This is a genomic window from Saccharopolyspora sp. NPDC049426 (assembly GCF_040676935.1).
Classification (GTDB): Bacteria; Actinomycetota; Actinomycetes; order Mycobacteriales; family Pseudonocardiaceae; genus Saccharopolyspora.
Map to the genome: position 1 here is coordinate 1 of NZ_JBFAPZ010000016.1, position 57024 is coordinate 57024.

Annotated in this window: 49 protein-coding genes and 1 pseudogene (1 of these 50 only partly in view); 28 read left to right on the forward strand and 22 right to left on the reverse strand. The window is 70.8% G+C overall.

The features are described 5' to 3' along the window. Window positions 1-578 precede the first annotated feature (578 nt). The 3 genes from AB0J78_RS28225 (at window position 579) to AB0J78_RS28235 (ending at window position 6213) form a co-directional block, all read left to right on the forward strand. Window positions 579-2495 carry a glycosyltransferase gene (locus AB0J78_RS28225; protein WP_363794180.1) on the forward strand — a complete coding sequence of 639 codons (1917 nt, stop codon included), beginning with the start codon at window positions 579-581 and terminating at the stop codon, window positions 2493-2495. A gap of 9 nt (window positions 2496-2504) precedes the next feature. After that, window positions 2505-3341 carry a class I SAM-dependent methyltransferase gene (locus AB0J78_RS28230; RefSeq protein WP_363794436.1) on the forward strand — a complete coding sequence of 279 codons (837 nt, stop codon included), beginning with the start codon at window positions 2505-2507 and terminating at the stop codon, window positions 3339-3341. Between the two features lie 103 nt (window positions 3342-3444). Further along, window positions 3445-6213: an EAL domain-containing protein gene (locus AB0J78_RS28235; RefSeq protein WP_363794182.1), complete on the forward strand. Its 2769-nt coding sequence runs from the start codon at window positions 3445-3447 to the stop codon at window positions 6211-6213. Window positions 6214-6286: 73 nt separating this feature from the next. Here the strand turns inward: AB0J78_RS28235 and AB0J78_RS28240 are convergent, their stop codons facing one another. Together AB0J78_RS28240 and AB0J78_RS28245 are read right to left on the reverse strand one after the other, a co-directional pair. Beyond that, window positions 6287-6796, reverse strand: a complete 510-nt coding sequence (locus AB0J78_RS28240) for an SRPBCC family protein (protein WP_363794184.1) — start codon at window positions 6794-6796, stop codon at window positions 6287-6289. Window positions 6797-6883: 87 nt separating this feature from the next. Continuing rightward, entirely contained in the window at window positions 6884-7366 is a 483-nt protein-coding gene (locus tag AB0J78_RS28245) for a hypothetical protein (protein WP_363794186.1), read from the reverse strand. Between the two features lie 578 nt (window positions 7367-7944). On the opposite strand from AB0J78_RS28245, the gene rpiA reads away from it, so the two are divergent. Then, window positions 7945-8697, forward strand: a complete 753-nt coding sequence (rpiA, locus tag AB0J78_RS28250) for a ribose-5-phosphate isomerase RpiA (protein ID WP_363794188.1) — start codon at window positions 7945-7947, stop codon at window positions 8695-8697. Window positions 8698-8752: 55 nt separating this feature from the next. Here rpiA and AB0J78_RS28255 read toward each other — a convergent pair whose 3' ends face one another. Together AB0J78_RS28255 and AB0J78_RS28260 are read right to left on the reverse strand one after the other, a co-directional pair. Next, window positions 8753-10168: a selenium-binding protein SBP56-related protein gene (locus AB0J78_RS28255; RefSeq protein ID WP_363794190.1), complete on the reverse strand. Its 1416-nt coding sequence runs from the start codon at window positions 10166-10168 to the stop codon at window positions 8753-8755. Between the two features lie 103 nt (window positions 10169-10271). Beyond that, on the reverse strand, window positions 10272-11114 hold the full coding sequence (locus AB0J78_RS28260; protein ID WP_363794192.1) for a nucleotide sugar dehydrogenase: 843 nt from the start codon (window positions 11112-11114) through the stop codon (window positions 10272-10274). On the opposite strand from AB0J78_RS28260, the gene AB0J78_RS28265 reads away from it, so the two are divergent. From AB0J78_RS28265 to AB0J78_RS28290, 6 genes are all read left to right on the forward strand, one after another. Then, entirely contained in the window at window positions 11103-12014 is a 912-nt protein-coding gene (locus AB0J78_RS28265; protein ID WP_363794194.1) for a glycosyl hydrolase family 18 protein, read from the forward strand. The two genes, AB0J78_RS28260 and AB0J78_RS28265, sit on opposite strands and share 12 nt — an antisense overlap. Window positions 12015-12049: 35 nt before the next feature. Further along, the gene (locus tag AB0J78_RS28270) at window positions 12050-12790 is read left to right on the forward strand and encodes a PIG-L deacetylase family protein (protein WP_363794196.1); all 741 of its coding nucleotides are present in this window, start codon (window positions 12050-12052) and stop codon (window positions 12788-12790) included. Further along, window positions 12790-13551, forward strand: a complete 762-nt coding sequence (locus AB0J78_RS28275; protein ID WP_363794198.1) for a WbqC family protein — start codon at window positions 12790-12792, stop codon at window positions 13549-13551. Before AB0J78_RS28270 ends, AB0J78_RS28275 begins: the two co-directional genes overlap by 1 nt. Before the next feature lie 326 nt (window positions 13552-13877). Continuing rightward, a complete protein-coding gene (locus AB0J78_RS28280) occupies window positions 13878-14279 on the forward strand; it encodes a hypothetical protein (RefSeq protein WP_363794200.1) in 402 nt (133 codons plus the stop codon). Window positions 14280-14351: 72 nt separating this feature from the next. After that, a complete protein-coding gene (locus tag AB0J78_RS28285) occupies window positions 14352-14723 on the forward strand; it encodes a peptidase inhibitor family I36 protein (RefSeq protein ID WP_363794202.1) in 372 nt (123 codons plus the stop codon). Between the two features lie 81 nt (window positions 14724-14804). Next, window positions 14805-15695 (forward strand): oxidoreductase, encoded by an 891-nt coding sequence (locus tag AB0J78_RS28290; protein ID WP_363794204.1) that lies wholly within the window; start codon window positions 14805-14807, stop codon window positions 15693-15695. Between the two features lie 133 nt (window positions 15696-15828). On the opposite strand, the gene AB0J78_RS28295 is transcribed toward AB0J78_RS28290, so the two are convergent. Then, window positions 15829-16683, reverse strand: coding sequence for a VOC family protein (locus AB0J78_RS28295; RefSeq protein ID WP_363794206.1), 855 nt, complete (start codon window positions 16681-16683; stop codon window positions 15829-15831). A 415-nt stretch (window positions 16684-17098) separates the two neighbouring features. On the opposite strand from AB0J78_RS28295, the gene AB0J78_RS28300 reads away from it, so the two are divergent. The 3 genes from AB0J78_RS28300 to xylB all read left to right on the forward strand — a co-directional run bounded on the left by AB0J78_RS28300 (window position 17099) and on the right by xylB (window position 21183). Next, entirely contained in the window at window positions 17099-18358 is a 1260-nt protein-coding gene (locus tag AB0J78_RS28300; protein ID WP_363794208.1) for an ROK family transcriptional regulator, read from the forward strand. A 68-nt stretch (window positions 18359-18426) separates the two neighbouring features. Next, on the forward strand, window positions 18427-19584 hold the full coding sequence (gene xylA / locus AB0J78_RS28305) for a xylose isomerase (RefSeq protein ID WP_363794210.1): 1158 nt from the start codon (window positions 18427-18429) through the stop codon (window positions 19582-19584). Between the two features lie 189 nt (window positions 19585-19773). Next, a complete protein-coding gene (xylB, locus tag AB0J78_RS28310) occupies window positions 19774-21183 on the forward strand; it encodes a xylulokinase (RefSeq protein ID WP_363794212.1) in 1410 nt (469 codons plus the stop codon). Between the two features lie 8 nt (window positions 21184-21191). Here xylB and AB0J78_RS28315 read toward each other — a convergent pair whose 3' ends face one another. Both AB0J78_RS28315 and AB0J78_RS28320 read right to left on the reverse strand, forming a co-directional pair. Then, a complete protein-coding gene (locus AB0J78_RS28315; RefSeq protein ID WP_363794214.1) occupies window positions 21192-21710 on the reverse strand; it encodes an NAD(P)H-dependent oxidoreductase in 519 nt (172 codons plus the stop codon). 337 nt (window positions 21711-22047) lie between these two features. Then, window positions 22048-23256 carry an aromatic acid/H+ symport family MFS transporter gene (locus tag AB0J78_RS28320; protein ID WP_363794216.1) on the reverse strand — a complete coding sequence of 403 codons (1209 nt, stop codon included), beginning with the start codon at window positions 23254-23256 and terminating at the stop codon, window positions 22048-22050. Window positions 23257-23658: 402 nt separating this feature from the next. Here AB0J78_RS28320 and AB0J78_RS28325 point away from each other — a divergent pair, with 402 nt between their 5' ends. The 3 genes from AB0J78_RS28325 (at window position 23659) to AB0J78_RS28335 (ending at window position 27381) form a co-directional block, all read left to right on the forward strand. Continuing rightward, window positions 23659-24765, forward strand: coding sequence for an endo-1,4-beta-xylanase (locus AB0J78_RS28325; protein WP_363794218.1), 1107 nt, complete (start codon window positions 23659-23661; stop codon window positions 24763-24765). A 181-nt stretch (window positions 24766-24946) separates the two neighbouring features. Beyond that, on the forward strand, window positions 24947-25615 hold the full coding sequence (locus AB0J78_RS28330; protein WP_363794220.1) for a hypothetical protein: 669 nt from the start codon (window positions 24947-24949) through the stop codon (window positions 25613-25615). 404 nt (window positions 25616-26019) lie between these two features. Next, entirely contained in the window at window positions 26020-27381 is a 1362-nt protein-coding gene (locus AB0J78_RS28335; protein WP_363794222.1) for a sigma-70 family RNA polymerase sigma factor, read from the forward strand. Between the two features lie 379 nt (window positions 27382-27760). Here AB0J78_RS28335 and AB0J78_RS28340 read toward each other — a convergent pair whose 3' ends face one another. Next, window positions 27761-27889: a hypothetical protein gene (locus AB0J78_RS28340; protein WP_363794224.1), complete on the reverse strand. Its 129-nt coding sequence runs from the start codon at window positions 27887-27889 to the stop codon at window positions 27761-27763. Window positions 27890-27939: 50 nt separating this feature from the next. Between AB0J78_RS28340 and AB0J78_RS28345 the strand changes: the two genes are divergently transcribed. Together AB0J78_RS28345 and AB0J78_RS28350 are read left to right on the forward strand one after the other, a co-directional pair. Further along, window positions 27940-29106, forward strand: a complete 1167-nt coding sequence (locus AB0J78_RS28345; protein WP_363794226.1) for an acyl-CoA dehydrogenase — start codon at window positions 27940-27942, stop codon at window positions 29104-29106. Between the two features lie 278 nt (window positions 29107-29384). Beyond that, complete coding sequence (locus AB0J78_RS28350; protein ID WP_363794228.1) at window positions 29385-29672, forward strand: hypothetical protein; 288 nt, start codon at window positions 29385-29387, stop codon at window positions 29670-29672. Here the strand turns inward: AB0J78_RS28350 and AB0J78_RS28355 are convergent. The 4 genes from AB0J78_RS28355 to AB0J78_RS28370 form a co-directional block, all read right to left on the reverse strand. Beyond that, the gene (locus tag AB0J78_RS28355) at window positions 29669-30664 is read right to left on the reverse strand and encodes a LacI family DNA-binding transcriptional regulator (protein ID WP_363794230.1); all 996 of its coding nucleotides are present in this window, start codon (window positions 30662-30664) and stop codon (window positions 29669-29671) included. The two genes, AB0J78_RS28350 and AB0J78_RS28355, sit on opposite strands and share 4 nt — an antisense overlap. A gap of 78 nt (window positions 30665-30742) precedes the next feature. After that, the gene (locus tag AB0J78_RS28360) at window positions 30743-32236 is read right to left on the reverse strand and encodes a long-chain fatty acid--CoA ligase (RefSeq protein ID WP_363794232.1); all 1494 of its coding nucleotides are present in this window, start codon (window positions 32234-32236) and stop codon (window positions 30743-30745) included. A 173-nt stretch (window positions 32237-32409) separates the two neighbouring features. Further along, window positions 32410-33102, reverse strand: coding sequence for a haloacid dehalogenase type II (locus tag AB0J78_RS28365; protein ID WP_363794234.1), 693 nt, complete (start codon window positions 33100-33102; stop codon window positions 32410-32412). A gap of 123 nt (window positions 33103-33225) precedes the next feature. After that, on the reverse strand, window positions 33226-33708 hold the full coding sequence (locus AB0J78_RS28370) for an Lrp/AsnC family transcriptional regulator (RefSeq protein WP_363794236.1): 483 nt from the start codon (window positions 33706-33708) through the stop codon (window positions 33226-33228). 207 nt (window positions 33709-33915) lie between these two features. Here AB0J78_RS28370 and AB0J78_RS28375 point away from each other — a divergent pair, with 207 nt between their 5' ends. The 3 genes from AB0J78_RS28375 to AB0J78_RS28385 all read left to right on the forward strand — a co-directional run bounded on the left by AB0J78_RS28375 (window position 33916) and on the right by AB0J78_RS28385 (window position 36638). Further along, complete coding sequence (locus AB0J78_RS28375; protein ID WP_363794238.1) at window positions 33916-34581, forward strand: YitT family protein; 666 nt, start codon at window positions 33916-33918, stop codon at window positions 34579-34581. 136 nt (window positions 34582-34717) lie between these two features. Continuing rightward, complete coding sequence (locus tag AB0J78_RS28380; protein WP_363794240.1) at window positions 34718-35371, forward strand: class I SAM-dependent methyltransferase; 654 nt, start codon at window positions 34718-34720, stop codon at window positions 35369-35371. Between the two features lie 13 nt (window positions 35372-35384). Then, window positions 35385-36638: an APC family permease gene (locus AB0J78_RS28385; RefSeq protein WP_363794242.1), complete on the forward strand. Its 1254-nt coding sequence runs from the start codon at window positions 35385-35387 to the stop codon at window positions 36636-36638. Here the strand turns inward: AB0J78_RS28385 and AB0J78_RS28390 are convergent. Then, window positions 36616-39585 carry a BTAD domain-containing putative transcriptional regulator gene (locus AB0J78_RS28390; protein ID WP_363794244.1) on the reverse strand — a complete coding sequence of 990 codons (2970 nt, stop codon included), beginning with the start codon at window positions 39583-39585 and terminating at the stop codon, window positions 36616-36618. The two genes, AB0J78_RS28385 and AB0J78_RS28390, sit on opposite strands and share 23 nt — an antisense overlap. Window positions 39586-40387: 802 nt before the next feature. Here AB0J78_RS28390 and AB0J78_RS28395 point away from each other — a divergent pair. The 4 genes from AB0J78_RS28395 to AB0J78_RS28410 all read left to right on the forward strand — a co-directional run bounded on the left by AB0J78_RS28395 (window position 40388) and on the right by AB0J78_RS28410 (window position 45090). Next, complete coding sequence (locus tag AB0J78_RS28395; protein WP_363794246.1) at window positions 40388-41020, forward strand: carbonic anhydrase; 633 nt, start codon at window positions 40388-40390, stop codon at window positions 41018-41020. 109 nt (window positions 41021-41129) lie between these two features. After that, window positions 41130-43502, forward strand: a complete 2373-nt coding sequence (locus tag AB0J78_RS28400; protein WP_363794248.1) for a wax ester/triacylglycerol synthase domain-containing protein — start codon at window positions 41130-41132, stop codon at window positions 43500-43502. Beyond that, complete coding sequence (locus AB0J78_RS28405) at window positions 43499-44407, forward strand: DMT family transporter (RefSeq protein ID WP_363794250.1); 909 nt, start codon at window positions 43499-43501, stop codon at window positions 44405-44407. Before AB0J78_RS28400 ends, AB0J78_RS28405 begins: the two co-directional genes overlap by 4 nt. Then, on the forward strand, window positions 44404-45090 hold the full coding sequence (locus AB0J78_RS28410; RefSeq protein WP_363794252.1) for an SDR family NAD(P)-dependent oxidoreductase: 687 nt from the start codon (window positions 44404-44406) through the stop codon (window positions 45088-45090). Before AB0J78_RS28405 ends, AB0J78_RS28410 begins: the two co-directional genes overlap by 4 nt. 91 nt (window positions 45091-45181) lie before the next feature. Here AB0J78_RS28410 and hpnH read toward each other — a convergent pair whose 3' ends face one another. From hpnH to AB0J78_RS28450, 8 genes are all read right to left on the reverse strand, one after another. After that, complete coding sequence (hpnH, locus tag AB0J78_RS28415) at window positions 45182-46183, reverse strand: adenosyl-hopene transferase HpnH (protein ID WP_363794254.1); 1002 nt, start codon at window positions 46181-46183, stop codon at window positions 45182-45184. 2 nt (window positions 46184-46185) lie between these two features. Continuing rightward, a complete protein-coding gene (locus AB0J78_RS28420; RefSeq protein WP_363794256.1) occupies window positions 46186-46845 on the reverse strand; it encodes a hypothetical protein in 660 nt (219 codons plus the stop codon). A 1-nt stretch (window position 46846) separates the two neighbouring features. After that, complete coding sequence (gene shc / locus AB0J78_RS28425) at window positions 46847-48736, reverse strand: squalene--hopene cyclase (protein ID WP_363794438.1); 1890 nt, start codon at window positions 48734-48736, stop codon at window positions 46847-46849. Window positions 48737-48783: 47 nt separating this feature from the next. Beyond that, the gene (locus AB0J78_RS28430; protein ID WP_363794258.1) at window positions 48784-49791 is read right to left on the reverse strand and encodes a polyprenyl synthetase family protein; all 1008 of its coding nucleotides are present in this window, start codon (window positions 49789-49791) and stop codon (window positions 48784-48786) included. Next, window positions 49788-51149 carry a hydroxysqualene dehydroxylase HpnE gene (gene hpnE / locus AB0J78_RS28435; RefSeq protein WP_363794260.1) on the reverse strand — a complete coding sequence of 454 codons (1362 nt, stop codon included), beginning with the start codon at window positions 51147-51149 and terminating at the stop codon, window positions 49788-49790. Before hpnE ends, AB0J78_RS28430 begins: the two co-directional genes overlap by 4 nt. Beyond that, window positions 51146-52009, reverse strand: coding sequence for a presqualene diphosphate synthase HpnD (gene hpnD, locus AB0J78_RS28440; RefSeq protein ID WP_363794262.1), 864 nt, complete (start codon window positions 52007-52009; stop codon window positions 51146-51148). The genes hpnE and hpnD overlap by 4 nt, the downstream gene beginning before the upstream one ends. Then, window positions 52006-52914 carry a squalene synthase HpnC gene (hpnC, locus tag AB0J78_RS28445; RefSeq protein WP_363794264.1) on the reverse strand — a complete coding sequence of 303 codons (909 nt, stop codon included), beginning with the start codon at window positions 52912-52914 and terminating at the stop codon, window positions 52006-52008. The genes hpnD and hpnC overlap by 4 nt, the downstream gene beginning before the upstream one ends. Before the next feature lie 372 nt (window positions 52915-53286). Beyond that, entirely contained in the window at window positions 53287-54480 is a 1194-nt protein-coding gene (locus tag AB0J78_RS28450; RefSeq protein WP_363794266.1) for a dipeptidase, read from the reverse strand. A gap of 128 nt (window positions 54481-54608) precedes the next feature. Here AB0J78_RS28450 and AB0J78_RS28455 point away from each other — a divergent pair, with 128 nt between their 5' ends. Further along, window positions 54609-54806, forward strand: a complete 198-nt coding sequence (locus AB0J78_RS28455; protein ID WP_132673685.1) for a hypothetical protein — start codon at window positions 54609-54611, stop codon at window positions 54804-54806. On the opposite strand, the pseudogene AB0J78_RS28460 reads toward AB0J78_RS28455, so the two are convergent. Beyond that, window positions 54761-55180, reverse strand: a pseudogene (locus tag AB0J78_RS28460) (hypothetical protein); the annotation flags it as partial. The gene AB0J78_RS28455 and the pseudogene AB0J78_RS28460 sit on opposite strands and share 46 nt — an antisense overlap. Window positions 55181-55342: 162 nt before the next feature. Here AB0J78_RS28460 and AB0J78_RS28465 point away from each other — a divergent pair. Beyond that, on the forward strand, window positions 55343-56437 hold the full coding sequence (locus tag AB0J78_RS28465; RefSeq protein WP_363794268.1) for a histidine kinase: 1095 nt from the start codon (window positions 55343-55345) through the stop codon (window positions 56435-56437). Then, window positions 56434-57024, forward strand: partial view of a response regulator transcription factor gene (locus AB0J78_RS28470; RefSeq protein ID WP_363794270.1) — the 5' portion only. It continues 63 nt past the right edge of the window; only the first 591 of its 654 coding nucleotides appear in the window; its start codon is at window positions 56434-56436; its stop codon lies off the right edge, out of view. Before AB0J78_RS28465 ends, AB0J78_RS28470 begins: the two co-directional genes overlap by 4 nt.

Sequence of the window (57024 nt, forward strand, 5' to 3'; positions counted from 1 at the left end):
AACGGATCTGATGCCGACCGGCCTCGGCCAGACCCAGGTCCCGCACGGCGAACTCCAGGCCGTTGACCTTCTGCAACTTGACGCTCATGACTTCCTCTCGGGTGCGAAGATTCATCGACGATCGAGTCCGAATTGGACTGCTTCGGCGGAGGTGCCGGACGGCGATCGCACGGGGTCGGCGAAGATTCGGCTCAACACGGCCCGGCGTCGTCGGCCGGTAGCCGTGATCCCTCTCGCGACATCAAAAAAGGCACCTCCGTCAGGAGGCGCCCTTACCGTGCTGTCCCTTTACCCCACCGGCCGAGCGTGGCGGACGTGAAGTCCGTTGCAGCGCCTCTCAGCTAGCGGTCGCGCTCCTGATCGGAGAGCATCGAGTCGGTCGAACCCGGCGTGCTCAAAATTCTGGTGACGCCCGGGGACTTTGTCAAGCTGGCAGGTCGGAGCACCCGTCTCGCCGAACATCACCTGTTCTGGTGATGTTCGGCTGGTGGGCCGTCGCGCCTTCAAGGTCCGCGCGCGCGAGCGCGATAAACATGAAAGTCACACCGTTGAGTTCAAAGCTAAAGAATGCGGCGCTCATGACACTTGTTGGCGGCATCCGGGGAGTGGACGAGAACGAGACGCTCCAGGCCGAACGGCAGGACGAACCCCGCCGGGGAAATCCCGGCCCGGCCATGGCCATGCGGACGTTCTTCACGCCTCCGTTCGCCAGCCTGCCCGTTGATCTCTACGCCAAGATCGAGGACGGCGCGGCCACCCGGCACCGCAACGCGGTGACGGTCCACCCGCACAGCAGGGTGTCCACCTCCACCTACTTCGGGCGCTTCCCCGCCAGCTACTGGCAGCGCTGGACGGCCGCCGCCGAGGTGACCGTTCGCGCGAACGTCAGCGGCGCCGGGATCGTGCGCGTGATGGCGTCCGACTCGCGAGGAGGAGCCCGCACGCTGCACACCGAGCGGGTCGCGGGAAGGACCACCGAGTCCCAGGTGTGCTGGACCGTGGACATCGGCAAGTTCGTCGACGGCGGTGCGATCTGGCTCGAACTGATCACCGAGGCCGACTCGCTGCAGGTCGCCGACGTCGCGTGGTTCGTGCCCGCCCCGCCGCGCAGCCGCCCCACCTCCGCGGTGCTGTGCACCCACAACCGGCCCGACGACTGCCTGAACACGCTGCGCGCGCTGGCGGCCGACCCCGTGGCGATGAGCGCGCTGTCGGCGGTCTACGTGGTCGACCAGGGTGACGACACCGTCGAATCCCGCGAGTCCTTCGAGTCGGTCCGGCGGATGTTCGGCGGGCTGCTGCACTACCGGCGCCAGCGGAACCTCGGTGGCGCAGGCGGTTTCACCCGCGGACTGCACGAGACGCTCGCCGACGACGAGATCGCGGCCAACGCGCTGTTCATGGACGACGACATCCTGCTGGAACCGGACACGGTCGTGCGGATGACGACGTTCGCGAACTCCGCCGTCGAGCCGATCGTGGTCGGCTCGCAGATGCTGCAGCTGCTGCACCCGTACCGGATCCACGTCTCCGCCGAGCACGCCCGGTTCACCACGATCGAACCCGGTCTGGCCGTCGACGGCGGCCTCGACCGCGCGGACCTCACCGAGGAGCTGCAGGAGCGGCGGGTCGACGCGGACTACAACGCCTGGTGGTGCTGCCTTCTGCCGTCGGAGATCGTGCGCGACGCCGGCTACCCCATCCCCATGTTCTTCCAGTGGGACGACGTGGAGTTCGGCTACCGCATCCGGGGCCGTGGCCACGCGACGGTCACGCTGCCCGGGGCGGCGGTGTGGCACGCCGACTTCGACTGGAAGGACGAGGACAGCTGGGTCCGCTACTTCACCTTGCGGAACGCGCTGATCATCGATGCTCTGCACGGTGACTTCGACGGGACCGCCAGCGCGAGGGTCTTCCTCCGCTGGGCCGCCGAATGCCTGGTGTCGATGCGCTACGCCCAAGCCGAGGTGCTCATCGCGGCGGTGGAGGACTTCCTCGCTGGTCCGGACGTGCTGCGCGACGGCGATGCCTCGACGCTCGCGCGGATCGCCAGGATCCGCGCCCCGCACGCCGAGACCGCGCGGCACAAGCCCTCGCAGGTCCCGGGGCTGACCGGTGCGTCCCGGCCGATCGCCAAGGCCGGTCCGCACCCGGCCCGGCGCAGGCTCGTGCTGGCCAAGCGGCTGGTCTGGCACCTGCTGGGCAGGGTCGGCGGCTCGGCGTCCATCTCGTCCGGCGACGCCCACTGGTGGCACGTCGGGCTCTTCGAGACCGCGGTGGTCACCGACGCCTCGCAGGAGTCGGTGTCGGTCCGCAGGGTCGATCGCGACGAGCTGCGCCGGATCGGCGCGAAGGTGCTGCGCACGGCGTTGCGGCTGCACCGCGAGGGGGATGGGGCGCGCGGTGCGTGGCATGCAGGCCATCGCTCGCTCACCAGCAGGGAGAACTGGACACGCCTGTTCCAGCTCGACGAAACCAACACTTCCAAGGAGTAGATCGTGAACATGCTGTCCCGCGTCCTCTCCCCCGTGCGGGCCGCCGCACGGGAGAAGTTGCAGCGAGCGGTCTCCGAGGCCGTCGCGGGCGTGATCCGCCCGGAGATCGACCGCGCCGTGAACGCCACCCGCGACTTCGAGATGCGGTCCCGCCGCGACCTGTTCGCCGCCGGCGAGCGCGACGCCGCGGTCTCCACCGCACGGCTGGTGCACCAGGAGATGGCCTCGGCGCGGATGCTGCCCAACCCCATCGCCACCCTCAACCACGCGCTGTCGCTGGCCCCGGCCGAGGGCATGGCGCTGGAGTTCGGCGTGTACTCCGGCAAGACCCTCACCGAGATCGCCCGCTCCCGCGGGGGCGTCGACGTCTACGGCTTCGACTCGTTCGAGGGCCTGCCGGAGCACTGGCGGGCCGGGTTCCCCGAGGGCACCTTCGGCGGCGAGATGCTCCCCGACGGTCCGCCCGTGGTCGAGGGCGCCGAGCTGGTGGTCGGCTGGTTCGACGACACGCTGCCGAAGTTCCTGGAGACCCACCCGGGCCCGGTGGCGTTCCTGCACGTCGACTGCGACATCTACTCCTCCACCAAGACCGTGCTGGAGCTCGTCGGTCCGCGCCTGCGGCCGGGAAGCATCGTGGTGTTCGACGAGTTCTTCAACTACCCGGGCTGGCAGTTCGGCGAGTACCGCGCCTGGGGAGAGCACGTCGACGCGACCGGTTGGAAGTTCTCCTACGAAGCCTTCACCATCGACAATGAACAGGTGGCCGTCCGGCTGACCGACATCGGTTCCCACGTGGACATCGAGAGGTTCGCGCCGGCTCCCCGCGCCGCGGTTCAGCACCGCTGAACGCGTCGTCCCGCTCGCCCGGCACCGGGCGGGCGTCCCGGGGTCCGCCGGGAGGGAGCCGGCGAGGTGTGGTCGTCGGCGTCCGCCTCGAGAGCGGAGGGCCATGACTGAGAGCGACCGGCTGGACGGGGCGTACGGGCTGGACGTGGAGCTCCGCAACCTGGCCTGCGAGGTCAACCGGGCCGCCGCCTGGAGCTACCGGTTCTCCGACGGCGACCTGCGCTGGTCGGCGGGGATGGCGAACCTGCTGCAGGTCGACGAGAGCGATCCGCATGAGCTCCCGCGCAGGCTGCGGGAGCTCATCGCACCCCTGGTGCACTCCGCCGAGACCCGAGAGGAGGACGGCTCGCAGTCCGTCGAGGAGCCGTTCCAGATGCCGTCCGGGGAGCGGCGTGCGATCTTCCTGCGCTGCCGCCCCACGCAGCACGGACCCGATCGTCGCCTGGTCGGGATCGCGGTGGACGTGGCGTACCCGCTGAGCGACGAGAGCCACGACACCGACATCGCCGACCGCTACCGGCGGCTGATCGAGCTGAACCCGGACGCGGTGTGCGTGCACCAGGACGGCGTCACCGTCTACCTCAACCCCGCAGGGGTGCAGATGATGCACGCCGCGTCCCCCGAGGACATCGTCGGGCACCCGATCACCGAGTTCGTCGCCGAGCACGCGCAGGCGGAGTTGTTCTCGCGGCTGTCGGTGGCCCACGATCCGGGGACGACCACGGAGCCCGCCGAGGCGGAGATGATCCGGGTGGACGGGTCGCGGATGCTGGTCGAGTCGATCGCGGTGCGCACCAGCTGGCACGGTCGCCCGGCGTTCCAGGTCATCCTGCGCGACGTCACCGCGCAGCGGAAGGCCGAGGCCGCTCTGCGCTACCAGGCGGCGCTGGTCGAGAACGTCAGCAACGCCATCGTCGCCACCACCTGGCACGGCGTGGTGACCAGCTGGAACCCGGCCGCCGAGACGATCTACGGCTGGTCCTCGGCGCAGGCGCGAGGGCGGCACGTCTCCGAGGTCGTGGGCGCCGAGATCGACCCGGCCGCGTTGCTGACCGTGGGCGGGACCGTGGAGGCCAAGCACCGGCACGCCGACGGATCGCCGGTGCAGGTGCGGATCTCGGCGGCGGAGATGAGCGACGGCTACGTGCTGGTGTGCACCGACGAGACGGCCCGGCGCCGGGCCGAGAAGCGCTACGCGACGGTGGTCAGCCTGCTCGACGAGGGCGTGCTGGTCATCGACGAGGGCGGCAAGGTCGTCATGGCCAACCCGGCGGCCACGTCCATCCTCGGGGCCCAGGAGGAGGACCTCGTGGGAACCCGGCCCGAGTCGTGGATGACGTTCGACGAGGACGGCAACCAGCTCCCGCAGGCGCCCTCCCTGCGCACTCGGCTCACCGGTGAGCCGGAGAACCGACGCGTGGCGCGCTTCGAGCGCTCCGACGGCAGCAGCGTGTGGCTGGCGATCTCGGCGCGCTCGCTGACCGCGGACGATTCGCCGCCGCACCGGACGCTGGTGTCGTTCACCGACATCACCGAGCCGCGCGCGTTCCGCAAGCGGCTGGAGCGGGAGGCCACCCACGACCCGCTGACCGGGCTGGCGAACCGGACGATGGTGCTGCGCAGGTTGCAGGCCGCGATGGGCGAGCCCGACCGCACGGTCACGACCGGCGTGATGTTCATCGACCTGGACAAGTTCAAGATCATCAACGATTCGCTGGGCCACGTCATCGGCGACGAGGTCCTGCGCGTGACCGGTGAACGCCTCCGCGCCGTGATGCACTCGGCCGAGCAGGTCGGCAGGCACGGCGGCGACGAGTTCGTGGTGCTGGTGAACGACGAGGAAGGTGGCTCGTCCCTGGGCGACCTGGCTGCCGCGATCCGGCGGCGGCTCACCGAGCCGATCACGGTCGAGGGCAGGCAGCTGCACGTCGACGCCAGCATCGGCATCGTGCTCGTCCCGCCCGGCGATCCGCGCACCGCCGAGGACGTGCTGCGCGATGCCGACGTGGCCATGTACGAGGCGAAGACGCGGGGCCGCGGGCGGGCGGCGTTCTTCGACGTGCAGCTGCGCGAACGCCTGCAGCGCTACCTGGAGCTCGAGCAGGACCTGCGCTCGGCGGTCGACCGCGGCGAGCTCTGGCTGGCCTACCAGCCGATCGTGAACCTGCACGCCAACCGCGTCAGCGCGGTCGAATCGCTGTTGCGCTGGACCCACCCGGTGCACGGGCGGATCTCCCCGGAGGAGTTCATCTCGATGGCGGAGGAGAGCGACCTGATTCACCACATCGGGTCGTGGGCGCTGTCCACCGCGATCGAGCAGATGGCCGAGTTCCGCACGCGGCACGGCCTCGACCTGCGGGTGAAGGCCAACCTGTCGGCGCGCCAGCTGGAGGACCCGGGCCTTCCGGAGGCGGTGGACGAGGTGCTGCGCAAGTCGGGGTTGTCCGCGAAGTCGTTGTCGCTGGAGCTCACCGAGAGCGCGCTCATGCACGACCCGGCGACCGCCACCCGGATGCTGCAGGAGCTGCGCCGGTACGGGATCCGGCTGGCCATCGACGACTTCGGCACCGGGTACTCCTCGCTGGCGCAGCTGCTGCGGCTGCCGCTGGACTCGCTGAAGATCGACCGGTCGTTCATCGACGGCATCGCCCACTCCCACGACGCGGAGGCGCTGGTCAACAGCATCTCGGCGATGGCCCACGCGGTCGATCTCGCGGTGATCGCCGAGGGCGTGGAGACCGCCGAGCAGCTGGAGGTGCTGCGGCGGCTGGGCTGCGACCAGGCGCAGGGCTACTACCTGGGACGGCCGGTGCCGATCGAGGACCTGGCGGCGACCATCGAGCTCGCCGACCGGCGCATGAAGGGCGACTGAGGCGGGTCGCGCGATGCGGCCCGCATGTGCTCGAACGCCGTCTCGTCGACGAAGCCTTGTTCGACGAGCGTGCCTACCGGGCTTCGGCGAGTTCCTTGATCCCGGCGAGGTTGGCGGCCATGCCGCGCTCGAACTCCCGCAGCCGGACGAAGACGATCTTCTGCTCCTTCTCCGGCATGCGTTCGATGGCCAGGCTCAGCCCGGAGGGCGCCGGACCCATCCGAGCCCACTGGCTCAACCGCGTGCCGCCATCGGCAGGACGCAGGGCGAACCGCCAGGACGCCATCGGGTTCTCCGGATCCCGCACCGCCCAGCCGAAGACCCGCTGGGGCTCGAACTCGACGACGTGCGAGGTGGTGGTCCACTCCCCCAGCGCGTCGTGGCGGTTGCGCCCGGTGAACCGGGCGCCGAGCGACGGCCCGCGGGCGCCATCGAGCCACTGCACTTCCTGCAGCTCATCGCTGATCCGCGCGATCAGCTCCATGTCGGTGACCAGTTCCCACACGTGTTCGGGTGGGGAGTCGATCCAGGTCTCGACCTCGACCGTCGGCCCGTCGGCGTAGCGCGCACCCGTCCACTCCATGCTCGGCGACCCCTCGTCGTATGGTGTTGACCAGTAGGGTTTCTTGACGAAACTCGGGTCGTCAACTACCGCACGACAAGGAGGCCATCAGCCGAGCTGCGAGATCGAGACGGGCACCGGTACCTGCGGAGCGGCCCGGCGAGAGGTCTCCAGCACGCGCTTGATGACGGTCACCACCTCCCGTCCGGGCTTCGAGCAGGTGAACGCGGCGCGAGCGTGCTCGCTGATCGCCGCGCGCACGGAGACCTCGATCTCCATGTGCCGGAAGAGGTGAGTCGTGCCCTCGACCTCGGAGAAGCTGTAGGTGATGGTCACCGAGGACGTGTCATCGACGCCCCGGGACCGGACGATCCAGCGGCGGCCCGGTTCGGCTTCCAGTATCGCCCAGTCCTCGCCTTGCGGCTCCCGCCACGTCGTGCCTGCGGGCTGTCTGCCCCGGGGCACGAGTGTCCAACCTGGATCGGTCACCGGCCGGCCGTCCTCCCAGTTCGCCGGATCGGTGATGTAGCTGTAGACGTCCATGGCCGGGCACGCGATGTCGGTCTCGGCCATCGTCGAATAGAAGGGCATGGCTCACGCGTCCTTCCACTCAATTGTTCCCCCTGGGGCGCCCCGCTACCGGATTACCCCCACCGGACCATTGTTGGGCCCGAAAGGGAATCAGCAACTCGATCGGAACCTGGTGATCGCGCAACAGGCACGACTTCAGGCGACAGCGGTGGCGCAGAACACATTCGCGGCTGCCTCCGAAAGCCCGTGCGACGTAGTCGCTTTCACAACCGCTCTCTCCGAATCGGACCTCGGCGGCGCACAGCGCCGCCGAGGTCGGCGGAGCCTACCGAACGCGGCGATCCCGGCAAGATCGCGAGCATGCTTCAAGTTGCCCTCGAAGCGGCCCTGACCCGCAGGTTCATCGCACCGGCAACATCATGACCGAACGATGCCGCCGTCACCCGATGGGTGGGGGTTTCCAGATCGATTCCGAAGTCTGCGACGGGGTCCGTCGCGGCCCCGCCGACGCGCCGGACGTGCCGTCAGGTGCGACCCCGCGACCGCCCGCGACCAGCGCATGTACCGTGACTGGCGAACCCACCGGCCGGCCCGCCGGGCGGTGATCCGCTGGAGCGTCCACAGGAGACTTACGACCGATGCAACCGAGTAACGAGCAGGACCGCGCGAAGTGGGCCGCGGGTACGGCCGTCATCGACGCCTACATCCGCGACGGCATGAAGCTCGGCCTGGGCTCGGGCACGACCTCGCACTGGTTCGTCCGCGCGCTGGGCGAGGCCGTGTCGAACGGCCTCAACGTGGTGGGCGTGCCCACCTCGACCGGCACTCGTGACCTGGCGCTCGAGGTCGGCGTGCCGCTGACCACGCTCGCCGAGGTCGGCCGGCTGGACCTCACGGTCGACGGCGCCGACGAGATCGACCCCGCGGGCCACATGATCAAGGGCGGCGGCGCCTGCCTGCTGTGGGAGCGCATCATCGCCGACACCTCGGACAAGATGGTGTGCGTGGTCGACGAGGGCAAGGTCGTCGACCAGCTCGGCAAGTTCCCGCTGCCCATCGAGGTCGTGCAGTACGAGTGGCAGGCCACCGAGCGCGCCATCAGCTCGCTGCTGGACGACCTGGGCCAGCCCGGCGTGAAGCTGACCCGCCGCGAGAAGGACGGCGGCCCGCTGGTCACCGACAGCGGCAACTTCATCGTCGATGCCCACCTCGAGGCGATCAAGGACCCGATCGCGCTGGACTCGCAGCTGAACTGGATCCCCGGCGTGGTGGAGAACGGCCTGTTCACCGGGATCGCCGCGGAGGTCGTGATCGGCCGTGCGGACGGCAGCCACGAGATCCGCGACGTTTCGGCGACCCCGTCGGCCCGCCCGTCGACCCGCGGTCGCTGAAAGTCATCACCCGATCGAGGGGTCGTGAGCGCTGCTCACGACCCCTCGTCGCGTTTCAGAACCCCGCGTAGCAGTAGGAATCCGAGGAGGCGTCCCCTCCTTGGAGCCGGACCTGGTGCGCCCGACGGCCCCGGAAGTCCTCACCGTGCGGGAAGAAGCCCTCGTCGACGGTGAGGCCGCCGCGGTGCGGGTCGGTGGAGAGCTTGGCCATCCACGCGCCGACGCCGTCGGGGTAGAACTGGTCGTCCCACGACCCGTAGAGCGAGTTGGTCAGGTAGATCCGCGTTCCGTCCCGGCTGACCTCGACCATCTGCGGCCCGCCCGCCAGCGGCCGGTCCGGTGCCGACGGGTGCGCGACCCGGCCCACGATGCCACCGAGCCGGACCGATCCGGCTTCGCGAGGCGCGGCGGGGTCCCTGACGTCGTACTGCTTGAGCTCGCCGGTCCCCCAGCACGAGACGTAGAGGAAGCGGTCGTCGACGGACAGGTTGATGTCGGTGACCAGTGGCGGGACAGCGCCGAAGGGCTTGAGCGCGGGTGGGAGCAGTTCGGCGTCGGCGGGTTCGGCGGGGATGGTGATGACCTTGTCGGCCGTCCACCGATCGCCGTCGCGCCGCCAGCGCCACACCGATGCCGACAGGTCTTCGGTGCTGATCACCACGCCGGCGAATCCCCAGGTGGCGTTGGGGTCGTGCGAGGGCCGCAGCTCCAGCACCATCTGGTGCTCGGAACCGAGGTCCACCCGCTGCACGTGCTCGCCCTCGGCGAGGTCCCAGAAGTGCAGGGCGTGGCCGTACTCGTTGGCCAGCAGCAGTTCGGGCACCACGCCGTCCTCGATCATTGCGGGCGTGCCCCACTCGCTCGTGATGAGGGTGTTCTGGTTGAGGTGCCACCAGGCGTCGTAGGCGAGATGCTGCGGGCCCCGGTCGGTCTCCCACGCCCGCACGACCTCGAAGCTGTCGTGGTCGAGCACCGCGATCCCGCCCGGTCCTCCGTCGCCCTCGGCGGCGCCCAGGCACGACAGGTAGATGCCGTCGGGGCCGCAGTGCAACGTGTGCGGACGGGAGTACCCGGCTCGGGCGGCGAGCTCCTCGGCGGCGATGGTGCGCACCAGGTGGGGCTGCTTCGGGTCCGGGTGGGTGTCGTAGACGTGCAGGTTCGAGGAGCGCAGGCCGGGCAGCAGCAGGTACCGGCGTTGCAGGCCGTCGGTGTGGTGACCGGCGTGGGCGAAGGCGCTGCTGCACGCGTTCCAGCCGAAGTGGTGCAGCTCGTCGCCCTTGGTCGGCAGCTCCGCCCATCCCACGATCTGCCCGAGCTGGGCGGATTCCGGGTCGGTGTCGATGACGGCGAGGGCGTCGGGTTGTTCGGCCGCGCGGTCGAAGGTGACCACGTAGGCCAGCTTCTCCGGTGGCGCGGCGATCGCCTCGGCGGGACTGCGGTAGAAGGTCGGATCGACCGCGGCATGGCTCATCTCGTCCTCCTCGGGAGATGGCGTTCGGTCGTTCCAGCATGGTCCCGCACTCCCGCCTCAGCGACCGTGTCCGCGTCCCAGGACGCCGCTGATCCGGGTGGTTTTACAGGTGCGCGCAGCGCAGCTCCGGGCTGAGCCGGTAGGTGGTGTCCAGAACCGCGTTCTGGCCGCCCAACCAGCCCGGATCGCACCCGGGGTGCATCGTGTGCACGATGACGAGGTCCCACTCCTGCGACTCCACCTGGTCGCTCGACAGCACCGTGGTTTCACCCAGCAGGAGAGTGGGGACGTGGGGATCGGCGTAGGAGACGTCGACTCCGAGGCCCGCCAGTTCGGCCATGATCTCCAGGGCCGGGGACTCGCGGATGTCGGCGACGCCCGGCTTGTATGCCACGCCCAGCACCAGGACTCGAGCTCCCGCGACGCGCTTCCCGCGATCGGCGCGCAGTTGCCGAGCGCGGTCCGCGACCCTGCGCGGCCGGGCCGCGATCGAACCCATCGCCGCGTTCATCAGCGGGGCGGGCAGGCGTTGGGCGCGCAGCTGCCACAGCAGGTAGTGCGTGTCGCAGGGGATGCAGTGCCCGCCGACTCCCGGACCGGGGTGGAACGGCATGAACCCGTACGGCTTGGTGGCGGCGGCCTCGATGACCTCTATCGGATCGACGTCGAAGGCCCGGCAGCTGTCGGCGAACTCGTTGATCATCGCGATGTTGACCGCCCGGAAGCTGTTCTCCAGCAGCTTGGTGAGCTCGGCCGCCTCCGAGGAGGACACCACGTGCACCGCGGCCGCCGTGCTCGTCAACGCTTCCTGCGCCCGGCGACCGCATTCGGCGCTGATCCCTCCGACGACGCGCGGGGTCGCGCGCCGGTCGTGGCGGGCGACGCCGGGGTCGATGCGCTCGGGGCTGAAGGCGACGTAGACGGCGCGGACACCGTGCGAACCCACGCCGAGGACCTGGACGTGGTCACGCCCTGGATCTACGGCGTGCGGCCGGACGGGGCGATCGCGGAGCAGTCAGCCGACGACCCGGACGAGGCCGAGCAGTTGGAATCGCTGCGCTCCGCCGGGCCCGCGGTCATCCCCACCGTCGCCAACCACTTCGACGGCGACTGGCAGTACGAGGCGGTGGCCCGGATTCTGCACGACCCCGAACTCACCCGGCAGCACGTGGACGGCCTCGCCGAACTCGCCCGCGACGGCGACTACCCCGGCATCGACATCGACTACGAGGACCTGCGCGCGGCCGACGGCCCTGGGTTCACCCGGTTCGTCCGCGAGCCCGCCGACCGGCTGCACGCCGACGGCAAGACCCTGTCGGTGACCCTGGCGCCCAAGACCGAGGACGACGGCCACAGCGAAGCCACCCGGGCGCTGGACTACCGCGCCGTGGGCGAGGCGGCCGACTCGGTGCGGATCATGGCCTACGACTACCACTGGGCGACCTCCGCACCCGGTCCCGCCGCACCCGAGATGTGGGTGCGCGAGGTGCTGACGTACTCGCTCACGCGCGTGCCCGCCGAAAAGCTCGTGCTGGGCGTGCCGGTCTACGGATACGACTGGAGCGGCGGCTACGGCTCGTCGCTCTCCACCGCCGGGGCCCTGGAACTCGCACAGCGGTACGACAAGGAGCCGGTGTGGGATCCCGTGGGTGGATCCGCCTGGTTCGAGTACCGCCAGGACGGCGTCGACCACGAGGTCTGGTTCGAGGACACCCGCAGCACCGCCATCAAGCTCGGCCTGGCGCGCGAGTTCGGGCTGCGGTCGGTGCACCTGTGGAGCTACGGACCGGAAGCACCCGGTCTTTGGGAAGAGATCGACGCGAGCTGGACACGAGCCTGCCCGTGAAACCGCGATGCCCGAATCCGGAGAGGAGCAAGGACATGGACCACGTCAACGGGGACGAATTCCTCGCGCGCCAGCGCGTTCTGGTGATCGCCCCGCACGCGGATGACGAAACCTACGGCTGCGCGGGCACGATCAGCCGGGTCAAGTCGCTCGGCGGCGCGATCTACGTGATCGTCGCCTCGGTGGCCTCCATCGAGCAGTACGGCGGCGCTCAGGAGTCCGGGCTGCGGACGGTCACCGCCGACACGCGCCTCTCGGAGTTCGAATCGGTCGCCGAGCTGCTCAAGGTCGACGACTGGGAAGTGCTCTTCAGCGGATCCGAACGGCACATGGCGCTGGACACCGTGCCGCGCCGGGAACTCGTCCGGCTGCTGGAGCGCGACGCGCGGTTGTCCATCGACAACGTCCGGCCGACCATGGTGCTGATCCCGGCGATCAGCTACAACCAGGACCACGAGGCGTTGTTCCGGGCCTGCGTGACCGCGACCCGGCCGTGCGCGCCGGGCGACCGGCACTTCGTCCCGCACGTGCTCTGCTACGACAACACGAGCCTGTTCTGGACGCCGGAGCGCGAGCGGTTCACGCCGAACCTGTTCGTCGACATCAGCGAGTTCCTCCAGGTCAAGTTGCAGGCGATGGCGCTGCACGCCTCGCAGGTCAAGGACCCGCTCTACCACGGGAGTCCGGAAGGCCTGGCGTTGCAGTCGCGCTGGCGCGGCAAGGAGGTCTCGGTCGACAGCGCCGAGGGCTTCGCGACGATGCGGGTGGTGCTGTGATGACGGCCGTCTCGATCCACCAGCCCAACTTCCTGCCGTGGACCAAGCTGATGGCCAAGATCGCCGCGAGCGACGTCCACGTCGTCTACGACACGGCCCAGTACACCCGCAGCGAGTTCCACGCCCGGCAGCGGATGAAGAACCAGGCGGGCGGGACCTCCTGGCTGAGCGTGCCCGTGGCCCACACCGGCGACCACCAGTGGCTGCACGAAGTGCGCATCGACCAGCGGCAGAACTGGCAGCGCGGACACCTCAAGCACCTGAAGGTCCACTACCGCTCCACACCGCACTTCGACGAGCTCTACGCCCTGGTCCAGCAGGTCTACCGGCGCGCCCACGAGCACCTGGTCGACCACAACCTGGCCCTGATGACCTCGCTGTGCGGCTACCTCGAGCTTCCGACCCGGATCGTGCGGGCCTCCGACCTGGACGCCGCGGAGCCCGAGGACAGGCAGGAGCGGTTGCTGGAACTGGTCCGCGCCGCGGGTGGTGACGCTCACCTGACCAGCAGCGGCAGCACCTACGAGGTCGATTGGTCGCCGTTCCACCGGGCCGGCGTCCCGGTGCTCGAACAGCACTTCGAGCACCCGGTCTACGCGCAGCCGCACGGGGAGTTCGTCCCCGGGCTCGGGGTGTTGGACCTGCTGTTCGTCCAAGGCCGCTCGGCCGTGGAGACGATCCACGCCTCCAGCCGGTTCGAATCCTCCGCCGCACCCGGGGCGGCGTCCGTCGCAAATCCACAGAGGAGCGTTTTGCGCTGACCCTTCAACTTCCTCACGCTCCGCGCACAGCGCGGCCGCGCAGTCCCGTCGCACGGGAGTTCACCGCCGAAACCGGGGTGCCTGGCTGACGAATGCGCTGGTTACCGGCGGTCATATCGGCCTGCCGGCGGTCTCGGCCGAGTGGCTTCACCGAAAACAAGGCATCTTTCGTCCGCTTGGAGGCAACCCTAGTCGAGCGTGCGACGTGAGATGGGTGTCGCGATGCCAAGGCCCGGACTTGCGGGCCACTGGGGGCCACAGCACCACTCCGCGGGGACACACCTGTGCGGCCGCACGCGTGTGAGCACTTGGAACTGGGAGGAAAGATGTCGACGAGCGCAATGCGCAGCAAGGGCTTCACAGCCACCCTCGCGGTGGCCGGGGGCCTGCTGCTGGCCGGATCGAGCATGGGCCTCGCCTCTGCCGAAACCGACCAGGAAGCCACTCATCGCGCCATGGCCGAAGCGTGCGGGGTCGGCTACCTGTGCGTCTGGCCCGAGGCCAACGGGCACGGCGACATGGTGAAGTTCTTCGAGTGCGGCGTCTACGACACGCCGTGGCCGGTCGGTTCCTGGATCAACAACCAGTACACCGGCCAGGTGGCCGAGTTCATCGGTCCCGACCCGGCGAACCCGGGCGGCGAGTGGATCGTCCAGTACACCTCGACCGCACCCGAGTTCAGCGACAACAACAGGGGATTCGACACCCGCCAGGTGCGCCCCTGCTGAGGTATCGGAAAGGGCCCGGCCACCGCTGCGCACGCGGTGGTGGCCGGGCAGCACCAACTGGGGGAATCAGCAATGCACGGATCACTGATCAGCAAGATCGCCGCGGCGGGCGCGGGTTCACTGCTCCTGCTGGGGGCGGGAGCCGGAGTCGCCTCCGCTGAGACGCAGGAGGAGGCCACCGCGCGCGCCAAGCTGGAGTGCGCCGAGGGTTACCTGTGCGTCTGGGACGACTTCAACTACACCGGTCAGCGGACCGACTTCTACGAATGCTCGGACCTGCCGATCGACCTGCGCTACAACCTGGGCTCCTTCATGAACCGGCAGTACGCGGGGACCGTCGCGAACTTCTACGGCCCGGCGGGCGAGGCCCAGCACTCGTCCACTGCCCCGGAGGACAGCCCCAACGACAAGGGCTTCGACACCTGGAAGGTCGATCCCTGCTGAGAGGGGGACGTCGATGGCCACGGCCGCGTCGCGCGGCCGTGGTCATCGGCATGTCGCGGGATCGGTGGCACGATGGGCGGCATGACGCGATGGACCAGCGATCAGCTACCGAACCTGGCCGGCAAGACGGCCGTCATCACCGGCGCGAACAGCGGACTCGGACTGGAGACAGCGCAGGCGCTGGGGCGTGCGGGCGCGCACGTGGTGCTCGCCGTGCGCAACGTCGCCAAGGGCGAGCAGGCCGCCGGGAGCGTGCCCGGCTCCGCCGAGGTGCGCCGGCTCGACCTGGGCGACCTCGCCTCGGTGCGCGAGTTCGCCGGTGCGTGGGACGGCGAGATCTCCATGCTCATCAACAACGCCGGGGTCATGTTCCCGCCCGAGGGGCTCACCCGGGACGGCTTCGAGATCCAGTTCGGCACCAACCACCTCGGCCACTTCGCGCTGACCAACCTGCTGATCGACCAGGTCACCGATCGCGTGGTCACGGTGTCCTCCAGCCTGCACCGGTCGGTGAAGGGGATCCGCTGGGAGGACCCGAACTTCACGGGCGCCTACGACCCGCAGAAGACCTACGGGCAGTCGAAGCTGGCGAACCTGCTGTTCACCCTGGAGCTGCAGCGCAGGCTCACCGAGGCGGGTTCGGCGGTCCGCGCCACGGCCGCGCACCCCGGGTACGCGGCGACGAACCTGCAGAGCCACGCGGGGAATTCCCTGCTGCGCCGGTTGATGGCCGTCGGCAACCTCATCGCCGCGCAGCCGGCGGCCGCGGGCGCGCTGCCGACGCTGTTCGCCGCCACCCAGGACATCCCGGGCGCCAGCTACGTGGGTCCGGACGGGCCGTTCGAGATGCGCGGCTCCCCCACCCTGGTCGGACGCACCCAGGCGGCCAGCGATCCCGAAGCGGCCCAACGGCTGTGGACCCTCTCGGAGCACCTCACCGGGATCACGTTCCCGATGGCCGAGAAGTCCTGACGTCCACACCGGACCCGTGCTCGTGGGCCCTCGGTGACCTTCGCGCGGCTTTCACGCTCATCAGGTCGTCGTGGGCACGTGCCGGTGAGGGAGAAGCGGTCCCAGATGTGCTCGGTGAGCGGCTGTCCCAGGATCAGCGCGTGGTGATGGTCAACGGCAAGCCGTGCGGGTCGATGAGCAGCGGCTCCGGTCCTGGTCGCAGCACCGCACCCGCACCGGCGGCGGTCATGGCTCCCACGGCTCCGCGCGCTTCGGCCACGCCGAGTCCGATGGAGCGCAGCCCGAGCCGGGACTGCCCGGCCGACCAGGTGCTGGGCGTGGTCTCGCGGCGGTAGGTGAACAGCTCCAGAACGGCGCCGCCGAGTCGCAGGTTGGTGATGACGAACCCGCGCGGGTCGTCGGAGCGGATGAGCTTGCCGATCACCACCGCGCCGAGGGTGCGCACGTAGAAGTCGAGCGCTTCTTGCAGATCCGGGGCGGTGACGGCGATGTGGTCGAAGACCGGACCCGCTTCTCGCGGCCGGTTGCGGTGCGCGGCGACGTCTTCGGCGGCCAGCTCGGGCGAGTAGGTCTCGTCGTGGCGCACGGCACCTTCGACGAATTCCAGCAGCGTCCCGTCGGGGTCGGTGAAGAACGTGATGCGCACGTTGCCGTGGGCGTCCTTGGGATGCGTGGTGAACTCGACGCCGGCTTCGCGGAGCCGGGCGGCCTGGGCGTCGACGTCGCCGACCTTCATGCCCACGTGCCGCATGCCGCACTGCAGGTCGTCGGGCGTCCAGCCGCCGAGGTCGCCCTCGCCGATCTCGACGAGCTTGATGCGCGCCGTCCCGGCGTCGAGCCAGCTGACGCCGGAATCCCGTGCGGTTTCGGTGAATCCCAGCAGTCCGGTGTAGAACTCCTGGGAGCGCGCCAGGTTCCGGCAACCGATCTCGACGTGCCGGATCGTGGCGGTGGCCGCGCTCGGGTCGGCGGAATGGTTCGCGGTCATCGCCCCTCCGGCGAGTCGTTCCGGACGCCGCTGGTGGTCGCGATCCGGTGATCGTGCGTGATCACGATGCTGCCACCGCTCGCGAGCTCAGGGCAACGGATTGTCCAGGACACGAACCGAACCCTGTCCGGTTCGTGCCCTGGACGAAGTGGTGCCCGCCTCACCGAGGGGGCGGGAGCGAGACGGGCAGCCGAGAGACTACGCCGTTCGGCGCTGCGGCGACCCCCGAAAGCAGGATCGCGTGACGATCTCACCGCATCCGGTGACCAGATTAGTTACCCGGGTCAACTAACAAGCTCACGACTCTCCGACCGCGCTCACTGACCGAGACGGCACCTAGAGCCGCTGTCACGGGGACTCTTGCCATCAGACCGCTCCGCTATTAGTTTTGCCGCCGTACTTATTGGAGGTGGGTGTGGCGGAACGTGGAAGCGGTGCGGCCGCGCGGCTCGGCGCGTCGGCCGGTGTCGACCAGACCGCGGTGCGTCGGGCCAATCTCGCGCGCGTGCTCGACGAGGTGCGGCGAGGCGAGGTCGTCTCGCGCGCCGACATCGCCACCAGCAGCGGACTGACCAAGGCGACCGTGTCCAGCCTGGCCGCCGAGCTCATCGACCGCGGGCTCATCCGCGAGACCGGCCTGCGTCGGGACGGCGCCGTCGGCCGTCCCGGACGCTCGCTGGAGCTCGACGGCGGCGGCATCACCGCGCTCGGGCTGGAGATCAACTCCCAGTACCTGGCCGCGCGGGGCACCGACCTGGCCGGACGCGTCATCGTCGAGCGGCGGCTCGGGTTCGACGCCATGCGCGCCGACCCGGAGACCACGCTCGACCGGCTCGCCGCGATCGCCCGCGAAGCCGTCACCGAACTGTCGGGCACCGGATCGTCGTTCCTGGCCGGCATCGCCGTGGCCGTGCCCGGTCTGGTCGACGCCGAGACGGGCCGGGTGCGCTACGCGCCCAACCTCGAATGGCGATCGATCCCGATCGCGGAAGCGCTGCGCGAGCGCCTCGGTGATGACGTGCCGATCGTGGTCGACAACGAGGCCAACCTCTCCGCCCTCGCCGAGCTGCACTCCATGCCCCAGCCCCCGGCGGACCTGGTGTACCTGACCGGTGAGGCCGGCGTCGGCGCAGGTTTGATCACCGGCGGCCGCCTCCTGCGCGGCGCCGGCGGTTTCACCGGCGAGATCGGGCACGTCCCGGTCGACCTCGACGGGCAGGTCTGCGGATGCGGGCGCCGCGGCTGCCTGGAGACCAAGATCGGCTTGCCCGCCGTGCTGCGCGCGGCGGCTCCCGACCTGGCCGACCAGGACGTCGACCCGCAGGAGCAGGCCCACGCGCTGCGCCAGCGCGCCGAGGACGGCGGGCCGGAAGCCATGGCCGGCTTCGACGAGGTCGGCAGGTGGCTGGGCATCGGCGTGTCGGTGCTGGTCAACCTGCTCAACCCGGAGGTCGTCGTGCTCGGTGGCTACCTCGGCACCGTCGCCCCCTACCTGGTTCCCGCCGCGATGCGGGAACTGCGCGAGCGCTCGGTGGCCGGAGACGCGGCGGTCTGCCGGATCACCGCCTCCACCTACGGGTTCTCCGCCGCCGTGCGCGGCGCCAGCAGCATCGTCATCGAGGAGATCTTCCGCGATCCGCTGCGCATCCCCGCGGCCGAGAAGGCCGCCGGCTGACCGAGGTTCGGCACCACCCGGTGCCACCGCGACATCGCACTGCACCACGACGTGAGGAGCATCAAGTCATGACCGACTTCACCCCGAAGCGCGAGGACAAGTTCTCGTTCGGCCTGTGGACCGTCGGCTGGCTCGGACGCGACCCGTTCGGCGAGGCCACCCGCAGCCCGCTGGACCCGGTCGAGGCCGTGCACCGGCTCTCCGACCTGGGCGCCCACGGCATCACCTTCCACGACGACGACCTGGTTCCGTTCGGCTCCGACGCCACCGAGCGCTCGGCCATCGTCTCCCGCTTCCGGGGCGCGCTGGACGAGACCGGTCTCGCCGTGCCGATGGTGACGACCAACCTGTTCAGCCACCCGGTGTTCAAGGACGGCGGCTTCACCGCCAACGATCGCGACGTGCGGCGCTTCGCGCTGCGCAAGGTGCTGCGCAACGTCGAGCTGGCCGCCGAGCTCGGCGCCAAGACCTTCGTCGCCTGGGGCGGTCGCGAGGGCGCCGAATCCGGTGCGACCAAGGACGTTCGCGCCGCTCTGGACCGCTACCGCGAGGCCGTGGACACCGTCTGCGCGTTCATCAAGGAGCGCGGTTACGACCTCAAGCTGGCCCTGGAGCCCAAGCCGAACGAGCCGCGCGGCGACATCCTGCTGCCGACCGTCGGTCACGCGCTGGCGTTCATCAACGAGCTCGAGCACGGCGACATCGTCGGCGTGAACCCCGAGGTCGGGCACGAGCAGATGGCGGGCCTGAACTTCGCGCACGGCATCGCGCAGGCGCTGTGGGCGGGCAAGCTGTTCCACATCGACCTCAACGGGCAGAACGGCATCAAGTACGACCAGGACCTGCGCTTCGGCGCCGGCGACGTGCGCACCGCGTTCTTCCTGGTCGACCTGCTGGAGAACGGCGGCTACGAAGGCCCGCGGCACTTCGACTTCAAGCCGCCGCGCACCGAGGACTACGACGGCGTCTGGGCTTCGGCGGCCGGCTGCATGCGCAACTACCTGATCCTCAAGGAGCGCGCGGCGGCCTTCCGCGCGGACCCGCGGGTGAAGGAGGCGCTGGAGGCGGCTCGGGTCGCCGAGCTGTCCACCCCGACCCTCAACGACGGGGAGTCGGTGTCCGACCTGCTGTCCGAGGAGCTCGACGTCGACGCCGCGGCCGCGCGCGGCATGCACTTCGAGCGCCTCGACCAGCTCGCCATGGACCACCTCCTCGGCGTCAGCTGACCCACCGAGACCCGGCCCCGGCGCCCGGGACGGGACCTCCCCGTTCCGGGAGCCGGGGCCGGGTGATCGCACGACCGCGGCCTGATCGCGCACAATCGTGTCCGGTCAGAACCGACTCCGGCGTTCCGGCGCCGCACGAACCCGGCCCCGGGAGTGCTTGCACTCCGCGAGCACGAAGGATGATCCGCAATGCTGGTGCTAGGCATCGACTCGTCGACCCAGTCCACCAAGGCGCTCGTCGTCGACGCCAACGACGGCGCGGTCGTCGCCGAGGCCAAGGCGTCGCACCCCGACGGAACCGAGGTGGACCCGGCGGCCTGGTGGGAGGCCGCGCAGAACGCCATCGCCGAGGTCATCGCGAAGTCGCCGGGCCGCATCGAGGCGGTGTCGGTGGGCGGCCAGCAACACGGCATGGTCGCGCTGGACTCCTCCGGCGAGCCGGTCCGCGACGCCCTACTGTGGAACGACACCCGCTCGGCTCCGCAGGCCGAGGAGCTCATCGAACGCCACGGGGCCCAGGCGCTCGCCACCCGCACCGGGCTGGTCCCGGTCGCCAGCTTCACCATCACCAAGCTCGCGTGGCTGGCGCAGCACGAGCCGGACAACGCCGACCGCGTCGCGCAGGTGCTGCTGCCGCACGACTGGCTCGGCTGGCTGCTCGCCGGACGTCCCGAGCAGAGCTGGACCGATCACGGCGACGCCTCCGGCACCGGGTACTACTCCCCCACCACCGGCGAGTGGCTGCCCGAACTGCTCACCGAAGCCATGGGCGGACGCACCCCGGCACTGCCGAAGCTGTTGAGCCCCAACGCCGAAGCCGCACGGGCGACGCTGCCGGAGATCGAGGGCGCCACCATCGGCGTCGGCACCGGCGACAACATGGCCGCCGCGCTCGGTCTGGGGCTCAAGCCCGGTGATGTGGTGGTGTCGCTGGGCACCTCGGGTGCGGTGTTCGCGCCCGCCGAGAAGCCCAGCGCCGACCAGACCGGCACCGTCGCGGGCTTCTGCGACGCCACCGGCCGGTACCTGCCGCTGGTGTGCACCCTCAACGCGGCGCGCGTGCTCAGCTCCACCGCGCACATGCTCGACACCGACCTGGAGGGGCTCTCCCGGCTCGCGCTGTCGGCGGAGCCGGGATCGGGAGGGCTGAGCCTGCTGCCGTACCTGGAGGGCGAGCGGACTCCGAACCTCCCGGAGGCCACCGGCACGCTGGCCGGGCTGACCGGCGCGAACATGACCCCGCAGAACCTCGCCCGCGCGGCCGTGGAGGGGATGCTGTGCGGCATGGCCGACGCCATCGACGCGCTGCGCGACACCGGCGCCGAGGTCGGGCGGGTGCTGCTCATCGGCGGCGCGGCCCGTTCCGAGGCGGTCCAGGCCATCGCCCCCGGCCTGTTCGGCGTCGACGTGGACATCCCCGAACCGGCCGAGTACGTGGCCATCGGCGCGGCCAAGCAGGCCGCATGGGCCCGTTCCGGCAGCGCCGAGCCGCCGGAGTGGGAGGTCGCGGGCACCCGCCGGGCCGTCGGGGACGACACCAGCGGGGCCGCGGTCCGGGAGGCCTACGCCGCCGCGCGCAAGCAGGTCCACGGCATCTGATCACCGGTTCACGCGGCGACGACCTCGCCGAACGCGGCGGCCCGGAGGGTGCGGGCCGTGCGCCGGACGAGGTCGTCGGCGCGGGGATCCTGCCTCCACCCTCCGGTGTCGGTGAACCAGTGGTCGTAGAGGAACGTCGCGGGCAGCACCCTCGCTGCGCCGAGGCCGCCGCCGAGACCGATGGAGTGGCTCCGCACGGTGCCCAGACCGACTGGGAGCACGGGCTTTCCGGCCAGCGCGTCGCTCGGCAGCATCGCCAGCCAGGACCGCAGCGGGACGCTGCCGTGCGGCTCGTAGCGGGGCGTCACGACCGCCACCGCCTCGGCGGCGGCCACCACCCGCCGGCTCGCCTGCACGGCGGGGTGTCGGCGGTTGCCGGCCATCAGCGCGGAGTGCGGCAGCTCGCCCACCGCGATCTCGGTGGCCTCGGCGCCGGTGAGGCGCAGCTCGTCGAGGAGCGTGCGGGCCACCGCCCCGGACCGCGACCTCGACGTCAGGTGCCCGGTGAGCACGGCGAACTCAACCACGCCCGCCCTCCTCGGTCCACAGAGGACTTAACGCGAGCACGGCGGGGCACGACAGCATGAGAGCTCCTGGAACGAGAGGTGCGAGTGCAGCTGCTACCGGATGAGAACCGGTGGAGGGAAGGAAGATTCCGGAGCCGAACGGCGTCCGGTCAGCCGCGGATCAACAGATCGCGCTGCACACGCGCAACAGGTCGATGTGGCACCGCACCACGAAACCGGCCTGGGCTGTCATGCCGGTCATCCTTCTTGCGATCGGTCGCGCTGTAAAGCGCCCCCGCTCGCATCCCACATCCCGGGCGAGCACCGGGCCGGGGCACGCACCCCGGCCCGGTCAGGGTCAGGCGGGCTGCCGGTTCGACACGAACGTCACCGACACCAGCCCGATGACCGCGACGGCCGCGAACGCGTAGAAACCCCACGGGTAGGCCAGACCCGCGCTGAGCAGCGCGCCGCCGACCAGGGGCCCGCAGATCGCGCCGAGCCGCCCCACACCGCTGGACGCGCCGAGCGCGGTGGCGCGCCCGACCGCCGGGTAGTGGTGACTGACGTAGGCGTAGACGAGGACCTGCGTGCTGAAGACGAACACGCCGGCCAGCAGCACGCTGACGTACACGCCGAAGCCGGGCAGCCGCACGCTCAGCAGCGCCAGGAACACCGCTGCGGCGGTGAACCAGATCAGGATGCAGGTGCGCACGCCGATGCGGTCGGAAACCCGCCCGGCCAGCAGCAGGCCCAGCACGGCACCGACGTTGAGGGTCAGCAGCAGCGCGAGCGCGGCGCCGAGCTCGTAACCGGCCGCGCGCATGATCTCCGGCAGCCAGGTGTTGAGCCCGTAGACCAGCAGCAGGCCCATGAACGAGGTCACCCAGAACGCGAGCGAGGACCGCAGGTAGCCGCCTTGGAAGAGGGTCGCCACGGGGCTGCGGGCGGCCTTCTCCTCGGCCGTGGCCGGCAGCGACTCCGGGAGGTGGCGCGCCAGCAGGGGCAGCAGCACCAGCGCGGGCAGCGCACCGATGACGAACATGGCGCGCCAGGTCAGCGCGGGGATCACCAGGATCCCCAGCAACGAGGTGATCACGGCACCCACGTGGTAGCCGGTCATCAAGGTCGTCGTCGCGCTTCCGCCCTTGGCCTCGGACGCCTCGTTGACCATCGCGATCGCCACGGGTAGGACGCCGCCGAGCCCGAGACCGGCCAGGAATCGCAGGATGCCGAACAGCAGCGGGCCGTCGGCGAACGCGCACGCCAGGGTCAGCGCGGAGAACAGCGCGACCGTGGCGATCATGAGCTTGCGGCGGCCGAAGCGGTCGGTCAGCGGGCCGACGCACAGCGCGCCGATCATCACGCCCACCAGTCCGACCGAGGAGATCACCGAGGCGGTCGCGGGCGTGAGCTGCCAGCTCGGGTCGCGCAGCAGCTTGGGAAGCACGACGCCCAGGACCACCAGGTCGTAGCCCTCCAGCGCCACCGCCGCCCAGCACAGCGCGGCGACGCCCCGGGCGCTCGTCTCCGGCGCGCGGCCGGACTGTCCTGACGCCGTTGTCATTCCAGGTCACCTCTTCGATGTCGGTGTCGTGCCCGGAATCATGTGGGGTCCTCCCGGAACCCGTACCAGCGTTCGTTTCCGCTCAGCGGGAGCTGTTCCGAGGTTGATACCTGCGGCAGCCGACGGCAATCCCGCCGTTCCCCCACCGTCGTGATCACCGCGCCGCACCGAGGAATCCTCGATCGCATTCTCCACCGAAATGTTTCGACGGCGGGGATGAATTCCACCCTCGGGGGGAGGTTCATCGCCTCGGCGGGCGAACGCTGCGGATTGCGACTACCTTGATTCCGAAAGTTGCGGTTCTTGACCTTTCCTCGCGCGCGCCAATAGTCTTCGAAATCGCGTGAACTTCGAAATATTTCGGAAACTGTTCCGGTCCAGTAGAGAACGCGGGAGTCCGCAATGAAGCCGATTCGCCTCGCCACCACCGCCGCCGCAGCGGTCCTGCTGCTACCCGTCCACGCCGAAGCCGCACCCCAGGCAACCGCCCTGCGCGATGCCGCGCCGGAGGGCCTCGTCGTCGGCTCCGCCGTCGCCGGCGGCGGCCACCACGACGAGCAGCCCTACCCCGACCCGTTCACCTCCGACCAGCCCTACCGCGACGTGCTCGCCCGCGAGTTCAGCTCCCTGTCGCCGGAGAACCAGATGAAGTGGGAGTACCTCCACCCCGCTCGCGACACCTACGACTTCGCCACCGCCGACACGATCGTCGACTTCGCCGAGCAGCACGGCCAGGTGATGCGCGGGCACACCCTGCTGTGGCACAGCCAGAACCCGGAATGGCTGGAGAACGGCGGGTTCTCGCCCGAAGAGCTGCGCGAGATCCTGCACGAGCACATCTCCACCGTGGTCGGCCGCTACGCCGGGCGGATCCAGCAGTGGGACGTGGCCAACGAGATCTTCGACGAGTCCGGGAACCTGCGGACCACCGACAACATCTGGATCCGCGAGCTCGGCCCCGGCATCATCGCCGACGCCTTCCGCTGGGCCCACGAAGCCGACCCCAACGCCAAGCTGTTCTTCAACGACTACGGCGTGGAGGGCGACAACGCCAAGAGCGACGCCTACCACGCGCTGGTCCAGGACCTGCTGGCGCAGGGAGTTCCGGTGCAGGGCTTCTCCGCGCAGGCCCACCTCAACCTCGACGACGGCTTCCCTGCCGACCTCACGCAGAACCTCCAGCGCTTCGCCGACCTCGGGCTGGAAACCGCGATCACCGAGCTGGACGTGCGCATGACGCTGCCGCAGGGCGGTGCCCCCACCCCGCAGCAGCTGACCGAGCAGGCCGACTACTACCGCCGCGCGCTGCAGTCGTGCCTGGACGTCTCCAGCTGCCACTCCTTCACCGTGTGGGGGTTGCCGGACAAGTACTCCTGGGTGCCCGGAACGTTCCCGAACCAGGGCGCGGCGACGATCTACTGGGATGACTTCACCGCCAAGCCCGCCTACGACGCGCTGCTGGAGACCCTCTCGGCGAGCGAGCCGAAAAGCGGGAAACCGAGAATTTGACGATGACGACGTCCGGGTGAATCACGCCTGGTTTCGCGAGGGCCGTCCTGGCACGGTGGATCGAACTCGGGTTCTTCGCGGTGCGCCGAGGCGGCGTGGACGACATCCGGACTTCGAGATGCGCGATGGGGCGGTTTCCCGCCGCTCCACCGCACGAGCGGCGAAAGGTGATGCGGGTCCGATGCGGTCGCAGGCCGAGATCAGCACCGAGGTGTCCTACGAGCAGCTGTCGCGCCTGCGCGACACCGGGTTCCGCCGGGTCCGGCCCGGCATCGACAACCTCAGCACCCGGGTGCTGCGACTGGCCGGCAGCCGCGCCGAGGGCTGCGGGAATGTGCGGATGCTGCGCGACGCACGGACCTTGGGGCTGTCGGTGGACTGGACCTACCGGTACGGCTTCCCCGGTGGGACCGACCGGTCCTACTCGCGGGTGCTGGCGCAGTTCCCCGCTCTGCACCACCTGCCGCCGATGCGGAGCGCCGTGCGGTGCGGCGACGGAATCTCCGACGACACCGAAGCGGCACTGCTGGCCGGTGTCGCGGCGTGGCGCCGGGACAAGCCGCTCGGCCTGCTGGAACTCGTCGAGGACGGCGGCGCCCTCGTCGTCCTCGACGACCGGCCGGGTTTCGGCCGGCACGAGTACGTCTTCGCCGGCGAAGCGGCGGAACTCCTGCGGTACGTGGACGTCCCCTGCCCCCTGTCGGTGCTCGCGGCCCGCTTCGGCGAGCAGGTGCACTCCCGGCTGGCTGATCTGCGCGAATGCGGCCTGGTGTTCACCGACGCGGGCAGCTGGGTGCACGTCCTGCCCCGCCCGACGAAACACCGGATCCAACTCGCTCATCGACCGTGACCTGCTCGTGATCACCTGCCGTTAGGTGCTGTCCAAGAACGCGGCGGAGCTGCTGTTTCAGGTGTGGGACTCAGCTCGCACCGCCGCAGGTTCTGAGCGGCTTCGTGGCGAGTACGCCGGGACGCCGCGTGTTCGCATACTCAAGGAGCGGCGCACGGAGTCCACGGAGCCGCTCAGGTTCTGCCACCCACACCGCCGAGCAAACCAATCCCTGACAGCTCGCCTAGCGCTGCGATGTTTCGCCCATTGCCGTAGCCCGTCGGAAGTCGTTGCGCGCCATACGGATGGAGCAACAAGCGGTCACGAAGGCGCAACGAATGGGGTCGCCGTCGACCACCGCCGCCCCTGCCGGGGTAGCAATTGTGCCGGGCAGTGACGATCACGGTCGCGAGCAGGGGGTTGGCATGGCGGCGTTACCGACGGAGGCTGGCTCCCAGGAGCGCAGCGACAGCGAGCTGATCGATGCTGTGCGCCAGGGCGACACCGGGGCCTACGGAAGCCTCTACGAGCGGCACGTCGCCGCCGCGCACAGCATGGCCCGCCAGGTCACCAAATCCGCCGCCGAGGCCGACGACGTCGTCTCCGAGGCGTTCGCGAAGGTCCTCGACCTCCTGCGGGGCCAGCGCGGCCCGACCTCGGCGTTCCGCGCCTACCTGCTGACCGCCGTCCGGCACGCCGCCTACGACCGCACCCGCAAGCAGCAGCGGCTGCAGTACTCCGAGGACCTGGAGACGGTGCCCGGCATCGACATCTCCCAGCCGTTCCAGGACACCGCCGTCGAGGGCGAGGACCGGTCACTGGTCGCGGCGGCGTTCGCGAAGCTGCCCGAGCGTTGGCAGATGGTGCTCTGGCACGTCGAGATCGAGGGCGAGTCCCCGGCGAAGGTCGCTCCGCTGCTGGGGATGACGCCCAACGGCGTGTCCGCGCTGGCCTACCGCGCGAGGGAGGGCCTCAAGCAGGCGTTCCTGCAGGTGCACCTGGGAAACCTGGACGCCGAGCAGGAGCGCTGCCGGGAGAACGTCGAGCGGCTCGGCGCGTGGACGCGCGGTGGCCTGGCGAAGCGGGAGACCTCGCGGGTCGAGGCGCACCTCGACGACTGCGACCGGTGCCGCGCCCTGGCCGCGGAACTCGTGGAGATCAACGGGGCGCTGCGGGTGTTCATCGCTCCCCTGGTGATCGGCAGCGCGACCGCCGCGGGCTACCTCACCGCGGTGGGTGCCGGGAGCGGCGGAGTCGTCGGCGGGGTCGTCAACGCCGTCGGCGGACCGCGACGCGCGGCCGTGTCGGGCGCCGCGCTCGCTGCGGCGCTGGCCGTGCTCGGGCTGGCGCTGGCGGCCAACGAGGAGGAGATCCCGCCGGTCGCCTCCGCACCGCCGCAGCCGTCCGCTCCGCAGCAACCGCAGTCGCCGCCGTCACCGCCCGCTCCCCCGGCGGCTCCGGCCGCCCCGGCTGCGCCGGGAGCCGCGCCGGTGCCCGGACAACCGGCTCCGCAGCCCGGCGTCCAGCAACCGGCGCCGCTGCCACCGCTGCCGATTCCCACGCCCTCCCCGTCGCCCGAGCCGTTCGCCGACGGCACGATGCACGCGGGTGCCGAGCTGCTCGGTCTCGGCGTCGACGCCGACCCGCACCTGCGCATCGAGGACGACGGCATCGACGCGGGCGCGGTCGTGAAGGTGGAGCAGACGTTCCCGCCGGATCGCCTCATCGCCGTCGACGACCTCACCGGCGCCCTGGACATCCTCGGAAACCCCGTGGTCGAGCGCTGAACCCAGTACCCGGTTCGATCCACGGTGGACCCGCCAACCACGTTACGTCGCCGCATGCCGGGCGTCCCGGGACCAAAGCCCCTGGTCGGGGCTCGATGATCCGGTGCTCAATGGCTTGCGGGAACTCCGGCCGCCGGCCGGTGGGCCCGTGCTTCGAGGGGGATGCGGACTCTTCACGACCTCACCCCGCGTCCCCCTCGTCCATCCGCACCGCGCGGAAGCTTCCCGTCACGCGCACTCGCGCTGCTGAGCACGTCCCGGCGACGTGCGCGGCATCTGCGAGAACGCGGAATCCCCTGTGGACACCTGCGGATCAACCGGATCACCAGGTCCCCGATCACCGCGGTATTCCGGGTCCCCGCACCCATCCCAGCGGAAGTCACGTGACCGAGAGCAGCGAGGGCACCTCCACCCGGCCGGTGGTGTCCTCCAGCTCACGGGCTCCGCAGGACATTTGACGGTGGCCGCCGCCGAGCGACCGCCGGTAGCGTTCTCGGGGACCTGACATGGGCGTCTGCTTGAACGGGTCCACCGACACGCGTGGAGAAGGACGGCACCATGGCCGAGTTGCACGTCAGCGAGGAGTTCGACGCGCTCATCGGGCGGATCCGGGCCATCGGCCCGCTGCTGGAGGACAACGCAGAGCACAGCGAGGAGATCGGCAGGCTCAGCGACGAGTCCGCCAAGGCGCTCGTCGACACCGGGATCTTCCGCATCGGGATCCCCGCCGTGCTCGGCGGTTACGAGTTCTCCCCGCGCCAGGCGATGGAGACCATCGCCGAGGTCAGCTACTTCGACGCCTCGGCGGGCTGGTCGTTCATGGCGCTCCAGCTCGCCACCGGCACCACACCGGCCTACCTGGGCTGGGACGTGGTGCACGACCTGTACCCGAACGTCCGAAGAGGACACCACGCGCTCATCGCCGGGCAGGGCACCGAACCCGGCACGGCCGTGAAGACCGAGGGCGGGTACCGGATCAGCGGAGACTGGCAGTTCGCCTCCGGCGTGTCGATGGCCACCCACATCCACGCCGCCGCCCACTGCGCGGAGGAGGACCGCACGCTGGTGTTCACCCTGCCGGTCAAGCAGGTCGCGCTGCAGGACAACTGGGACGTGATGGGACTGCGCGCCACCGGCAGCATCGACTACAGCATCCGCGAGGCGTTCGTGCCCGCGTTCTACGCCTACGAGGCGACCTGCACGTCTCCCCGGATGGGCGGGGCGCTGTACCGGCTGGGGCTGGCCAACATGTCGGGCATCTGCCACGCCGGCTGGGCGCTGGGCGTGGGCCGGCGGATGCTCGACGAGATGCGCGCGCTGGCGGGCGGCAGACCCCGGGCAGCGGTCGACAACCAGCAGTTCCACGCCGAATACGCCCAGGCCGAAGCCAAGTTCCGGGCGGCGCGGGCGTTCGCGTTCGAGACCTGGCAGCAGTGCGAGGACACCCTCGACGACGGCCGCGGCCTGAGCACCGAGCAGGAGACCCTGACCCGGCTGGCGCTGGGCAACGCGACCTCGTCGGTGCACGAGGTGGGCCAGACCGTCTACAGGTGGGCGGGCACGGCGGCACTGCGGCGCAGCGCCCTGCAGCGATTCTTCCGCGATCTGCACGGCGGCACCCAGCACGTGACCTCGGGGCCGGGCGTGCTGCAGAACTGCGGCAAGCTGCTCGCCGGTCTCTCGGACGGTCACTGGCAGTTCCTGGACCTCGTCGAGAGCGACTGACCTGGACCGTGTTCTGCCCAGCTCAGCGGCTAGGTCACGATGTGTGACGGAGGGCGGCCGATCGGGTGCAATCCAGCGGAATTCGGGCGCGCCGGACATCAGCGCTTAACTTCTCCATCGGCCGATGTCAGATTGAGCCCAGCACTTGGGTGCGCGGGCATGCCCACCTCGCCGGCGGTCGACCGAACGGATCAACGATCCCGACGCCGTTCGGGGCAGGCGGGGGAGAGCTCCTGCCCGCGACGGATTAGGATGATCGGCCGCGAGGGGGCGCTGGTTTGAACACCGCACAGGTCCACCGGAAGGCACGGCGCAGGCAGCACTCCCGCGGCAGGCACAACACGCGCCCGACCGCCACCCGCCCCTGGGTGGGGCGCCCGCTGCCCGCTCGCCCCGGCACCTCCCCGATCCGCACGCCGCTGCCGGTCACCCCGGCCGCGCCACCGCCCGAACCTGAGCCCACCCGAGGAAGCACCATGACCGCACGCCACGCCGAGATGATCACGGCGACGCTGTCCATCACCACCTTCCTCGTGGTCGGTGCGATGTGGATCGGCTACTTCTAGCGGCTGACGCGAGTTGAGGCGCGGACGACCAGTTCCGGCTGGAACACCATCTGGCGGTGCCGGATCGGCTCACCGGAGGTTTCGGCGATCAGCAGTTCCGCCGCCGTGCGGCCGAGCTTGCGCGCGGGCTGGCGCACCGAGGTCAGCGGCACCGCCGCGGCCCCGGCGAACTCGATGTCGTCGTAGCCGACGATCGCCATCTCCTCCGGCACCCGCACCCCGGCGGCCACCATCGCCTGCAGCAGGCCCAGCGCGAGCAGATCGTTGGCGCAGAACACGGCCGTCGGGCGCGGGCTCATGCCCAGCAGCCGCGCACCCGCGTCGCGTCCCGACGCGACGTCCAGCGCGGAGGACTCCAGCACCGACAGGTGCGCGCCGGTGCCTTCCAGGGCCGATCGGGCACCCGCTTCGCGGTCCCGGCACTGCGCGAGCATCGACGGGCCGTTGACCATCGCGATCTCGCGGTGCCCGGTCTCGGCCAGGTGGCGCGCCGCCAGCGCTCCCCCGGTCACGTCGTCGACGGCGACCGAACTGCCCTGCACCTCCGGCACGGTGCGGTCGACGAACACGTAGGGAATGCCGCTGCGGGCGAAGGTCCGCAGCCGCTCGCCGGTGGTGTCCACCGGGGACACCAGCAGTCCGCGCACGCGCTGCTCGGCCAGCATCGACAGGTAGGACGACTCCAGGTCGACGCGCTGGCCGCTGTTGCAGGTGATCACGTTGAGCCCGGCATCGTGGGCGGCTTCCTCTGCCCCTCGCGCCAGGTCGACGAAGAACGGGTTGGCCAGGTCCAGCACGAGCAGCGCCATGATGCGGCTGCTGCCGGCGCGCAGCTGCCGAGCCGACTCGTCGCGGACGTAGCCGAGCTCCTCGATCGCCGACTGCACCCGCCGCCGCGTCTCGTCCGACACCAGCTGCGGGCGGTTGACCACATTGGACACCGTGCCGATGGAGACCCCGGCCAGCCGCGCGACGTCCTTGATTCCGACCATGCTCAGACCTCACTCACAGACTTCCGTGAGCCTAGTCCGCCGGAACCGGGCCCGGCGCGCGGCCGGGCCCGGTTCCGCTCACACCTCGCGGGGCATCTCCTTGACCTCGCGGCGCAGGATCTTTCCGGTCGGTCCCTTCGGCAGCTCCGGGACCAGCCAGACCTCGCGCGGGTACTTGTAGGCGGCGATGCGCTGCTTGACGAACTCGCGCAGCTCGTCCTCGGTGGCGTCCTGGCCGGGCTTGAGCGACACGGCCGCGCCGACCTCCTCGCCGAGGTCCGGATGCTTGACCCCGACCACGGCCGCCTCGGCGACGGCCGGGTGCTCGTAGAGCACCTCCTCGACCTCGCGCGGGTAGACGTTGTAGCCGCCGCGGATGATCAGGTCCTTCTTGCGGTCGACGATGAAGAAGTAGCCGTCGGAGTCCTTGGTGGCGATGTCACCGCTGTGGAACCAGCCGTCCTTGATCGCCTCGGCGGTCGCCTCCGGCCGGCCCCAGTAGCCCTTCATCACGTTCTCGCCGCGGATGACGATCTCGCCCGGCTCGTCGAGGCCGACCTCGTTGCCGTCGAGGTCGACGACCTTCATCTCGCAGCCGCGCACCGGCAGCCCGATGGAACCGGGCTTGCGCTCGTAGCCGGGCTGGTTGAACGAGGCCACCGGCGAGGTCTCCGACAGGCCGTAGCCCTCCAGCACGTGGCAGTCGAACTTCGACTCGAAGCCGCGCAGCACCTCCACCGGCATCGCCGAACCACCGGTCGCGCAGGTGCGCAGCGAGCTCATGTCGGCGCCGTCGGCGTCGGGGTGGTTGAGCATCGCGGCGTACATCGTGGGCACGCCCTCGAAGATGGTGACCTTGTCGCGCGGCACGATCTGCAGGGCCTTGGCCGGGTCGAACCGCGGCAGCAGGGTCAGGCACGCGCCGACCAGCACCGAGGTGTTGAGCGCGCAGGTCAGGCCGAAGACGTGGAACAGCGGCAGGCAGCCCATCACCACGTCGTCGGGGGTGAGCTCGAACAGCGTCTCCACGGCCATCTCGGCGTTGGAGGCGAGGTTGTGGTGGGTCAGCTCGGCGCCCTTGGGCTTGCCGGTGGTTCCCGAGGTGTAGAGCAGCACGGCGGTGTCGCCGTCGGTGCGCTCGACGGGTTCGGTGATCGGCTCGCCGCCGAGTTCGATCGGTCCGACCGCGCCCACCACGACTCCCGGGATTCCCACCTCCGCGGCGGCGTCCGGCACCGCGTCGCCGCCACCGTCCCAGCCGTAGACCAGCGACATCTGCGAGTCGCGCAAGTAGTACTCGACCTCGCGGGCCTTGAGCAGCGGGTTCATCGGCACGACGGTCGCGCCTGCCAGCAGTGCGCCGTAGAACAGGATCGGGAAGGCGGGCACGTTCGGCAGCACCAAGCCGACTCGGTCGCCAGGTGAGATGCCGCGTTCCCGCAGGTCACCGGCCACGGCAGCGGCCGAGGCGTGGAGCTGGGCGTAGCTGAGCACGTGCTCGTCGAGACGGACCGCGGGCCGGTCGCCGTGCCGCTGAGCGGACGCGACCAGGTTCGCTGCCAGGTTCGTCATGTTCCGTTCCCGTCGTCGTTGAGGTGTTCGGAGCAGGCGAGATCATCGATCCCCAGCAAATCGTCCATGTTCCGCAGCCCGGTGGCAATCGTTCGGGTGTACATTTCGGTAACACGTAGTCGTCATACCTGCGGCAATGCGCCGAACGGCCGATCCTCGGCGGCTCGGGCGCCTCAGAGGAGCTGGGCGGCCAGTTCGGCGATCGTAGCGGCCTGGAGGTCGAACTCGTCGGCGTCGACCGGCTCGCCGTCGCCTTCCCTGGCGATGTGGGCGGTGGCCATGCCCTGCTCCGCGGCGGCGCGCAGGTCCCACGGGTGCGAGGCCACCATCAGGGCCTGCCCGGGTTCGACGCGCATGAGCTCCAGCGCCTTGCGGTAGACCGACGGGTCCGGCTTGTAGGCGCCGACCAGTTCTGAGGACAGGGCGAACGCCCAGCGCAGGCCGCCGCGACGGGTGATCTCGGCCAGCGCGAGCATCGTGGTGTTGGACAGCGCGACGACGTTGAACCGGTCGGCCAGCGCGCCGACACCGGGCGCGGCGTCGGGCCAGGGCTTGGGCCGCAGTCCTTCCGCGGCGAGCTCGGCCAGCACGTCCTCGCCGAGCGAGACGTCGCTGGCCTTGACGGCGTGCTCCAGGGCCTCGCGGTTGAGCTCGTCCATCGGCCGGTACTCGCCGTCCGACGCCTCAGAGAGCAGCTCGTCGAGCCTGTTCAGCCAGGCGGTCGCGAGCGCGTCGCCCTTCTCCTCCGCTTCACCCGCCTCTCCCAGCGCTTCCTGGACCGCGGTGCGGATCGAACCTCGTTCGTCGACAACGGTTCCCAGGACATCGAAGATCAGCACGGACAGGCGAGAGACATCGAGCGACACCGGGTGATCATGCCTGTTCGCCACGCAAGATCACACCCCTTCGGGTGAACACGGTTCGATCTCGAGTCGGTAGCCGAATCGGCAAAAGGCGGAGGCAACTCGACCACTTCGCTGCTCAGCCGGTCACGACGTGCGGGCGGCGACCTCCAGCAGGGCCCGCATCCGGGTGGTCATGGCCTCGTGCAGCGAGATGGCGGTGCTGGTGCGCTCGACTCCGTCGATGCCGAGGATCTCGTTGGTGATCCGGTGCAGGTCCTGGGTGTCGCGGGCCACGACCTTGATCATCAGGTCGGCGTCACCGGAGGTCGCGTGGATCTCGATCACCTCGGGCAGCTCGCGCAGCGCGGTGGTGGTCACCGGCTGCTTCGTCTGGCTGATCTGCATCGACACGAACGCCACCAGGTCGTAGCCGAGGGCGACCGGGTCGACGCGTCGGCTGAAGTCGCCGATGACCCCGTTGTGGCCCAGCTTGCGCAGCCTCGCGTGCACGGTGTTGCGCGCGACGCCGAGCTCGCGGGACAGGCCGAGGATCGTCAGGTCCGGATCGTCGTCGAGGGCGAGCAGGATTCGGGCGTCGAGGGCGTCGATCTCGTTCACCAGCGGCACGCTCCGGAAGGTCGCCATTCGCCGTGCGCGCTTCGCGCGGGCGAAACCCCAGGTCAGGTGTGGTGCCGAACACATCGGGGAGGAACCGTGTGACGAGCACCCGCAGATTGAGCACTCTGCCACACCAACTCGATCGTTCGCGAATTTTGTCGCAGCCGCGAAGGGCTGTGTTGCCTGCTGTGCTGTGCTGACCCGACCATTTCGAGCATGCCTGCGCAGACCGCGACCCCGACCCCCGCGACCGCACCGACCGGCGCCACCGAGACCCGGCACCCGACCGCGCTGCCGCACACCCGCACCGAGGACGTGCTCGGTCTGCTCACGGGCACCTTCGTGGTCTCGCTCGGCCTGCACCTGCTCAAGTCCAGCCAGATCGTCACCGGTGGAACGGCCGGGCTGTCACTGCTGCTCAGCTACGGGCTGCCGGTGCCCTTCGGGGTGCTGTTCCTCGTGGTCAACCTGCCGTTCATGGCCTTGGCGGTGGCCAAGAAGAGCCGTCGGTTCGCGGTGCGCTCGCTGATCTCGATCGCGCTGGTCTCCGCGTTCGCCCCGCTGCACGCGCAGCTGTTCGGCGCCCTGCACCTGCCGCAGCTCTACGCGGCGGTCTGCGGCAACCTGCTCATCGGCATCGGGCTGCTGATCGTGTTCCGGCACGACTCCAGCCTGGGCGGGTTCAACGTCGTGGCGCTGATCGCCCAGGAACGGCTGCGGTGGCGGGCGGGCTACGTGCAGATGGGTCTGGACGTGCTGGTGATCGCCGCCGCGCTGCTCGTCGTCTCCCCCACCGCGATGCTGATCTCGGCGATGGGCGCGGTGCTGCTCAACGGAGTCCTCGCGCTCAACCACCGCCCAGGGCGCTACCTGGGGGCGTGATCGCGAGCGCGAAAGCGGTGCCGGCGTCGGCGGAGCCGACCGTCGTGCTCGGCTTCGCGCACCGTGGAGCGGATCTTGGAACGTGGTAGTTTTCCCGCGTTGACGAGGCATTGTGCGATCTGCTGCGGAGGCTCGTGTGAGCACCGAACTTCCCGACTTCGACGCCGTCTACCGGGGCGAGTCGCCGGTGACCGAAGACGCGCGCGTGCCGTGGAACATCGGCGTGCCGCAGCCGGCCATCAGCGAGGTCATCGAGCGCGGTGACATCGTCGGGCCTGTCCTCGACGCCGGGTGCGGTGTCGGTGTCACCGCTCGGGAGCTGGCCGCGCGCGGCTTCGAGGTGCTGGGCGTGGACCTGTCCGAGACCGCCATCGCGCAAGCCGAGTCGGCCCGTGACGAACGGCACGCCTCGGCGACGTTCCAGGTCGGCGACATCACCGAGCTCTCCGGCCACGACGGGCACTTCGGCACGGTCATCGACAGCACCCTGTTCCACTCCATGCCCGTCGAGAGCCGCGCCGCCTACGTCGCCGCCATCGCTCGTGCGGCCCGCGCGGGCGCGAGGTTGTACATGCTGGTGTTCGACAAGGGCGCGTTCCCGGAAGGCGGCGGACCCAACGCCGTGGACGCCGACGAACTGCGCGCGGCGGTCGCCGAGCACTGGACGATCGACTCCATCGAGCCCAGCACCATCGCCGGTTTCCTCCCCGCCGGGGTCGGCGCCCACCACCCGGCCGACGAGGCCGGGCGGTCGCTCGTACCGGCCCACTTCCTCACCGCGCACCGCTGATCCGGTCCCGGTCGTGACCCCGAACCAGCACTCCTCGGGTGCTCCGCTGGCACGGCGGTTGGGCACCGTCGATGCGACCGCGATCGGGCTGGGCTCGATGCTGGGCGCCGGGGTGTTCGCGGTGTTCGCCCCCGCCGCTGCCGCCGCCGGTAGTGGTCTGCTGTTCGCACTGGTCATCGCCGGGTTCATCGCCTACTGCAACGCCACGAGCTCGGCCCAGCTGGCGGCGGTCCACCCGGCTTCGGGCGGCACCTACGTCTACGGCCGCGTCCGGCTGGGCCACTGGTGGGGTTTCACCGCCGGGTGGGGTTTCGTGATCGGCAAGACGGCCAGCTGCGCGGCGATGGCCCTGACCTTCGCCGCCTACGCCGCACCGGGTTTCGAGCGACCGGCCGCCGCGCTGGCGGTCGCGGTGCTCGCGGCCGTGAACTGCGTGGGCATCACCCGCACCGCCGCGCTGACCCGGATCCTGCTGGTGCTGGTGCTGTTCGTGCTCGCCGGTTCGGCCGCGCTGCTCTACCCGTCCACCGGGCCCATCAGTGCGCACGACTGGCTGCCGCACGGGCCGCTGGGCGTGCTGCAGGCGTCCGGCCTGCTGTTCTTCGCCTTCGCCGGGTACGCCCGCATCGCCACGCTCGGCGAAGAGGTCCGCGACCCGGCGCGCACCATCCCGCGGGCGATCCTGCTGGCCCTGCCGATCGCCGCCGTGACCTACGGCGTCGTCGGGCTCGCCGTGCTGCTGGTGCTCGGCCCGCACGCGCTGGCCGCCAGCACCGCGCCGATCGCCGACGCGCTCACCGCGGCCGGGTACGCGCAGCTGACGCCGGTGGTGCGGATCGGCGCGGCAGCGGCAAGCCTCGGCGCGCTGCTCGCGCTGATCGCCGGCGTCGGGCGCACCGGGCTGGCGATGGCCCGCGAGGGAGACCTGCCGCGCTACCTCGCCGCGGTGCACCCGCGCTTCCAGGTCCCGCACCACGCCGAGCTGACCGTCGCCGCGGTGGTGATCGTGCTCGTGATCACCACCGATCTGCGCGGGGCGATCGGGTTCTCCAGCTTCGGCGTGCTGGTGTACTACGCGATCGCCAACGCCTCCGCCTTCACCCAGCCACCGGCCGAGCGCCGGTGGCCGAAGGCGCTCAACGCCGCCGGGCTGGCGGGGTGCCTGCTGCTGGCCGCGACGTTGCCCTGGACCTCGGTGGTGGCCGGGCTGGCGGTGTTCGCCGTCGGGCTCGGGCTTCGCCTGCTCAGCAGGGCACGCTCGGGCTGATGTCCGCGTTCAACCTCCTTCGCAGCTCGCCGGCCTCCGGAGCGTCGAGCTCCTCGTAGATCCGCACCGCCGTGCGCCAGTGGCGGGTGGCCGATTCCCGCCTGCCCGCCGCGTCGTGCAGATCGCCGAGCCCGGCGTGGGCGCGCGCCCGCACGTAGTGGCTGCACCCGCTGTCGGCCACGCGAAGGGCGTGCTGGTGGCAGCGGGCGGCTTCCGCCTCGTCGCCCATCGCCGCGTGCGTCTCGGCCAGCGCGGTGAGCGCGATCGCCTCCAGGTTCGCCGACCGCATCCGGCGCGCGAAGACCAGTGCCGCGCGGTGGCTCTCCAGCGCCTGGGGGTGGTCCCCGAGGCACCGGCGGATGGTTCCCAGCCGGTGCAACGTCATGCCTTCGAGGAACCGGAACTTGCTGCGGCGGGCGAGCACCAGCGCGCGCTCGGCGTGATCGGTCGCCTCGGCGAACCGGTTGAGGTCCCGGTAGAGGCCTGCCAGCGCGTAGGACGCGTCGGCCTCGGCCGGGCGGTACCCGTGCGCCGCGGCGACCCGCGAGGCTTCTCGCAAGCACTCCAGCGACTCCTCGTGCCGCCCCCACCGGCGGTGCAGCCGCCCGAGGCAGATCATCGGCCGCAGCCCCAGCAAGCGCAGCCCGGCCTGCTGGTAGAGCCGCGTGGAACGGCGCAGGTGATCGAGCGCCAGCTCGGTGTGCCCGGTGAACACGCACACCTCCCCCAGGCTCTGCAGCACGGCCGCGATCCCGGCAGGCCCCACCGCCTTGCGCAGCGCCCGTTCCAGCAGTTCGCGGGCCGTCGCGAAGTCGTTGCGACGGCAGTGCGCCACACCCAGTCCGCGCAGCGCGATGCCCTCGCCGACCCGATCGCCGCGCCGCACGGCGATCTCCAGCGCCTTGCCGTGGAGCCGGCGGGCCGCGTCGACGTGCCAGCCGAAGTCGAGCGCCGCGTCCAGCACGATGGCGAATTCGACCGCGTACTGCTCGAATTCGCCGTCGACCAGCTCGGCGATGCGCACCATGGTGTCGCGCTTGTCGTCGAGCCAGCGGGCCGCGTCCTCGTGGTCGCGGATCGGCGGCGCGGGGAACGCGAGTTCCGGCGACGGTAGCGAGCCCGGGGCGAGGAATCCCGACGCGGTCGTGGCGACCTGCAGGTAGTAGTCGTAGAGCCGCCGCAGCGCTTCCCGCCGCTCGGCGGCGTTCTCGGTGGTGCTGGCCAGCTCGGCGGCGTAGGTCGCCAGCAGGTCGTGCAGCCGGACCCGCTTGCCCGCGACCTCCTCCACCAGGTGCGCGCGCACCAGTTCGGCCAGCCCCCGGCGGATCACGCGGACGTCGTCCTGCCCTGCCAGCGCGGCCAGCGAGTAGGCGTCCATCTCCTCGCCGGGGTGCAGTCCGAGCATCCGGAACAACTTCGCCTCGGCCACCGACAGGTTCCGGTAGGACGCGGCGAAGATGGTGCGCACCGACGCCTGCGGGTCACCGCTGTCGAGCAGGTCCAGACGCGCCTGGGCGCAACCGAATTCGGCGATGGTCTGGCTGATGCCGCGGTTGCGGTGCCGCCGCACCCGTTCCGCCGCGATGCGCAGCGCCAGCGGCAACCGCGCGCAGCACTCGATGAGCTCGTCCACGGCGCCCTCGTCGGTGACCAGGTCGCCCAGCAGTTCCTTGAGCAGCAGTCGCGCCTCGTCGGCGGTCATCCGGTCCAGCTCGACCAGGTGCGCTCCGTGCCCGACGAGCAGTCCGTCGAGCTGGTGGCGGCTGGTGACCACCACCGCGCAGTCGGAGTTGCCGGGCAGCAGCGGACGCACCTGCTCGGCGCTGGCGGCGTTGTCCAGCACCAGCAGCACGCGCTTGCCGTCGAGGAGGCTGCGCAGCCGCGCGCCGCGCTCGGCCGGGTCCAGCGGTACGTCCTTGCCGTCCACGCCCAGCGCCCGCAGCCACCCGGCCAGCACGTCGCCGGGTTCAGCCGGTGTCCCGGTGCCGAACCCGCGCAGATCGGTGTAGAGCTGACCGTCGGGGAAGCGGGTTTTGACCCGGTGCGCCCAGCGCAGCGCCAGCGAGGTCTTGCCGGCTCCGGCCGTGCCGACGATGACCGCGATCGGGATCGCGCGGGACCTGGCGTCGAGCATCGCGTCCAGCTCGGACAGCGGGAGTTCGCGGCCGACGAAATCCGTTGCGCTGTGCGGCAGCTGGGCGGGGACCTGCGTCGCTCCCACGATCTCGATCGCTTCGCCAGCGCGGATCTGGTCGTGCAGGGCGCGCAGTTCCGGCCCCGGGTCCAGGCCGAGCTCGTCGTTGAGCACCTCGCACGCGTGCTGGTAGGCCGACAGCGCCTCGGCCTGCCGTCCGCTGCGGTAGAGCGCGAGCATCAGCAGGCCGTGCAACCGCTCTCGCAGGGGGTTGCGGTGCACCGCATCGAGCAGTTCGCCCGCGACGGCCTCGTGCCGACCGGCCCGCAGCTCGGCGGCGTAGCACTCCTCCACGGCCAGCGACCGCTGCTCGGTGAGCCTTTCGACGACGGCGTCAACGTCGGGCAGGTCGACCTCCTGGTACGGCCTGCCCCGCCACAGGCTCAGCGCGCGCCGCAGCAGCCCGGCCGCACAGGTCGGATCCGGCTCGCCGGCCGCTTCGTCGAGCAGCCCCGCGAAGATCGCCGCGTCGAGCTCTCCCTTCTCGACCCGCAGGCAGTAACCACCGGGTCCGTAGGTCAGCCGGTCGGGGTCGTCGAGTTCCCGGCGCAGCCGGTGAACGTGCACTTGGAGCCGGCTCGCCCCGTGCTCGTCCGGCTCACCCCAAAGCGCTTCCAACAGGACGGTGACCGGCACCGGTTCGTTGGCGTGGGCGAGCAGGACCGCCAGCAGGCCGCGCCGCAGCGCACCCGTCAGCGGTGCCGCTCTGTCCCCGTCGAACATCCGGACCGGTCCAAGAACTTCGAACCGCATCTCGCTTCCCCCAGAAATCCACAAACGATCAATCGTGCCGCACTTCGCCCGTTCGCCGCTGCCTCCGGAAAGCGGCGAGAAAGGCACGCCGCGCACATTGACCGCACATCGTCGGCCAACTCAACGAGAAGCACTCCAATGAGTGATACCGACTACCTGTTCGATGCAAGCTCGGATTTCGGAATAGGAGCGCGAATGGCCGAGTGACAACAGCTCATCAGCGAATGGAACGACATTCCGAGAACCCGAACCGCTCGCGACGACGCGACGACCGGGGCTGCGGGAACGTCAACCTGAATCGGCCTCACGGGCCGGGTTGTGCTCGCATCCGACCTGCTGGCGAGGCAGGTCGGTCCACGCGGCGTCTCCTACACGCGTGGCCAGAAAATACGATGATCCATCGCTACACCCCCCAGGTGTTCGCGTAGCTTCTTCCCCCAGAGCACGGTGGTTGAACCACCGGCATCGGTTCCGATGATGACCGTTCCCCCGAACAGCGCACAAGCTCCCGGGCCGAACAATTTTCGACGCTTGCCGTCGCCGCCATTCTGACCTGGCGAAACTCTGTGCGAATTGCCGGATCTCAATTCGCTCCGACACGCCGAGGCCGTGTCGGACCTCGTGTGCGGACCACTTCCGAACGACAGATCGGTGGTGAGGCGGCCCCCTCATCCGCCTCACCACCGCGTGCCGAGAATACGGCGCGCGACAGGTCGTTGCGAACTCAAACACCCCTGCCACCAGCGTGCTTTCCCCCACTCGCGATCTGCCGCGGCCACCCGGTTGGGTTAATGTCAACAACATGAACCGCACGCCAACCACGCCTGCCGAGGCTTTCGCGACACTCATGGAAGGCAACCAGCGCTTCGTCGAGAGCACGCGGCTGCATCCGCACCAGGACGCCGATCACCGCGCCTCCCTGGCGCCGGGCCAGACCCCGTTCGCGGTGCTGTTCGGCTGCTCCGACTCCCGCCTCGCAGCGGAGATCATCTTCGACCGCGGCCTGGGCGACCTGTTCGTCGTGCGCACCGCCGGTCAGGTGACCGGTTCGGAGGTGCTGGGCAGCATCGAGTACGGCGTGGGAGTGCTGGGCGCTCCTCTGATCGTGGTGCTCGGCCACGACTCCTGCGGCGCGGTCGTCGCGGCGCGGCAGGCGGTGGTGGAGGGTTCGAACCCGCCCGGATACCTGCGCGACATCGTCGAGCGGGTCACCCCGAGCGTGCTGGCCGCCAGGGCCGCCGGTGAGGACGAGGTCGACGGCATCGTCGACGTCCACATCCAGCGCACCTGCGAGCTGCTGCTCGAGCGCTCCTCGCTGCTGGCCGACGAGGTCGCCGCCGGCCGCTGCGCCGTGGCGGGCCTGTCCTACCGGTTGGCCGACGGCACGGTTCGCGTGGTGTCCAGCCACGGCCCCCTGGAGCGCACCGCGGCCTAGCGGCACCGGCCACTGTGGATGATGATCGCGGTGGCCGTTCTCGGGAAGCCGGTCTCCTCGTCAAGCGTTAGCCTGCGATGGCACGTGCTTGGCGAAAGGAACCGGCCGCGTGAGCTTCCAGCCCCGTCGAGTGCTCCTGATCAGCGCCACCATCGGTGAGGGCCACAACGCGACCGCTCGTGCCGTCGAAGAGGCGGCCCGCGAGGTCTGGCCCGACTGCGAGGTGGTGTGGCTCGACGCGCTCCGCATCATGGGCCGCTGGGTTCCCGGGGCGTTCAACTGGATCTACGTCACCAACGTGGAATCCACGCCGTGGCTCTACGACTTCTTCTACGACTCGCTGTGGCGCTACCGGTGGTTCGCCAACGCCTCGCGGCGCTTCGTCGGCGCCTGGTGCGGTCCGCTGCTGCGCCGCGAGATCCACCGGGTCGACCCTGACCTGATCGTGTCCACCTACCCGCTGGGAACGGCGGGGCTGGACTGGATGCGGCGGCACGGCGAACTCGACCTCCCGGTCTCGGCGGTCGTGTCGGACTTCGCGCCGCACCCGTTCTGGGTCTACCCGGAAGCCGATCTGCACTACGTGATGAGTGAGGCGAGCCTGCGCGCGATGCACCGCGCCGAGCCCGAGGCGGTCGGCGCGGTGTCCGTGCCGCCGGTGCGGCACGACTTCCAGCCCCGCGATCGCACCGAGGCGCGAGCCGAGTTCGGATTCCCGGAGGCCGGGTTCACGGCGCTGATCTCGTGCGGTGCGATGAGCTTCGGCGCGGTGGAGCGCGCCATCGACGCGGCGCTGCGGGTCGAGGGTCTCGCCCGGGTGCTCGTGGTGTGCGGGCGCAACGAGGCGTTGCAGGAGCGCTTGCTCGCCCGGGGCGAGCAGCGGCTGGTGCCGCTGGGCTGGGTCGAGGACATGCCCGGCCTGATGGCCTGCTCGGACGTGGTGATCACCAACGCCGGTGGCGCCACGGCGCTGGAGGCGCTGGCTTGCGGGCGCGCGGTGCTGATGTTCGAGCCGATCGCCGGTCACGGCCGGGCCAATGCCGAGCTGATGGCCGATGCGGGTCTGGCCGAGCTGTGCCCGAAGGAGTCGCAGCTGACCGCGACGCTGCGCCGCTGGGTCGCCGACCCGCAGGAGGTCGGCGAACGGGAGGAGCGGACGCTCAAGCACAGCCGGTCGGCGGAGTTCGCCGATCAGGTCGCGGCGTTGGCCGACCTGCCCCGCCACCACGGCCCTCGCCGGTTGCGGGCGCAGGACGCCTTCTTCGTCTACGCCACCACACCTGAGGTGTCGCAGCAGACCGGGGCCATCCTGCGCTTGGCGCCGTCGCCGGATTCAGCACAGGTGTGGTGCGAACACTTCGCGCGCCGCATCCAGGACTGCGCGCCGCACCTGCCGATGCTGACCCGCAGGCTGGTCACCCCTGCGGGCCGTCGTCCACAGTGGAGGCACGCTGGACCGCTCGATCCCGCACTGCACCTCGGCGTGCGCGAGCTCGGCTCCGAACAGGACGCCGAGGGGCTCACGAGCGAGTTCTTCTCGACACCGGTGCGCACCGACCGGCCGCCGTGGGAGCTGCGCCTGCTGCACGACGCGGCCACCGGGCGGGCGACCCTGCTGGCCAAGATGCACCACTCCCTCGGTGACGGTCTGGCCGTCACCAACGCGCTGATCCGGCTGCTCTGCGACGGCCACCACCCCGCTTCGGCCCCGAGCGCGAGCGGGCGGTCGTGGACGCGGCGGGCCCCGGTGGTGATGCGCGGACTCCTCGGCCTGGCCACCTCCGCCGGTGCGACCAACCCCGCCTGGACCGGGCGGAGCTCGCACGCCCGCAGCTTCGGCCACCTCACGCTGCCGGCCGTGCAAGTCCGCGCCCGCGCGCGTGATCACGGGGTGACCAGCAGCGCCCTGCTCATCGGGCTGGTCGCCGAGGCGCTGCACCGGGCACTGGGCGAGCAGCGAGGCGAGGCGCGGTTCCGGGTGATGGTTCCGCGCACGGCCCGCACCGGGCGGGACGGCGCGGGTACCGCCGCTCCGGGCAACCACACGCATTCGCTGTCGGTGGACCTCCCGGTCGGCCCGATGCCGCTGGTGTGGCGGATCCGCGCGGTCGCCGACGCGCTCGCCGAACCCGACCACAGCGGACAGCCCGAGGCCGCGGGCGCGGTGCTGGCCGGGCTCGGCCTGCTGCCCGCCCCGGTGCACGCGTGGATCGTGCGGCGCATCTACGGACGCCGGTTCTTCAACGCGGTGGTCTCGGTGATGCCGGGCCAGCGGCGGCCCGCCCACATCAACGGGACCAGGCTCAGCCAGGTGCTGCCGGTGCTGTCGCTGGCCGACGGCGTGGGCGTGGCGATCGGGGCGATCGGATGGGGCGAGGAGTTCGGCTTCGGCATCACCACCGATCCCGGTCTCGCACCCGACGCAGGGCGGTTGACCGCGCACCTGCGGGAGGCGTTCGACGAGCTGCGGGAGAGGCGTTGACCTCCGGGACGGTGCTGGGCGTCGCGGTGCCGGCCGCGGTGATCGGTGCCGCCAGCTTCGGGATGGCCAGCGCGATCCAGCACCGCGTCACCAAGCAGGTCCCGGAAGTCGCCACGTTCAGCCCGCGGATGCTGTGGGACCTGGTGCGCAAGCCGATCTGGGTGTTGAGCATCGGCACCGTGATCGTCGGGTTGTCGCTCCAGGTGGTGGCGCTGGCGTTCGGTCCGCTGGTGCTGGTGCAGCCGCTGCTGGTGACCTCGGTGCTGTTCGGCGCGGCGTTCGCGGCGTGGCTGGCGGGCAGGCGGATGGACCTGGTTCTCGCGCTCGGCGCGCTGTCGTGCGCGGGCGGGTTGGCGGCGTTCCTGCTCCTGGCCCGGCCATCCGGTCAGGGCAGCGAGTTCACCGGGGCGCCCGTCCTGCCGCTGGCGCTGGGGATGGGACTGCTGGTGGTCGCCTCGCTGCTGGCGGCCCGGTGGCTTCCCGGCGAGTTCGGCGTGGTCGGACTCGCTGTGGCCACCGGGGTGTTCTACGGGGTCACGGCAGGGCTGATGCGGGTGGTGGCCGGGCAGTTCCGCACCGGCGGGATCGTCGAGCCCTTCGGGCACTGGACGTTGTACGTGGTGTGCGTGATCGGGCCGATGGGTTTCCTGCTCAGCCAGCAGACCTTCCAGCGCGGCCGGTTGATGTCGCCGTCGCTGGCGGTGATCACCACGGTCGATCCGCTGGTGGCGGCGGCGATCGGGGTGAGCTGGCTGGGTGAGCGCATCGAGTCCTCCCCCACCATCCTGGCCGGCGAAGCGGTCGCGGCCGCCCTCATGATCGGAGGCATCGCCGTGCTGGCCCGGCGCAGCGAGCAGATCGGCCGCGAGCTGGCCGCCCGGGAGGGCAGCGACTCGTGGGGGTGAACTCGGCACTGGTCACCGGCGCGTCCTCGGGCATCGGCGCGGCCACCGCACTCCGGCTCGCGGCCGACGGCTGGCAGGTCGTGCTGACCGGGCGTGACCGCAAGCGTCTGGAGGCGCTGGCCGAGCGCACCGGAGGCGAGTCGCTCGCCGCGGACCTGACCACCGACGACGGGCTGCGGCAGGTGGCGGACGCGGCGCGCGGGGTCGATCTGCTGGTGCACAGCGCCGGGATCGGCTGGGCGGGAGCGTTCGCCGACATGCCACCGGAGCGCATCGACGAGCTCGTCGAGCTGAACCTGACCGTTCCGATGCGGCTGACGCGCGCGGTCCTGCCTCCGCGGGTGGCGTTCGTGGCCTCGGTCGCCGCGGTGGGCGTCCGCGACGAGGACGTCTACTCGGCCACCAAGGCGGGGTTGCGAGCCTTCGCCGCGAGCCTGCGCTACCGGGACATCACCACGACGACGGTGTTCCCCGGCGCGGTGCGCACGCCGTTCTTCCACGGCCGCCACTACCGGCGCCGGTTCCCGCGCATGGTCGAGCCGCAACGGGTCGCCGACGCGCTGGTGGACGCGGTGGCGCGCGGCCGCGCGGAGGTCTTCGTACCGCGCTGGCTGACCGCGGCCGACCGGGTCCACGGCGCGCTGCCCGGTGTCTTCCACCACCTCGCCCGCAGGTTCGGCTGACTCCCCGCCGGTCGATCACGGGGCGGTTTTGGTCCGAACCGATCGATGTTCCTTTTGCCCGGTCAACTCGGACCAAAAACGCCGCCAGCTCCTAGCCGCGCATTGCTCGGAGGGATTCCTTGAGCGAGCCGATGGTGGCCAGGACCGACGTGGGTTCGTAGCCGCAGTGGGCCATGCAGTTCGCGCAGCGCGGGTCGTTGCCGCGGCCGTAGGCCTCCCAGTCGGTGTCCTCCAGCAGCTCCCGGTAGGTGCTCGCGTAGCCGTCGCTCATCAGGTAGCAGGGTCGCTGCCAGCCGTAGAGCGAGTACGACGGGATGGCCCACGCCGTGCAACCGAAGTCGATCTTGCCTTCCAGGAAGTCCAGGAACAGCGGCGAGTGGTTGAAGCGCCACCTCTTCCGCCGCCCGTCGGCGAAGACCTTCTTGAATAGCTCGCGGGTCTCGGTCACGCCGAGGAAGTGCTCCTGGTCCGGAGCCTTGTCGTAGGCGTAGGCCGGCGAGAGCATCATCTGGTCGACCTTGAGGTCGTTGTTGAGGTAGTCGAGCACCTCGATCACCGACTGCGGCGTGTCGGTGGTGAAGAAGGTCGAGTTCGTGGTCACCCGGAATCCGCGCCGCTGGGCGTCTTCGACGTTGTCCACGGCCTGGGCGAACACGCCCTTCTTGCACACCGAGGCGTCGTGGCGCTCCTCCATCCCGTCAATGTGCACGGCGAAGGAGAAGTACGGCGAGGGCTCGAACTCGTCGATCTTGCGCGGCATCAGCAGCGCGTTGGTGCACAGGTAGACGAACTTCTTGCGCTTGACCAGTTCCTTGACCAGCACGTCGATCTCGGGGTGCATCAGCGGTTCGCCCCCGGCGATGGACACCACCGGGGCACCGCACTCCTCGACCGCTGCCAGCGCCTGCTCGACCGGCATCCGCTGCTTGAGCACGTTCGCCGGGTGCTGGATCTTCCCGCACCCCGCGCAGGCCAGGTTGCAGGCGAACAGCGGCTCCAGCTCCAGGGTGAGCGCGAACTTCTCGCGCCGGGCCAGCTTCTGCTTCATCAGGTACGCACCGACGCGAACCGCCTGGCGCACGGGAATCCCCATGGTTACAACGCCTCCTCACAGGTCGTGCGAAGTTCCGGTGGGATGTGGCGGCCCCACCGCCGCAGGCACGAACCCACGGCGTGCAGCCGCGCCAGCCCGGACATCGCCCGGTGGACGGTTCCGGGCCGCAGCAGGGGTTGCTGCGCGGTGTCGACCACGACGCGCACGACCGCCAGCGGCCGGTGCCCCGCGGCTTGTGCCAGCACCGCCGATTCCATGTCCACCGCGAGCGCCCCGGTGGCGGCGAGCTCGGCGCGGCGCTGACCGCGGACCAGCGCGTCGGCGGTCACGACGGGCCCGCAGCGCACCGGGAACCCGCTGCGCGTGAGTTCGGCGGCCAGCGAGTGGGCCGTGTCGCAGCGCAGCACCTCGCGGTGTCCGCGCAGTTCGTCGGCGACGATCACGTCCCCGCTGCGCACCTCCGGTGACAGCCCTCCCGCCAGGCCGGCGATCACCAGGACGTCGAAGTCGGCGGCCAGCAGCCGGACCGCGCTGCTCGCGCTGCGGCGCAGCCCGTACCCGGTGCGGCGCACCGTCACCGAATCGGCCCCGAGCCCGGCGGTGCGCAGAGCCTCCTGGGCGGTCGCGGCCCCGCCCAGGGCGGAGCGCAGCGCGCTCGCCTCCAGTCGCATCGGCGCGCAGATCAGCATCCTCGTCGACATGTCACTCCCCGTCCCGCAGGTAGCGCCCGAGCGCGTTCAGCGGGAAGATCACCCGGTACAGGTGGTAGTTGATGTAGAAGTCCCCGGGGAACCCGGTCCCGGTGAACTGGGGTTCGTCCCAACCGCCGTCGGCGCGCTGGCTTCGGGCCAGGTAGCCGATCCCGCGGCGCACCGCGTGGGTGTCGTGCCTGCCCACGGCCAGCAGCGCCATCAGCGCCCATCCCGTCTGGGACGCCGTGGAGGTGCCTCGTCCGATCCACTGTGGATCGTCGTAGGAGCGCAGGTCCTCACCCCAGCCGCCGTCGTCGTTCTGGTGGTTCTCCAGCCAGCGCACGGCGTCCCGCAACGCGCGGTGCTGGCGGTCCACTCCGGCCGCGACCAGGGCGGGCACGACGGCACCGGTGCCGTAGACGTGGTTGGCGCCCCACCGCCCGAACCACGATCCGTCGCGCTCCTGGTTGGACAGCAGCCACTTCACCCCGCCGCGCAGCACCTCGTCCTGCTCTCCGAGGACGGCCAGCGCCTCCACCACGTGCGCGGTGACGTCGGCCGACGGCGGGTCGATGACCTCGCCGAAGTCGCAGAACGGAAGCTTGCGCACCAGCTGCCGGGTGTTGTCGGCGTCGAACGCGGCCCAGCCGCCGTCCTTCGACCGCATCCCGCGCAACCAGCGGACACCGCGGGCGATCGCACCGCGCACGGCCTCGGAGTCGGGGTGCTCGACGCGGTTGAGCGCGAGCAGCACCTCGGCGGTGTCGTCGATGTCGGGGTAGCCGTCGTTGTCGAACTCGAACGCCCAGCCTCCCCCGGCGGGCAACTCCGGGCGCTTGACCGACCAGTCACCCTTGATCCGGATCTCCTCGGCCAGCAGGTAGTCCACCGCTCGCCGCAGCGACGGGTGGTCGGCGGGAACACCGGCATCGCGCAGCGCCTGCACGCCCAGCACCGTGTCCCACACCGGCGACTGGCACGCCTCCAACCTGCGGACGGTGCCCTCGGGCGTCTGCTCGCGGATCAGGAACCGCTCCAAGCCGCCGAGTCCCTTGGCGATCACCGGGTGGTTCATCGGGTAGCCGAGCAGGTGCAGCGCCAGGATCGAGTACACCCACGGCGGCTGGATGCCGCCCCAGGAACCGTCGGCCTCCTGACGCGCCACGATCCACTCGGCCGCGCGCCGCATCGCGTGCGTGCGCAGCGATTTCACCGGTCGGCGGTGGTATCGGTGCAGCACGCGGTCGAGGGCGTGGAAGCCGTAGCCCCAGGACCACTCGCGCTTCGGTGGCACCGCAGGCCGCCCGGTGCGCAGCTCCCGCAGGTTGATGCCCAGGTCGCGGCGGGGGCGCATGGTGCACACCACGGTCAGCGGCACCACGGTCTGACGGGCCCAGCACGCCCAGTCGGAGACGTTGAGCGGGCACCACTCGGGCAGCAGCACCACTTCCGGTGGCATGGCGGGCAGGTCGTCCCAGGACCACTCGCCGAACAGCGCGAGCCAGATCCGGGTGAACACCCGTGTTCCCTCCAGGCCACCGCTGGCCAGGATCCAGTCCCGGGCGGCCCGCATGTGCGCGGCGTCGACATCGTCACCGGCGAGTTTGAGGGCCGCGTAGGCCTCGACCGTGGTGGACAGGTCGCCGGGGCCGCCGTAGAAGTTCGCCCAGGTGCCGTCCTCGCGCTGCTGGGAGCGGATCCAGCGGGCGGTCTGCGCGGTTTCCGCGGTGGTCCGGATGCCGAGGAACTGCCGCAGCAGCAGGTCCTCGACGTCCATGGTCACGTTGGTCTCGAGCTCGCCCTTCCACCAGCCTTCCGGGCTCTGCAGCGACAGCAGGTGGTCGCGGGCGGCCAGCGCCGCCGTCCGGGCGTCGGCTCGCGCCGCTCCCTGGCTGGGGATCTGGGCGGCGGCGGTGGCCGATCGCGTGGGCTGTTGCAGCTGTTCGGTCAAAGCTTCCTCCGTACGATGAATTCGGCGAGCTCTCCCAGTGCCGCGGTGTCGCCCAGCGATCCGACTTCCAGCTGCGCCTCCGCGAGTTCGAGCCGGCGGCGGCACTCCTGCCGCGTCCACTCCTCCGATCCGGCGCGCCGCACCATCTCGGCGGCTTCGCACAGCTGCGTCTCGGTGAGCTGCTCGGGCTGCTCGTAGAGCTCCCAGAGCCGCTCGCCCGCCGCTGTACCGGAGGTCAGGGCGTGGACCACCGGGACCGACTTCTTGCGGGTGCGCAGGTCCGACAGCACCGGTTTGCCGGTGACCTCCGGGTCTCCCCACAGGCCCAGCAGGTCGTCGACCAGCTGGAACGCCATCCCCAGCTCGGTGCCGTAGGCGTGCAGGGCGCGGACGCTCTCGCGCGGAGCGCCGACGCTCAGCGGCCCGATGGAGCAGGCGCAGGCCAGCAGCGCGGCGGTCTTGTCGTGCGCCATGCTCAGGCATTCGGTGAGGTCGACGTCCTGGCGGCGTTCGAAGCCGAGATCGGCGGTCTGCCCGGCGATGAGCACCCGTGCCGTCGTCAGCAGCGAGCGCACCGCCACCGCCGCGTTGGGGGCGTCGGATTCCAGCAGGACCTCCGGTGCCACGGCCAGCAGCGCGTCACCGGCCAGGATCGCCGCGGAGGATCCGAAGACCGTCCAGGCGGTGGGCCGGTGCCTGCGGGAGGTGTCGCCGTCCATCACGTCGTCGTGCAGCAGCGAGAAGTTGTGCACCAGCTCCACCGCCGCCGCCGACGGTACGGCGAGTTCTGCTGCACCGCAGGCAATTTCGGTCGCGGCGAGGGCCATCGCGGGACGCAGCGCCTTGCCGCCCGCGTCGGTCGGCGCACCGTCCACGCCGGTCCAGCCGAAGTGGTACTCGCCGACCCGCCGGGTCTCGGCGTCCAGCCGCGCGACCGCCGAGCGCAGCGTCGGTTCCACCAGCTCCCGCGCTGTGCGCAGGGCCGGAGGCAGCAGTGTGGTCATGCCGTCACCTCCACGCTCGTTCGCGATCGCAGTTCGGCCTCGACCACTTCGGCGGCGCGGATGCCGCTGCGGACCGCGCCTTCGGTGGTGTCCGGCCAGCCGGTTGCCGTCCACGCACCGGCGAGCACCAGACCGGGGACATCGGTGATCGCCGAGGGTCGGAGAGCCGCGCTGCCGGGGGCTTGCCGGAAGGTGGCGTGGGGTTCGCGGGTGACGAAGAAGTCCAGCAGCTCCGCCTTCCCGACCGCGGGGAACAGCTCGCGCAGCGCCGGGAGGAAGGTCTCGCGCAGGTCCTCGGTCCGCATCCCGATCTCCTGCTGCGCGGCGGACTGCGACAGCGCCAGGTACTGACCTCGGCCGGCACCGGAGATGCGGGTGCGGTCGAAGACCCACTGCACGGGCGAGTCGACCACTGCGGCCATCTCGTGATCGGTGACCGGTCGGTCGAAGTGGGCGTGCACGTTGACGATCGGCGAGGAGGACAACCGGGACCACTCAGCGGAGCCGCGCACGGGCAGCTCGTCGACGAGAGCTGCCGCAGCCGGGTGCGCGGTGGCCACCACGACGGAGTCCGCGTCGAGCACGCTCGCGCCGGCCTGCTCCTCGACTGGGACTTGGAAGCCCTTCGGCCCGCGGCGGATCGCGCGTGCCTTGCACCGGAGCCGGACGTCGACGCCCGCTGCGAGCAGGGTGCGTCGCCCGGCCTCGCCGTGCAGTTCGGAGAGCGGCCGCTGCGGGACTCCGATGTCGCAGGCGTCGGCGGTGTCGAGCAACCCGGTGCGGAACACCTTGGCGGCCAGTGCCATCGAGGCGTCGTCGGGTTGGGCGTTGAGCGCGGCCACGCCCAGCAGACCCCACAGCGCCTCGACCGCGCGCGGCGTCTCTCCCCGATCGCGCAACCACTTCCCGAGGCTCTGCTCGTCGATCGCCGGGTCCGCCGGGTCGATGCCGCGCAGCGCGAGCGCGGTCCGCGCCGCCCGGACCCGCTGCGCCCAGTTCAACCGCCGGTAGCTCAGCAGCGCCGGGGCGAGGTGCGCGGGAGCGCGCAGGTTCCAGCGGCTCAACGACGCCGGTGCCGCACCCGGGCTGAGCACCGGGACGCCGAACCGCTGCTGCATCCGGATCCCGTCGGTCGCGCCGAACCTGCGCAGCAGGTCGAGGTAGGCGGTGTAGCAGCGCAGCAGCACGTGCTGGCCGGTGTCGACGAGCAGGTCTCCGCGCGCGAACGAGTAAGTCGCCCCGCCGAGCCGGGGCCTCGCCTCCAGCAGCCGCACCGAGTGCCCGCGCTCCCGGCAGTCCAGGGCAGCGGCCATGCCGGCGAGCCCGCCGCCGATGACCACCACGGACCCGCGGTTCACGGCGTCATCCCGGCCAGCGAGCGGGCAGCGACTCCGGCTTTGCGCCAGCTCGACAGCGAGGTGCGCTGGTGCATCGCGGCGTTGGGGTTGATGGCGATGCGCACCAACAGCTGGTGGTAGATGCCGGCCATCGAGGCGCAGCAGGCGCGCGAGCGCCGGTCCAACATCGGCAACAGCCGGAACCCCTCGGTGTACCAGCGGTCGGCGCGCGCTGCCTGGAACCGCATCAGCCTGTTCCACCTCGCGTTGTCCTCGACGAAGCCGCCGCCGGGTTCCAGCCGCACGCCGAAGTGCGCGAGGTCGGAGGCGGGCAGGTACACCCGCCCGTTGAGCTGGTCCTCGCGGACGTCCCGCAGGATGTTGGTCAGCTGCAACGCCACGCCGAGCGCATCAGCCCGCGCGGTGGCGACCCTCGGTTCGTCGGTGCCGAACACGCCCAGGGACAACCGACCGATCGCACCGGCCACGCAGCGGCAGTAGTGCAGCAGCTCGTCGAAGGTGGTGTAGCTGGCGCCTCGCACGTCGGCCTCGCAGCCGTCGATGACTTCGTCGAACGCCTCCAGCGGAATCGGCATGCGGGTGGCGGCGTCGGCGAGCGCGACCAGCACCGGATCGGTCGAATCGGTCGAGGCGTGGTGCACGGCCTCGCGGCAGGCCTTGAGCTCGCGCAGCTTCTCCTCGCGCGGCAGGTCGCCGTCACCCACGTCGTCCACGCGGCGGGCGAAGGCGTACACCGCCGAGAGCGCACCGCGCTTCGGACCTGGCAGCAACCGGATGCCGTAGGAGAAGTTGCGGGCCTGCTCGCGGGTGATCCGCTCGCACTCCTGGTAGGCATCCCGGTACCGGGTCGGTGAGGTCACCGGGTCCCTCCCATCGCGTGCAGCCGCGCCCATTCGGTGAACGTCCGCGACTTGCTCGGGCTGACCTGCGCGGCCAGCGGGTCGTGTCCGGCGGCGCGGAACGCGGCGACGGTGGCCAGCCCGCCCGCGACGTAGCCGGCGACGGCCACCCGGGCCGTCCCCGACAGCGCTCCGACCAGGACGCTGCCGTCGCGCAGCATCCGGCGAGCGCGGTCGACTTCGAAGCGCACCAGCCCGCGCAGCGCGGTCGAGGCGCGCGGCGCGGTGAGGTCCTGCTCGTCGCAGCCGTAGCGCTTGAGGTCTTCGGCGGGCAGGTAGACGCGGCCTGCCCGCTGATCCTCGGCGAGGTCCTGCAGGTGCTCCAGGATCTGCAGCGCGGTGCAGATCCGGTCGGACAGGGCGATCAGGCCCTCCTCGGCGCGGCCGAACACGTGCAGCACCGACTCCCCCACCGGGTTGGCCGACAACGCGCAGTAGTCCCGCAGCCCGGCGAAGTCGTCGTAGTGCTTGACGTGCTGGTCCCACCGGTTGGCCTCGATCAGCTTGACCAGCGTGCGCATCGGGATTCCGCACTCGGTGACCGTGGGCGCCAGCGCCTGCATGATGGGGATGCGCGCGGTGTCCTGGTAGGCGCGTTCGAGGTCGTGTTCGAGGAAGTCCAGCAGCGCGTCGCGGTTGCCGGGCGCCTCGTCCCCGGCGTAGTCGACGAGCCGGAAGTAGCCGTAGAGGGCGTGCAGGTGCCTGCGGACACCTCCGGGCAGGACGCGGGAAGCCACCGGGAAGTTCTCCGAACGCATCCTCGCCAGCACGGCGGCGCTGCGCGGCAGCTCCCCCGGACGTGCTGACCACTGCGGGTGTTCGGGATCCACTCCGGACAGCGTCTCGTCCGGCAACGACAAGACCATCGGTCCTCCTCCTATCCACCGGCCAGGAGGCGCAACCGGCATCGTATGAGCACCCCTGCGGCACCGCAGGGCGAACGAAGAACCACATGAATCACGGTGATTCGCGCCGGTGTTCGACCACGCACCTTCTCCCCGGTTCCATATTGGACACCGGATGCGCGCGTCCCGCGCAGACCCGCCAGGAGGTGGCCGGATCGAGTGGCCCATCCTGACCACATTGGACTAGTCGACTACCGACTGCGACTGCGCGCGGACGCCAGGAACGCCCCCTACCTCACCGGGTCGGCGCACGCGCGGCTGCCGGACCCGAGGCGGGAGGTGGAGCAGAACGCGCCCGGCGGAGATCACCGCCGGGCGCGAGTCACGAGGAGCTCAGCCGTCGAGCTGTTCGATGGTGGCGATCGACGGCGATTCGGTGCGCTGCAGCTCCGCGGCCACGCGCTCGGCGTCGCGCAGCACGCGGACGGCGTTGTGCCAGGTCAGCTTGCCCAGATCGGCGTGCGACCAGCCGCGGCGGAGCAGCTCGGCGATCAGGTTCGGGTAGCCGGAGACGTCGTCGAGGTCCTTCGGCAGGAAGATCGTGCCGTCGTAGTCGCCGCCGACGCCGATGTGGTCGATGCCGGCGACCTCGCGCATGTGGTCGAGGTGGTCGGCGACGGTCTTCGAGGTGGCCACCGGCTGCGGGTTGGCCTCCTCGAACTCGCGCAGCATCTCCTTGGCCTCCGGGGTGCCCGACAGGTCGCTGAGGCCGTGCGCGACCAGCTCGCGCTGCGCGGCGGCGGTCCACTCCACCGACTCCTGCAGCACGAACTTGGTCACGAACGTCGCCATCGCCACGCCGCCGTTGCCGGGCAGCTGGGCGAGCACGTCGTCGGGGATGTTGCGCGGGTGCGAGCAGACCGCGCGCGAGGAGGAGTGCGAGAACACCACCGGGGCGCGACTGGCGCGCAGCGCGTCGCGCATGGTCTCGGCGGCGACGTGCGAGAGGTCGACGAGCATGCCCATCCGGTTCATCTCGCGCACCACCTCGACGCCGAAGGCGGTGAGCCCGTCGTGGGCGGGCTCGTCGGTGGCGGCGTCGGCCCAGGGGGTGTTGTCGTTGTGCGTCAGCGTCAGGTACCGCACGCCCAGGTCGTAGAAGGCGCGCAGGGTGGCCAGCGAGCAGTTGATCGAGTGCCCGCCTTCGGCGCCCATCAGCGAGGCGATCTTGCCATCGGCGCGGGCGGCCTCGATCTCGTCGGCGGTGCGGACCAGGCGCAGCCGGTCCGGATAGCGGGCGGCGAGGGCGTTGACGCAGTCGATCTGCTCCAGCGTGGCGCTGACCGCGTCATCGCCCTGCAGCTCGGTGGGCACGTAGACCGACCAGAACTGCCCGCCGACTCCCCCAGCGTCCAGGCGCGCGAGGTCGGTGTGCAGGCGACCGGTCTGGTCGGTGGCGATGTCGCGCTGGTCGAGGTCGTAGCGGACCTGCTCCCGCAGTGCCCAGGGCAGGTCGTTGTGACCGTCGAGCACCGGCGTGGCCTTGAGCAGCTCTCGGGCCTGGGCCACCACGTCCGCGTCGCTCATCGCGTCTCCCCAATTCACCCGGTCGGTTGTTCTCGGTGAGCATATCCGCTCGAGATCACCCGACCAGGGGCGTGTGGCACGCCGTAGATCGAATCGACGAATCGGACGTTCGGCCGCACCATCGTGATATGGAGCGAATTCCCAGGCAGCAGGACACCAGCAACCTCCCCACGGTGCTGGCCGAGTACGGGCACCTCGCCGCGCAACTGCCCGGTGCCTCGACGCAGCAGGCCGAGCGGTTGCGCGCCCGGCTGGCCGAGCTGGACGAGCAGATCGACGACTACGTCGCCCGCCTGACCGAATACCACTCCATTGTGGACAGTTGACGGACTCGGCCTTCCCGGCGCCGAGCACCTGAGACTTCGCGCAACGCCCCGTCCTGCCCCGCCTCCAACGCTCCGGTGATCAGCCCGACGACCTGACCCATGTCGCGGGTGCGCGGCGAGACAACGCCGACGCGCCTGCCGAGCGCGGATTCGATCGACGATGTCGAACACGTGCGGCATGTCGTCGCTGATCAGCACGACCGGCAGATCTCTCGCGCGGATCCTGCCGATGAGTTCGAGGACCTTGCCCGCCTCGGCCACGCCCGGCGCTGCCGTGGGCTCGTCCACGATGACGGCCTTGCTGCCGAACGCCGCGCGGGCGCGCCCTGGCGTTGCCCGCCGGAGGGCGTCTCCGCCGGCTGGATGATCGACTCGCCCCTCGCTCCTGGCCGTTCCTCCTCGCGCCATCCAAAATTGATTTCATTCGACACTGAAGTTATCGATGATGTTGACCGTTGAGTACGTCCGAGAACGTAGCCGGTGTGTCGGCACCGGGAGGACGCCGGAACGCGGGCGGGTCGGTGAGACTGGTCGGCATGAGTGTGTTGCGCCCTCGCTTCGGCGATGTGGTTCTGGCGCTGCTGGTGACCGCGGTCGGAGTCGTCGGGACCATCGCCGCCCACCGGTGGGCGGGGCACGGGATGCGCGGCCTGAACGGGATCGCCATCGCGTTCGTCGTGGTCGCAGGGCTGACCTTGGCGTGGCGACGCCGCGTGCCGCTGGTGGTGCTCGGGGTCGTGGCCGTCGCGGTGTCCGGTTACCTCGTCGCCGGGTTCCGGTACGGGCCGATCCTGCTGGCGCTGCTGGTCGCGGTGTACTCGACCGCGCGTCACCGGCCAGCGCGCACGGCGGGCATCGCCGCCGGCATCGCTCTTCTGCTGCTGTGGGCCCACACCTTCCTCACCGGCCCCGGGTGGGCGGGCATCATCCCGGCGTCGGCGTGGGTGCTGGTGCCCTTCGCCGCGGGCCTGGTGGCGCGGACCCAGTCGGAGGCCGTGGCCCGGCAGCGGTCCGAGGCGCTGCGGCGCCGGGTCGACGACGAGCGGCTGCGCATCGCCCAGGAGGTGCACGACGTGGTCGGCCACGGGCTGGCTGCGATCAAGATGCAGGCCGACGTGGCGTTGCACGTGCTGCCGAAGAAGCCCGATCAGGCCGAGATCGCCCTCAACGCGATCAGCCGCACCAGCAGCGACGCCCTCGACGAACTCCGCGCGACGCTGGCCGTCGTCCGCGCCGGAACCGGGCACGGCCCCGAACCCGGTCTGAGCCGCGCGCCCGACCTGGTCAACCGCACCCGCGAGGCCGGGGTGGAGGTCTCCCTGCGCGTGCGCGGCGAGATGCCGGAGCTGCCGAAGGCGGTCGACCTCACCGGATACCGGATACTGCAGGAGTCCCTGACCAACGTGCTGCGCCACAGCCGGGAGCAGCGCGCGGAGGTCACCGTCGACTACTCGCCGGAGGAGGTCCGCATCGAGGTCACCAACCCCTCCCCCGCGACCACCGGCGGCGACGGCCTCGGCATCCCGGGGATGCGGCGCCGCGTGGAGGCGCTCGGGGGCGAGTTCAGCGTCGGGTCCTCCGGCGGCCGATTCCGGGTGCACGCCCGGCTGCCGATCGGAGCGCAGCGGTGATCACCGTGCTCATCGTCGACGACCAAGACCTGGTGCGCATCGGGTTGCGGACGCTCATCGAGTCCGAGGACGACCTCGACTGCGCCGGTGAAGCCGCCGACGGGCTCGACGCGGTCCGCAAGGTGCGCGAGCACCACCCCGACGTGGTGCTCATGGACATCCGGATGTCCGGTGTGGACGGTCTGGAGGCGACGCGGCGCATCACGGCTGACGCGGATCTGGCCGGTACCAAGGTGATCGTGCTGACCACGTTCGAGATCGACGAGTACGTCTTCAGCGCGCTGCGCGCCGGTGCCAGCGGATTCCTGCTCAAGGACACCACCCCGGTGGACCTGCTGCGCGCGATCCGCCTGGTCGCGGGCGGGGAGGCGCTGCTCGCGCCGTCGGCGACGCGGAAGCTGGTGCGCGAGTTCGTCCACCTGGCGCCGCGCACCCGCGATCCGCACCCGCAGCTGCACACGCTCACCGACCGCGAGCGCGAGGTACTGGCCCTGGTGGCGGAGGGCCTGAGCAACGAGGAGATCGCCGGAAGACTGGTGGTCAGCCCGGCCACGGCGCGCACGCACGTCAGCCGCGCGATGGTCAAG

Bases quoted from the DNA above. Each gene is read 5' to 3' on its own strand.
- AB0J78_RS28330 (WP_363794220.1), top strand. From the start codon at position 24,947: ATGCGGTCGCAGGCCGAGATCAGCACCGAGGTGTCCTACGAGCAGCTG.
- AB0J78_RS28390 (WP_363794244.1), bottom strand. From the start codon at position 39,585: ATGCGGTTCGAAGTTCTTGGACCGGTCCGGATGTTCGACGGGGACAGA.
- AB0J78_RS28280 (WP_363794200.1), top strand. From the start codon at position 13,878: ATGTCGACGAGCGCAATGCGCAGCAAGGGCTTCACAGCCACCCTCGCG.
- AB0J78_RS28225 (WP_363794180.1), top strand. From the start codon at position 579: ATGACACTTGTTGGCGGCATCCGGGGAGTGGACGAGAACGAGACGCTC.
- AB0J78_RS28295 (WP_363794206.1), bottom strand. From the start codon at position 16,683: ATGACCGCGAACCATTCCGCCGACCCGAGCGCGGCCACCGCCACGATC.
- AB0J78_RS28240 (WP_363794184.1), bottom strand. From the start codon at position 6,796: ATGGAGTGGACGGGTGCGCGCTACGCCGACGGGCCGACGGTCGAGGTC.
- AB0J78_RS28430 (WP_363794258.1), bottom strand. From the start codon at position 49,791: ATGACCACACTGCTGCCTCCGGCCCTGCGCACAGCGCGGGAGCTGGTG.
- AB0J78_RS28270 (WP_363794196.1), top strand. From the start codon at position 12,050: ATGGACCACGTCAACGGGGACGAATTCCTCGCGCGCCAGCGCGTTCTG.
- AB0J78_RS28230 (WP_363794436.1), top strand. From the start codon at position 2,505: ATGCTGTCCCGCGTCCTCTCCCCCGTGCGGGCCGCCGCACGGGAGAAG.
- AB0J78_RS28395 (WP_363794246.1), top strand. From the start codon at position 40,388: ATGAACCGCACGCCAACCACGCCTGCCGAGGCTTTCGCGACACTCATG.
- hpnH (WP_363794254.1), bottom strand. From the start codon at position 46,183: ATGGGGATTCCCGTGCGCCAGGCGGTTCGCGTCGGTGCGTACCTGATG.
- AB0J78_RS28420 (WP_363794256.1), bottom strand. From the start codon at position 46,845: ATGTCGACGAGGATGCTGATCTGCGCGCCGATGCGACTGGAGGCGAGC.
- AB0J78_RS28340 (WP_363794224.1), bottom strand. From the start codon at position 27,889: ATGTCAGGTCCCCGAGAACGCTACCGGCGGTCGCTCGGCGGCGGCCAC.
- AB0J78_RS28455 (WP_132673685.1), top strand. From the start codon at position 54,609: ATGGAGCGAATTCCCAGGCAGCAGGACACCAGCAACCTCCCCACGGTG.
- xylB (WP_363794212.1), top strand. From the start codon at position 19,774: ATGCTGGTGCTAGGCATCGACTCGTCGACCCAGTCCACCAAGGCGCTC.
- AB0J78_RS28290 (WP_363794204.1), top strand. From the start codon at position 14,805: ATGACGCGATGGACCAGCGATCAGCTACCGAACCTGGCCGGCAAGACG.
- AB0J78_RS28245 (WP_363794186.1), bottom strand. From the start codon at position 7,366: ATGCCCTTCTATTCGACGATGGCCGAGACCGACATCGCGTGCCCGGCC.
- rpiA (WP_363794188.1), top strand. From the start codon at position 7,945: ATGCAACCGAGTAACGAGCAGGACCGCGCGAAGTGGGCCGCGGGTACG.
- AB0J78_RS28275 (WP_363794198.1), top strand. From the start codon at position 12,790: ATGACGGCCGTCTCGATCCACCAGCCCAACTTCCTGCCGTGGACCAAG.
- AB0J78_RS28355 (WP_363794230.1), bottom strand. From the start codon at position 30,664: ATGGTCGGAATCAAGGACGTCGCGCGGCTGGCCGGGGTCTCCATCGGC.
- AB0J78_RS28360 (WP_363794232.1), bottom strand. From the start codon at position 32,236: ATGACGAACCTGGCAGCGAACCTGGTCGCGTCCGCTCAGCGGCACGGC.
- AB0J78_RS28375 (WP_363794238.1), top strand. From the start codon at position 33,916: ATGCCTGCGCAGACCGCGACCCCGACCCCCGCGACCGCACCGACCGGC.
- AB0J78_RS28345 (WP_363794226.1), top strand. From the start codon at position 27,940: ATGGCCGAGTTGCACGTCAGCGAGGAGTTCGACGCGCTCATCGGGCGG.
- hpnC (WP_363794264.1), bottom strand. From the start codon at position 52,914: ATGGTCTTGTCGTTGCCGGACGAGACGCTGTCCGGAGTGGATCCCGAA.
- xylA (WP_363794210.1), top strand. From the start codon at position 18,427: ATGACCGACTTCACCCCGAAGCGCGAGGACAAGTTCTCGTTCGGCCTG.
- AB0J78_RS28465 (WP_363794268.1), top strand. From the start codon at position 55,343: ATGAGTGTGTTGCGCCCTCGCTTCGGCGATGTGGTTCTGGCGCTGCTG.
- AB0J78_RS28255 (WP_363794190.1), bottom strand. From the start codon at position 10,168: ATGAGCCATGCCGCGGTCGATCCGACCTTCTACCGCAGTCCCGCCGAG.
- AB0J78_RS28285 (WP_363794202.1), top strand. From the start codon at position 14,352: ATGCACGGATCACTGATCAGCAAGATCGCCGCGGCGGGCGCGGGTTCA.
- AB0J78_RS28325 (WP_363794218.1), top strand. From the start codon at position 23,659: ATGAAGCCGATTCGCCTCGCCACCACCGCCGCCGCAGCGGTCCTGCTG.
- AB0J78_RS28450 (WP_363794266.1), bottom strand. From the start codon at position 54,480: ATGAGCGACGCGGACGTGGTGGCCCAGGCCCGAGAGCTGCTCAAGGCC.
- AB0J78_RS28320 (WP_363794216.1), bottom strand. From the start codon at position 23,256: ATGACAACGGCGTCAGGACAGTCCGGCCGCGCGCCGGAGACGAGCGCC.
- AB0J78_RS28335 (WP_363794222.1), top strand. From the start codon at position 26,020: ATGGCGGCGTTACCGACGGAGGCTGGCTCCCAGGAGCGCAGCGACAGC.
- AB0J78_RS28235 (WP_363794182.1), top strand. From the start codon at position 3,445: ATGACTGAGAGCGACCGGCTGGACGGGGCGTACGGGCTGGACGTGGAG.